The organism is Streptomyces sp. NPDC047014, assembly GCF_040644195.1.
In the GTDB taxonomy this organism is placed as follows: domain Bacteria; phylum Actinomycetota; class Actinomycetes; order Streptomycetales; family Streptomycetaceae; genus Streptomyces.
Genome location: NZ_JBEYVX010000007.1, coordinates 57672 through 115342, shown reverse-complemented (window position 1 = coordinate 115342; position 57671 = coordinate 57672). Strand labels below are relative to the sequence as shown.

Genomic DNA, 57671 nt, shown 5'->3' with positions numbered 1-57671 from the left:
GCCCCGTTATCAAGAACAGGCGGACCACCGAGGAGGGCACGGCCGCCAGCCGCAGCGCCCGCTGCCGTGCGGCCAGCTGATGGAAGAGCCGCAGCAGCGCGCTGATACCGGAGGAATCGCAGAAGGTCAGGCGCGCGCAGTCGACCACCACCGGCCTCGCGCCCGGCCCCCGCATGACTTCCTCGTCGCCCGCCTCGTGCAGCTGCACCATGCTGTCGAAGTCGAGCTCCCCGCGCAGCACGAACACCGCACCCCGCGCTTCCTGCGTGACCTGCACCGAGAACACCCTTGAGCTTCCCCCGTGTGGAGTGTGCACTGCCTTTCTCCCCCATGGTAGGCAGCGGCGCCCGCGGCGTCGGTGTTCGCATGCCAGTGGGCCCCGCCCGGGAAACCCGGGCGGGGCCCACTGTGCCAGCGCTTAGTGGCCGGCCTCGGATACGAGGCGGTCGGCCTCAGGGGTGTTCGCCAGCCAGCAGACACCGAGCGCGGGTTCCCACTTCACGGTCTCAAGGGCTTCGATGACCCTGCGGACCACCGCGTCGTTCTCCTCGGGCCATGCCTCGAATCCGGTCTCGCCCAGTTCACCGACCTGCATCAGGCCACTGTGCAGCAGACGCGACAGAACGCGTGCGGTGATGTCGCGCATGCTCTCGCCGGATTCCTGCGACATTTCGAAGGCGAGGGCGACCAGAAGGTCCACCGGAACCCAGTCATCGAGCCCCTCTTCGAGCAGCTCCTGGCAGATCGAGTCGTCATTCTTCTTCATCGGGCAGGTGCACCTTCCACGGCTTCTTCGGGTTTCCACCCGGCGGAACGATATCGATCGTTTCGCCGCCGGACTTGGAGCTGAGCCGCCACTGCATCACGGATCCGTCGGGCAGCTTGTAGACATCGGGGATCTTCGGGCCTCTCGCCGGAAGCCTCTCGGCCCCTTCCGTCCACCGGTCGAAAGTGGCCCGCAGCTCTTCGACGCTGTCCTGGATCTTGACGCCCTTGTTCTTTCCCTTCGGCAGCTCGTCGAACTCAGAGCGCCACTTCCCGCAGATTCCGCTGGAATTGTGGACGAGAAGGGTGGTTTCGCCCGCGAAGACATAGTACGTGTGCAGGACGTCGACGGTGAGGTTGTACGTCTTCACGTGCTGCGTGTACGCGCGGTTGGCGGTCACCACGGCGGTGCCGCCGGCGTCCGTCCGCAGTGTCATGCCCGGCCGCAGCTTGGACGCGTCCACCCAGTCGTTCTCGGACGGGGACCAGAACGGGTGCTCGTGGGTGGCGGTGAGCTGTTCGACTCCCGAGGCCGCGGCGATCGAGAGTTCGTTGAAGAGCCTGTCGTCCTCCGTCTCGATGAGGCGGGTGACCTTCTGGGGAGCGGTCGCGCCCGTGTCCGGGTCGGTCGCCAGGACGGTGTCGCCGACCTTGATGTCCTCGATGTTCGCCGTGGACCCGTCGCCCATCAGCACCTTCGTACCGGCGAGGAAGCACATGCATGCTTTGGCCGCGTCGGCGATCCTGCTCAGTTGCTTGGGCAGTTTGAGGATGTCGCCGAGCGGCAGGATCCCGACGAAGCCGATCACGACACCGGTCGTGTCGCCCTCCTCCTGTGCCTCCATGATGTCGGCGCGGTCGCAGCCCAGCCCGAGGATGGGAATCCACGAGCAGAGGGCCTTCCCCATCTCCTTGATGACCGCGGGGTTGCCCTGTTCCTTGATGCAGTCGGGGCAGGCGGGGTATCCCCCGTTGTATCCGCCGCCGTTGTAGCCCTTCTGCTGCTCCTTGACCTTGACCGGGGCAGCCGGGCCACTGACCAGCTTGTACTTCGGCTTGCTGGACGAGCACGCGTTCATGCCCATGGCGTAGTGGCAGGTCTGCTTGCCGGGGGTGACCGCGATGTGGGAGCGGCCCGACCTCAGGTCGTTGCGGAGCTTCACCGCCCGCTTGATGACGCCGAAGATGCCGCCGCCACCGCTGAACAGGTAGTCGAGCAGCCAGTCCATGATGGACGCGCCGCTCGGGTCGCTCAGCGTCGCCGGGTTGTTCGCGGCGTACACGTACCCGTTGAGCGTCTGCGGACGGTCCGCCTCCAGGAGCGGGTCCACACTGATGAACCGGCCCGTGGCCGGGTCGTACTCACGGGCCCCAATGTGGGTCAGGCCGGTGGCGTCGATGGTACCGCCGACAAAGCCCTTCGTACCCGCCCACTGCGCGGGCTGTGTGCCGCGGGGCGCGCCGAACGGGGTCATGCGCCGGTGTTCGACCGCGCCGGTCGCCGCGTTCACCGACAGGGTGCCGGTGTTGTGGTGGTCGCTGACCTGGAAGGACAGGTCTCCATTGTCCTCGCGGACGGCGTTGGCGCTGCCCAGCGAGTAGTAGCGGGTGGCTGTCGGCTTGGCCGCGCTCTTGCGGAGCACCAGTTCGGTCGAGCCCAGGTAGAGGGTCGTGCGGGTGGCGTTCGGGTTGGCGTTGTCGGTCTCGTGGGCGATCAGCCGTGTGCCGTCCGGCGCGTAGACGTACTCGGACGTCTTCGTGGACGTGCCGTCCGCCGGGTTGGTGACCGTGTCCTGGAGCTTGCTGAGCTTGCCCTCCGAGTCCCAGGTCAGTGATTGCTCGTTGGTCGCTCCTGGAGCGGGCTTCAGGCTGCGGTTCCTGGTGTTGCCCGAGTCGTCGTAGGCGTAGCTCTGGGTGACCGGGGTGCTGGTGCCCGTCCGGGTGCTCGTGCCGATCAGGGAGTGCGGCCGGGGGGCGCCTTGCGCCGGGTACTGGTAGGAGCGGACCGCGTTCTTGGCGGTGTCGCCGGACAGGTCGTGCCGGGTCTCGGTGTTGCGGGTGCCGTCGGGGTTGTAGGTGTAGCTGTTCCAGTACGGGGCCGGCCCTCCGATGTCGCCAGCCGTGGGCTGGGCGGGGCAGGCGGTGGTCTTGGAGGTGAACTCCTGTGTCACCCGGGCCAGGTAGTCGTGCTGGAAGCACTGGGTCTCGGTGCCGGAGCGGGAGACGTCTGAGATGGACTTGACGTTGCCGAGCTGGTCGTAGCCGTACTTCAGGGCCGAGGCGGCTTGGGCGATGCCGTACTGGTCGGTGCGGCGGGTCGCCAGGCGCTGCGTGCCGTACTCGTAGCCGTCGGTGATCCAGGTGTCCTGGCCGTTGGCCTTGAGTGTGGACTGCAGGGGCTTGCCGGTCAGCGTGTACGTCTGGTGGGCGAGGTAGCTGCCCAGGTTGCTGCTCACGCCGGTGAGCTGCTTGATGCCGTTGTAGGTGAAGGCGAGCGTTTCGGCGGCCAGGTTGCCCGCGGCCGGGAGGCTGATGGTCTTCTGCGTGTCGTCCAGGTTGAACGTTCCGCCTGTGGCGTACGAGCCGGCCAGGGCCTCCTGGCCCGGTACGGAGGGCACGGTGAGCGTGGTCCGGCCGGGGCGCAGCAGCGCGTCGTAGTTCGCGAACGCCGTCTTGTACTCGTAGGTCGTGCCGCCGACGGTGTGGTGGCGGGTGCTGGTCGCCAGCTGGCCCTGGGCGCCGGTGGGGTCCCAGGTCTTCGATGTCAGCAGCGGCCCGGTGGGCGAACTGTCGTGGGTCTCCAGCTCACGGCCCAGGTTGTCGTACACGTACGCGATGGTCTTGAGGCGGCCATCGGTCACGCTGGTCTTCTGGCCGCGGTCGTTGTACTTGGTCTCGGACGTGCCCGAGTCCGGGTCGGCGAGCTTGACCATGCGGCCGAGCTGGTCGTAGCTCCAGGTCCAGACGCTGCCGCCGGCGTCGGTGAGGCGGACGAGGTTGCCCAGCGCGTCGTATGCGCGGGTGGTGGTGTCGTAGGCGCCGGTCGGGGTCGCCGCCTTGTACTCGCGGGTCTCCACGGGCTTGCCGGCCGCGTTGGAGATCGTCGTCGTCGGGGTGCCGCCCAGCGGCGGGGTGACCGTGATGCGGTCGCCGCCGTACTCCGTGGTGGTCACCGACAGGGGCGTGCCTACGCCGTTGCCCTTCAGCAGGGTGGACCTGACCGGCCGGTTGAGCGCGTCGAACTCGGTCGCGGTCTGGGTCTCGACGCCGGTGGCGTCCTCCACCTTGAACAGGGTGGAGGAGGGGGCCTTGGTCGCGTAGTACGGGGCGTACTGCAGCGAGACCTGGCCCATCGCGTCGTAGAAGGAGTCCGTCAGAACCATCCCGCCGTCGGAGCCGGGGGCCTGGGTCTGCCTCGACCGGGCGAAGCCGTCGTACAGGGTGTAGCTGGATTCCTGGGATCCGTCGGCGCGCAGGCCCAGGGTCTCGATCGAGGCGATGGCTCCTTCCGCGACGTGGTACCGGTATTCGAGGTTCGGGGTCTGGCCGCCGGCCCTGGAACGGTTGGGCTGCCAGACCTTCCGGGTGCGGCCGAGGGCGTCGTACTCGATCTCGGTCTTGCGGCCCGTGGTGTCGGCGATGGCGATGGGGTTGGCTCGGACGGTGTCGTACGTGGTCGTGACGGTCTGGGCGCTGGTGGCGACGCCGGTCTTGGCCGGCGGGCTGGTGTCCTTCTTGCTCGTCGGCCGCCCGGTGGCCGGGGTGAACACCGTGGTCGTGGTGTGGGCCATCGGGTGCGCGGTCGTCGTCGGTGCCGCGGATTCGTTGGCCGGGTTGTACGTGCTGGTCGACGCCAGGCCGGTGCCCGTCAGCTCACGGCCGTACATGTCGTAGGTGGTGGTGTTGTCGAGGTACACCGCCTGGGTGGCCGACCGCGTCTTGAGGAAGCTGGTCATGGTCGGCAGGCCCTTGGTGGGGGCCGCCCCGGACGCCTGTCCGTCGTAGCGCGTCCGGATGTCCTCCAGGACGTTGGACGTGCCGTCGGCGCGCGTGGTCCGGTCGACGTTCTTGCCGCAGTCCCCGACCACCTTCTCGGTGCGGACGGCGCCGGTCAGGATCCACGCCGAGGTGTTGTCGGCGTACGTGGTCCGCGTGCAGGTGTCGTCCGCGGGGTCGGCGACGTCCCCGAGGTCCTCCTCCACCGTCGGCCGACCGTAGCCGTCGAACATCTTCGTGCTCTTGCGCAGCTCGCGCCAGGTCTGGCCCGCCCCCTTGTCCAGGGAGACGAACTGCCGCGTCGCGGCGACCCCGGTGATGTCCGCGGTGCTGGTTCCCCAGTCGCGGACCCGCTTCGCGGTCTCCTTCTTCCACGGCGTGCTGGTCTGCTTCTGCAGGACCTTGCCGCCCGGACCGTCGAGTTCCTCCTTGCGGTACTCGAAGCCGCGCCAGGCCTCGTGGTCGGTGATCGTGCCGCCCTCGCCGTCGCCGACCTCGACCGTGCGGGTCTTGGTCTTGTCGGCCGGGTCGCTGCGGTCGCCGTGCATGCCGCGGAGGAAGTAGTGGTCCTCCTGGGCGGTGAACTTCTGCGTGGAGCCGGTCTCGACCCGGGTGTGTGCGTAGCCGCGCCACTGGGACCAGGTCTTGAGCTTCTCCTTGGTCATGCCGTCGTCGTCGTCGAAGTGCCAGGCGGCTCCGCCGAGGTAGGTGTACTTGGTCATGGTGTCCGGTGCGCCGCCGGTGCGGTCCGTGGCAAGGACCGATTCGACGACGTACTTGTTGAACCACTCGTTGGTGACCGGGCCGTCGTCGACCGGCTGGTACTTGACGGGGAAGCACCGGCTGGTGTTGTTCTGCGGCGTCGGCAGCGAGGACCAGGAGCAGGCCGGTGCGGAGTAGTTGGCGTCGATCTGGCCGCCGAACTCGTCGGCGATCGAGCTCAGGCGCTGCTTGACGTACGGCAGACGGCCGTCGTCGTCCTTGTCCAGCCGGTTGGCCAGCGGGGTGTACGCGAAGGTGGTCGCGGGCACGGGCAGTGCCGTGGCGCCGGCCAGGCCGGTGTGCTGTACCGAGGAGAGCAGCAGCTGGTAGTCACTGTCGGCGGTGCCCCAGTGGTGCTTGAGGTCCCATCGGTCGACGTCCTTGTACGTGCCGTCGCCCTGCAGGGTCTGGGCGGTGATGGAGGCGAGCCGGTACCGGGTGAAGAAGGTGGGTGAGAAGCGTCCCTTGTCGCAGTCGGTTCCCGCCTTGCAGTTCATGTCCCACGGCGTGTCGTACCAGTACTGCCGGTTGGTGTCGATCTTCGCCGGGTCGCAGAGGCCGGCGGTGGTCTCCAGGCAGCGCTCGGCGGGGGTGAAGTTCACCCGGGCCATCGGCTTGACGGTGTCGGAGTGGATGTCGGCCTTCTGCTGGCCGTATTCGATGTGGTCCAGCCAGCCGCCGCGCACGTACGGTGTGTCGTCCGCGGCCTTGATGTTGCGGCCGTAGGAGTTGGTCTCCTGCTTGTACCAGTAGGTGATGTCGTTGCCCTGGGGGTCGATCACCAGGTCCAGGTTCCAGCGCCAGCCCTGCTGGCACCAGGAGGCCGCGAAGGTGGAGGCGTGGCAGGGTTCGTTGGCGTCGTCGCCGAAGACGGGCACGGTGAAGACGGACTTGGTCTCCGGCTTGCCCGTGGCCCAGTTGGGGAGGCGGTTGTATCCGAAGAAGTACTGGGTGCCGTCGGCGATGGTGGCTTTGTAGTACTCGCCGTCGTTGTCGCCGTTGCCTCGGGTGGTGTCGCGGACGCGGACGACCTTGGTGTTGTCGTCGCCCTGGACGCGCCACTCGTCCGCGGAGACCGGGATGAGTTCGCCGGAGTGGCCGGCGAAGCTGATGGTGGCGTTGTCGTAGCCCCAGCACAGGTCGCCGGGGGTGTTGATCCCGTCCTTCACGCCGTCGTCCCCGCAGGACTTGTAGGCGCGTTCGACGAATCCGCCGTGGGCGAGGCCGAAGCCGTCACCGGCCCAGGACGCCTGGTTGTTGCTGTTGGCGCTGCGTCCGTCTATGGAGGAGGAGGAGTACGAGAGCCCGAGGTCGGGCTTGTGGTCGCCGGGGACCGGCGGCACCGTGATCGGGTAGCTCCAGTTGAAGGAGCCTCCGTGCAGATCGGCGCTCCAGCGTCCTGAGGCGGCCAGCGGCGTGGCCGTGAAGCTGCCGGAGGGGCCGGCCGCGGCCGGTGCCGCGGCCAGGACCATGGCTCCGGCGCCCGAGAGCAAGGCGGACCGTGCGGCGGGCAGGGCGACGCCTTCGGCCGTGAGCTGCTGCTTCTCCTGGTTGTTGACCGCTTTCAGGGGGGTGGCCTTGCGGCACTCCGGCGCCTTGGGGGTGGTCAGCACGCACGAGGGCAGCTGGACCAGGTTCAGGCGCTGGCCATAGCTGCCTCCTGCGGCGCGCGCGAAGCCGGAGTAGTCGAGACTGAGCCGGACGTTCGCGCCCTGCGGGGTGTCGTCGGCGCGGTCGAGGGTGAGCAGGACACCGTCGATGCCGGCCTTCTGGGCGGCGGCGCGGTCGAGGACGTTGACCTTGACCTGCTGGGGCTCGGCGGCGGGTGTGAGCCAGACGGGTGCCGAGGGCTTGCCCGTCGTGAGGGCGACGGGGAGTTCCGGGGGCCGGCCGGACGCGGTCTTCTTCCCGGCGGGGGTGCCTGCCGGGGGTGTGATCTCGAGGGTGGCGGAGGCGGCCTTCGGCCAGCTGATCTTGGGCTTGGGTACCGGCTGGGGGGTCTTGGTGATGCGCGGCTTGGCCTTGCCCGCGGTTCCCTTGACCGGGCGCTCGTGGGAGGGGGCTGTAGGGGGTTTGGTGTGGGCGAGGGCCGGGGTGCTGGGCACGGCCTGCAGCAGGGTGGCGGCGAGTGCGCCGCTCACCACCGCGGCTATGCGTGCTGTGCCGCGCCTGTGGCGGCGGAAGACGTTCATGTGTGGATACCTCACGAGAGTCCGCCCGGGCCGTGGCCCGGGCGGACTGCTTCTGGGAAAGAGCGGGTCAGATTCCGGTGGCCGTGTCGATTTCGGCGGTCGGGTCGGCCAGCGTGTTGATCTGGGCGGGGCTCAGAACGCCCTGGAAGGCCCAGAGGTCGTCGATTTCGCCGGTGAGGGGCTTGGTCCAGGCGCCGCCCGTGCGGGCGCGGCCGAACTGGAGTCCGCCGCCGGCGGCGAACGGGGTGGTCACGTCGGTGAAGGAGACGTGGGCGACGCAGCCTGTCCCGGCGTCGTCGGTGCAGATCTGGTTCTCCAGGCTGCCGTTCACGTAGAGACTCAGTTGCCTGGCGAACCCGTCGTAGGTGACCGCGATGTGGTTCCAGTCGCCGATCCACAGGCTCTGGTCGAAGGTGTGCGTCACCGTGGTGTGGGTGGCGGTGGCCCCGTCGGTGTCGGTGACCTTCGCCTCCCACCATCCGGTTGCCTGGCCGTCGACCAGTTTGTCGAAGTGCCAGCCGACGGTGATCGCCGACTGGCTGGCGCCTGCTATGGACATGACGGTCATGTCCGAGGTGGGTGAGCCCGCCGATGCCCACCCCGCGAGGGTGAAGCTCTCGTTGGTGCGCGGGGCCGCGGTCGAGGTGGCGTATCCCCCGGGCCCGGTCAGGCCCAGGGTTCCGTTGCCGGTGACCCCGCCGCCGGGGACGATGGCGGCACCGGTCGGGGAGAGCACCGCGTCGGCGGCCCCCGACGGCTCCCCGGGGCTCTTTCCGCTGGTGGCTGTGTTCAGCTTCCAGCGGCCCACGAGCTGCGGACGCTGTCTGATCATCTCGCGCACCTCGGGCTGGGTGACGATCCGGTCGAATACGCGGACGTCGTCGATGTCGCCGCCGAAGTGGCTGTTCATGGTGGCGTCGTCGCGGCCGGCGCCGACGATCAGCGGTCCGGGCGCGGACCACGGTGCGGTCTGCGTGTAGTCGACCTCGGAGACGAGGTGCCCGTCCACGTAGAGGCGGTTCTTGCGGGTCACCGTGTCGGAGACACCGACCAGGTGGGTCCACTGGCCGGCGGTCTCCCCGATGCACGGGACACCGTTGACCTGGGTGCCCGGTGTGCAGTCAGGCTGCATGGCACGGACGATGTCCGGGCTCGCGGCGTCCTGCGGGTGGCGTCCGAAGATCCACTTCTTGTAGTGGCCGGAGTAGTAGAGCGAGAACTCCGAGCGCTGTGTACCGGCCTGGGACACCACTACCTTCGAGGAGCGGTCGGTGCCCGGCACCGCCTGGCGGCGTACCCACGCCGACACGGTGAAACTGCGGGTGCCGTCCACGACGGGCTTCGCGGTCCTGGCGTAGCCCGTCGCGCCGGTGCTGAGCGCTTTGCCCTGCACGCCCGTCGTCGTGGTGGCTGAGCCGGAGAGCGTCAGGTCCGGCACTTCGGGGCGTCCGGCCATGGAGGTTCCGGAGGTCTCGTCGAGCGACCAGACGGCCTTGGCGCCGCGGCCCGGCAGCTGCTTGTCGGCCGCCAGGTCCACGGCCTCGGCCGTGGTCAGGGCGCGGTCGTAGGCGCGGATCTCGTCGAGGGATCCGTACCAGGAGTCGGTGTAGGTGTCGCGCCAGCGCATCTGCCCGAAGTGCATCGGGCCGCGGGCGTTCCACACGGTGGCCGGTACGGAGCCGGCCTGCTGGCCGTTCACGAACAGTTTCAGCTGCTTGGCGGGGGCGTCGTAGACACCGGTGAGGTGGGTCCACTGGCCTGCCACCGGGGGCGTCTCGCTGGAGGCGGTGGCCCATGCGTAGCCGCTGCTCGCGTCGGTGCTGGCGGCTTTGATAGCCCATTTGCCGGCGGTGATGCCGAGCTGGAAGGCGGCCATGTGGGTGCCGGCCTGGCTGACGACCGCCTGTTGCTGCGGAGTCACGGTGGAGGGCTTGACCCATGCGGAGACAGTGAAGCTCTGGTCGGTCTCCAGGATTGCCGTCTGGGTGGCGAGGTACTGCACCGGTGTGGCGTCCGCGGCCCGCCGGCCGTCGAGTTCGACGGCCGTTCCGGTGTGGCCGGGGGCGCCGACCGTGCCGGCTGACAGGGTCGCGGGAAGGTCGGACGGGGTGGGGTTCACCGTCGTGCCGGCGATGTCGTCCATGGTCCAGCCGGCCCGCTGGGGGTGGCCGCCTAGGACGTTGAAGTAGTAGGTGGTCGTCTCGGACACGTTGCCCGCGGCGTCCAGTGCCTTGACGGCGACGAAGTGCGGGCCTTCCTTCTCCATCAGCAGCTTGACGGTTCGCGGGGCGCCTGCGGTGGTGGCGACCTGCCGGGAGGCCGAGGGCTGCTGGTCCAGGCCGTACTGGTATTGCACGGCGTCCGTGGATGTGGTGTCGAAGGTGAAGGAGCCGTACCGGCCGACACCGTCGGTCCAGGCGAGATCGGCCTGGGCGTCCGCAGAACCCGGGAACTCCGGCGATACGGTCACCGGGCCCACCGGGGCGGAGGTGTCGATCCTGAAGTAGCAGGCGGTCGGGGTGCCGTCATAGCTCCACGGCCCCCATTCGGCACCGTCCCACCCGCGGACCGCCCAGTTGATCGTCTTGTCCTTGGGGACGCTGCTGGGAAGGGTCACGGAGAACGGCGACCCGGAGGCCTTGAAGGTGTTGGCGGGAGGAGCCGTGCCCGGGGCACCGGTGGAGTACCACTTGCCGCTCATTCCCGTGCCGTCGCCGTTGTCCCACGACACGGCGAACTGCACACCGATGGCCTCGCCGTCCGGGTCGGACACCTTGGCGGTCACCTGCGGGTACTTGGTGATGACCACGGGCGTGGTCGAGCAGGCCGAGCCGGGAGACATCGACAGATCGCTCATCGGGGCCTGGCGCGGCGGCAGGTTGTAGGTGACCTGGAGGCTGGCATTGCTGTTGAACCGCTTCCAGGCGTAGCCGTCCGACTCGTTCTCGGCCTTGAGCCCGAGGGTCAGGTCCACCCAGTCGCCGTTGGCCGCCTGCTGGACCTTGTCCCGCAGGGCGTTCGAGGTGCTGCCGCCGAACTCGACGTAGCCCGCGGCGCAGCCCGTGTAGCCGCGCGCGGCGCTGACCGTCTGCAGGTGCTGCACCCAGAAGGAGCTGGAGCTGGAGTTCTTCCAGGTGGTACCCGTACCTATCCGGCTCGTCGCGTAGAGCTGGAGGGGCTTCTTGGTGCAGCTGTAGGCATGGGTCTCCCAGACGTTCAGCTTCGCGTTCGTGACGCGCTTGCCCACGAAGCCCCAGCCCTTGATGGGGAACGCGTACAGGACGCGCTTGACGTCGTTGGAGGCGCAGCCGGAGGAGACGCACAGTCCGGTGCCGAAGTCTCCGGTGAACTTCCAGTAGGCGTTGTTCTCCCAGTAGCGGGAGATGCCTGCCCAGCCGTTGGCCCGGGGGGTCTGGAGGTTGGGGTCGATCAGGACCGGGAAGACGGTGCTCGGCGAGTCCAGCAGGGCTTGGTCCGGTGTCAGGACGAGGCTCTTCTGGTCGCCCGGCACGGCGACCTTCACGGCCGCGGCGTGTGCGGCACCTGCCTGGTCCTGGCCGGGGGCCGCCTGGAGGGCGCCCGCACGGGTGCTCTTCGCCGCCGGGCCGGCCTCGGGTATCGCGGAGGGTACGGCCTTGTCGTCGGCGAGGCCCGGCGCGGAGTCAAACATGACCGGCTTGGGCGCCTCGAAGACCGTGCCGCCTGCGGCATCGGTCATTTTCAGGACGCCGCCGGTGCCCTGGCTCGTGGTCAGGCCGGGCGCGGACAGACCGAGCTTGAGCTCGTCGAGCGCCGGGTTCTTCGCTGCGGCGGACGTCTTGACCACGATGAGCTGGGTGAACCCGGTCTCGGTGGCGGTCAGGCGCAGGTCGACGTCCGGCAGGATCGAGCGGTACTCGGCGGTGTCACCGTCGAGTACCGGCGCGGGCAGCGGCTTCGGCCAGGTCAGCCGTACCTCCTTGCCCGCGTGCGCGATCCGGACGAGGGGCTGGCTGCCGCCGCCGGAGAAGGCCAGGTCGGGCAGGGTCGCGCCGGGGGTGACACTCCCGTCGTCCGTCGTACGGAGTGAGGTGTCGATGTCCCGCCACGCGCCGCCCTTGAGGGTGCGGACGGGCTTGGTGTAGACGGTGGCGAGGAGCGAGCCGTCCGGCTTCGCGACCACGTCGCCGGCCTCCTGCCGCATGGCGGCAACGGGTACTTCCTTGCCCGTCTGTTTGGCCTCCGCGAGAGCCAGCGTCTCCGGTGTCTCCTGCTGGGCGGTGGTGCCACCGGCAGAGGCGGCGGGCGAAGCCGTTGCGGTGGCGGGAGCGGCCGCCAGCCATCCGGGGATGGCGATGCCAGCCACCAGACCGAACGCGGTCAGACGGGAGGCGGCGCGTGCGCGCCGCCGTTTTTGAGCAGGCCAAAGGCCCGATGGGTGATCCACCGTGGTTCCCCCCACAGGAAAGGTAAAGGTCAGTAAACGAGCAAATCAAACGGAGGTATAGGCGCGACGGTCAAGGTGAAATGGATCACCGCCGAGCCGCTCGATGCTCCACCTGTGATGATGCGGAGCCCCCACCGCCTGTCGCGACTGATCAACCCGCGAAGCACAACAGCGCTTCGCATGCCGGGGGTTCACCATCGCGACAGCCGGCACGACCGGCCGGGGCCGCGCACGTACCGAATCGGCCAAGGTGGCGAGATACCGGAGATCGTTTACCTTCTCTTTACAAACTGTTGCCGACCGGGACACAGCTCGGCCGGGTACGCGGCCCACTCCGCGTCGTGTCGGCCCGGCAGCGCCGGCGCGTAGCCCTCCTTGGCCAACTGGGTCTGTTCCTCGGCGGCGTGTTCTTGGGCGGCGGCCAGCGCGGGGTCTACCCGCCGACGGCACAGCAGGCAGGTGGCGCCGGGGTGGAGGACGGTGACGCGGCCGATGATGTCTCGGATGTGGCCCTGGGGGGGGTCGCGGTGATCTTGACGCCGCAGTCGATGAGCGGGGTCAAGTAGGCGTGGGAGAAACGGGAAAGCCGTATCCGGCCTGCTTCGTCGTCGGTGCGTCCGAAGACTATGTCCGCGCCGACGACACGCTGGGCGACCTGGCGCCTGCTCACGCTTCCGGCCACCGGTTCGACCGCGACATCGTCGGCGATGCGAGTGAGGAAGGCGGGGAGGTCGTCCGGGCTGCGGCCGGTGACCAGGCCGTTGTCGGTAGCCGTCTCCTCGTCGACGACGGAGGCGCCGGGCGTCGCGCAGGTCGGTGTGGATGGCCAGAAGGCCGGAGCGCGGCCGCGGATCACGTCGGCCTCGATCGAGGCCCAGGGGGCATGGCAGATCGCACCGGCAGGTTGCCGGACGTCACAGACGGAATCCCGCGCCTGCGGCTCCGTTCGGCGTCGGCGTGCCCTTCCGGTGCCGGATCGGATGGGGTACCGGTCCGGGGATGTCTGGGTCCGCGCGGAAACGGGGAGGTGGTGGCCGGTGGCGGGCGCCTAGGATCCGCCGCATGATCTTTCTTCCCGCCTTCGGGCCGACCGCCTACCGCACCCCCGCGCAGCGGGTTCTGCATGGTCGGGGGCTGCGGGAGGCGGTGCGGGGTGGGGGGCCGGAGGTGTGGGCGCGGCTGGATGCGGAGGTGCATCTGAACACCGGTCCGTGGGGGCGGTGTACGCGGCGGGTGGGGTTTCGCTGGGTCGACGAGGCCGAGATCGACGACTGGGGCGCTGTCGCGCGGCGGTACGAGGGGGGCGCCGGGGTGTGTCCGGCGTCGGAGTCCGAGCTGGTTCTTGCGCTGTGTCACCATGACGCCCGCGTGCGGGCGGAGGCGCTGCGGCATGCGGGGGCCGGGGAGGGTGCCGTTCTGCCGCTGGTGTTGTTGCGGTGTGCCGATACCGACGCGGGGGTGCGTGAGCGGGCCCGCGCGCTGCTCGGGGCCGTGCCGGCGGACGGGCTGCGGGGGGTTGTGGCGCTCGCGCTGCTGGTGGGGTTGCGGCGGCACGGCGGCTGGGGTTGGGAGCTGGTGTTCGAGCGGGTGGGTGGCGGGGAGGGGATGGCCGGGGCGGAGGTCGTCCGGCTTGTGGGCAGTGCGGATGCGGGCGTCAGGTATGCGGCGGTCCGGGCCGCGGTCCGCTACGGGCTGCTGTCGCGTGAGCGGGCCCGGGAGCTGGCCGAGCGGGACCCGGAGCCGCGGATCCGGCTGGCCGCTCTCGCGTGCGGGGCTCTCGCCGACCGGGATCTGGACGCGCTCGTCGTGGAGGCCGGTGATCCTCTCGTACGGCGTGCCGCGCTGACCGCGGTGCTGGGGCGGGGCGCCGCTGCCCCGGAGCGGCTCCTGGAGATCGCCGGAGCGGCTGCGGATCCGTGGGTGCGGCGGGCCGCCATCGATGCCGTACGAGGTCAACTCCGACCAGGGGAAGGCGAGTTGACCGTGCCTGAGCGGTTTGGTACGTCCCCGCATGTCGCGCTGCGGCTGTTCGCCGCCGAGGAGGACGCGCGGGCCGGGCGCGCCGAGCGGTCGGCGGGGCGGCTGGCCGATCCGTCCGCGCGCGTACGGGCCGTGGCGCGGCGGGCGCTGGTGGACGCGGGGCTGGACCCGCAGGGCCGTTACCGCGAGCTGTGCGCGGTCGATCCGTGTGCCGGGGCCGTGCTCGGGCTCGCCGAGGAGCGGGATCCCGCGGACACCGCCCTGCTGCGGCGGCTGGCCGGGCATGCCGACGGGCGGGTCCGGGCGGCGGCTCTGGCCGGGCTTCGGATGCGGCGGGCGATCGGGCCGGCCGAGCTGCTGCCGTACCTCGCGGACGGCTCGGGGAAGGTGGTGCGGGCGGTGCGGGGTGCCGTACTCCCCTACGGGGACGCGCTGTCCGAGGCCGAGCTGGCCGGGCTGCTGGACCCCGCGGGTGGGGCGGGCGGTGCGCTGGACACCGTAGGGGCGGCGCTGGTGCTTCTCGGCCGGCGGCCCGTGGTGGTCCGGCGCCGGGTGGCGCGGGGCCTGGCCGGCCATCCGCAGCGGCGGGTACGGGCGTGGGCGCGTGCGCAGTTCGGCCGGCGGCTGTGCTGGGACCTGTGGACGGGCCGGGACGCGGCGCTGGCGCTGCTCGGTGGCGGGCGGGTGGCCGAGGTGCTGGAGGTGGAGGACCCCGCGGCGTGGGCGGCCCTGGACCGGGGGACCCGGTACATCGCGTCCGTCGACCCCGGTGGTCTGCGGGCCTGCCGTGAGACGGCGCTGTGCCACCCGTCCGGCCGGGTCCGCGAGGCGGCCGTCACCGCGGCGGCGGGCGATGCCTCGCTGCTGCCGCTGGTGGTACTGCGCTGCGCCGACCCGGTACGTCCCGTACGCGAGGCCGCTCACGCGGTGCTGGACGCGGCCCTGGTCGCGGACCCGGCGGGGACGCTGCGGGTGGTGGTGGCGCACGTACTGGCGCTGGGCGGGCGGGACCGGGGGCGGTGGGCGGTGGCGCGCGTCGAGGAGGCGCTGCGCGCGCCCGGGGCGGCGGGGCTGCGCCGGGAACTGCTGGAGGGGGTGGGGCGGGAGGGGCTGGAAGGGGTGGCTCTGCCGGGGCGGCGGCTGGCCGCGCGGATCAGCCTGGAGCTGATCGGGGTCGGGGCGAAGCGTCCCGACCAGCTGCCGGCCGTCGATGTGGCGCGGATGCCGGAGAGCGTCGCGGACGGTATGGAGGGGGATGAGGGTGCGGGCGGCCGGGTGCGTCGGCTGCGGCCTGCGCACTGGTGTGCGCGGTGGGCGGCCCGCGAGCCGGATGGGCTGCTGCGGCGCCGGTGGACGGAGGCGGCTCTGGCGCTGATGGCGGCTCAGGAGGCTGAGGAGGGAACGGGCGAGGGGACGGGCGGGGGCGCCGATGAGGGTGCGGTCGCCGCGCTGCTGGGTGCCGGGGACGGCTGGGTGCGGGCGGCGGGGGTCATGGCCCTGGCGCGGGCGGGCCGGGCCGCGGAGGCGGTGGACCACCTGGCCGACCGGTCGGCGCCCGTACGGGCCTGCGCCCGCCATGTGGTGCGGCAGAGCGGCGGTGACCCGCACGCCCTGTACCGGGCCTGGTGCACCTCCGCCTCCGGCAGCCCCTCCCCCTGGGCGGTACGGGGCCTCGGCGAGAGCGGGAGTGTCACCGACGCTCCCCTGCTGACACCGCTGCTGGCGCATGCCGACGGGGCCGTGCGGGCGCAGGCGGTCGCGGCCCTGGTGCGGGTGGGCGCGTCCGACGGTGAGCTGCTGCCCCTGCTGGACGACCCCTCGCCGTCCGTGGTGCGCGAGGCGGAGCACGCCCTGCGCCCGGTGGCCGCGGAACTGCCCACGGCGTGGCTGACGGCGCGGTGCGCGCGGGCGTACGCCCGGCACACCCGCCGCGCGTGCCTGCGGCTGCTCCAGCGGCAGACGTCGTACGCGGGCCTGGAGACGGCCGTGGGGCTGCTGGACGACCGGGATCCGGAGATACGTTCCTGCGCGCGAGCGGTGCTGCTGGTGTGGCCCTGGCTCGCCACCGCCGCCGGCGATCCGGACCGGCAGGGGGAGGTGAGCCGGCTGCTGAGGCGGTTCGAGGGCACGCTCGGGGCGGGTGCGTGGGGGATGTTCCGGGGCCGTATGCGGGAGGGGGCGCGTGTGTGGGGGTCTCGTTCCGGCGGTGTGTAGGGGGGTGCGCGGGCGTGGTCGGCCTGGTGCTTCGTGCTCGGCGGCCGGGGGTCTCGCTGGCGTCGGCCCGGTCGCGGCGCTTCTGCGGTGGTGTGGGGCGCGGTGAGCGACGGGCGTGCTTCGTACGCTGATGGCTTCTCGGGGGCCGGGGCGGGGCGCATCGGGGCAGGTGGCTGACGCCTCTGTGTGTGTGCCAGTTCTCGTGACGGCTGGGTGTGCGTTCCGTAGGACCGGCCTCCGGGCGGGCAGGCGGGGGATGCGGGGGATGCGCGTCCTTCGGGTTCGGTGGTGGCGGGTGGGTGCGGTCTTTACGGGGCGGTGCCGTGGCGGTTACCTGGTGGGGAGGGGTACGAGGTACGGGGGCGGGTATGGCGGGCTGGCACGGGGGTTGGGAGCGGGGGCTGTGGCGGACCGCGGTGGCGGTGGTCGCGCCGCCGTTGGCCGCGGCTGTGGCGTTCGGGGTGGCGTGGGAGTCGGCGTACGGGTCGCTGGGGAGTTGGGGGTTCTTCCTCGGCGGGCTACTGCTTCCGCTGGCGCTGCTGGGCTGGCATGCCGCTCGCGCCTCGCGGCGTGGGGCTTCGCTGATCGCGTTTTCCGCGCTGCCGGCGGCTCTGGGGGCGATTCTCACGCTGGTATCGGTGGGGCACAGCGTGCTGGAGGACCGGGGGGTGGAGATCAGCTGTGTCGTGCTGAAGGTCACCGAGCGGACGGAGACGGAGTCCTCGATGGACGCCCAGGGTCATTGGACGTCGACGACGAGGACCTCGTACGACCATCGGCTGGACTGTCCTGCGGGCGGACCGGAGTCGCTGAACACCGCGTCGCGGCTGGCGAAGGAGGGGGAATCGCTGGCGGTGGTGCGCGACCCGCAGGGCAAGGTCTCGCCGCGGGCCGCCGGGGACGTGCACGGCTGGGGGACGCGCGTCGCGGCCGCGGTGGCGGTGGGGGTGGCGGTGCTGCTGGGGCTGGCGGGCGGGATCCAGGAGGCGTACCGGAAGCGGGGGCAGAGGCCGCGGAGGTGAGGTGGACCCGGGGGGGGCTTGCCCCCGCACCCCCGGGCGGTGCGGGGGGCTGCTCGACGCGGGGCGGACGGGCTCTGGCGCGCGACTGGGCGTAGCGCTGGTCGCGGGTGTGGGGCGGCGGTGCGGTGGGGGCGGGCAGCTGGACCGTGCCGGCCGCGTGGGCGTGGATGCCGCAGGTGGCCGGGGCGGGCGCAGGGGCCGGGGAAGCGCGGATCGGGGCGTGTAGCAGGCCGGCGTCGCCGCCCTGTGGCGCATCCGGGCGCGGGCCCGAGGGGGCGCAGGCCGGTGGCCCGGTGATCGCGTGATCGGGCCGGGTTCGCCGCGACGGCCAAGTGCTCGGGGCGGAGGGCCTCTGAGGTGCGGGGTGTCGACGGCGATGTGGGGCCGCCTCCGCCAGAGGGGCCACGGACGCAGCTGGGCCCCGACCCGGAGGGGGTCGGGGCCCAGCTGGTGCCATGGCTGCCTGGTGTACAGGTCAGTGGCGGAAGGTGTCCTTGATGTCTTCCTTGGCGTGACGGGCGTCGCCCTTGGCCTGCTCGGCGCGGCCCTCGGCGGTCATCCGCTCGTTGCCGACGGCCCGGCCGACGGTCTCCTTGACCTTGCCCTTGGCCTGCTCGGCGTGCGCCTTGCTCTTCTCCGTGCCCGACATCGGGACCTCCTCGTTGCTGTACCGGATTGGTCGTGACCACTCTCGTGCTCCTGATCGGCGGGGCTAAACCCGGCATTCCCAGAATTCCGAAAGAGGCCGGGCCGTCCCGTTCACGGCTGAGCCGGAGCCATAAGAGGCTCGTGAAAATCGTGTGCATGGACGGAGAAGGCAGGGGCACTCGATGCTGCGGAGGTTGATAACTATGGTTCCCCTGCTTCTTGTTCTTCTGCTTGTTCTGATTCTGTTCGGTGCCGGTTTCGCGGTGAAGATTCTCTGGTGGATCGCGCTGGCTGTGCTGGTGCTGTGGCTGATCGGCTTCGTCGCCCGCCCCAAGGGCAGCAGCGGCCGCTGGTACCGCTGGTAGTTCCCCTGCCGGCTGCGCGGCTGTGGCCTGTCATCCCCCGGTGAGTGGAGGGGGGTGACAGGCCACGGCCATTTCTGTCCCGCGGTCGATGGCGCCATTGCTGCGCGAGAAGCCCTCGCACGGGCATGCGGTGAATGACCGTGGTCGATGCCGGTGCGCGCCGGTGACCGGCGGGCGTAGCGTGGTCGGGTATGAGCGAGGGTGTGGAAGCCAGGGGTCCGAAGGTTTCGCCGAGTTTTCCTCCCAAGTCGCCGCCGCCGCAGAAGAAGCCGGTGGAGCCGCCGCGGCCGCAGCCGGCGACGAAGCCGGCATCGCTCACCGGGGTGCCGGCCCGGCTGGTGGTCACCAGCCGTCGGGCGAGGGTGCTCACGTTCCGCGCGGACCAGTGGGCGGCGAGGAAGGCCGCCGGCCGGGCCGCGCTCGCCGTCGCCGCGTGGGGCTACCCGCTGCTGGACGAGCACGACTTCCTCAAAGCCGTCCACGGCCTGGTCCAGGCGGCCGTGGCAGCCGGCGGGAAACGCGTCAGCGTCCACTTCGCGGACCAGCAGGCCAAGATCCTCGTCATGGTCCTCAACCACCGCACCGACGAACAGGAGGAAGTGGGCCATGTCCCGGCGGAGGTCGCGGTGCTGCGGACCGTCGATGCCTGCGGTGCCCACACCGACCTTGACGGCCATGCCTGGTGGGCACTCCTCGACGCCGAACCCCGGCCGGAGAAGCGGCTGCCGTAACACGGGTTGCTGGTAAGAAGGCTGACGTCGGCCCCGAGTAGAGGTGTCTTGCTGGGCACTACGGCCGGGCAAGGTCAGCCGCTGCTCCAGCACCCGTATGGAGAGACGAGGGTGCGCCGTGGATCCGAACACCGGCCCCGCCACGTCCGCTCGGCATGGGCGGGGCCTGTCTGCGCCGCGACGGGGCAGGTGGTGCGGCCATCGCGGAACTCGGTGTCGCCTCGCCCGTCCCGCGCCTGGTGCTGTGCACGCTGGTCACGCCGGAGGCGCGCACCGTCCGTCCGATGAGGGGTGCCAGGTCACGCGAGGTCGGCGAACGCTGCCAGGCGACCGGAAAGATCGTCCCGACTCCCGACTCCCGACTCCCGACTCCCCGACTCCCGACTGGCGCGTGAACCGCGACATATGAGGCTGGGCGCCGGTGGCGCAAACGGTTTCGTACGCGGGCGGGCCGGCGCAAAAACCCTTCCTTGCCTGACAGTGCCGCTCTGTACTGTGAGCGAGCGTTTCTTCGAGATCAACTCGAACGTTCGACAACACCATGGGGGGCCGGTGCGTAGTCGCCGACTTGTTCTTTCCGCTGCCGTGATCGCGGCCGGCGTCGGGCTCGTGCCGGGGGGCGTGGCGCAGGCCGCGGGGCCGGGAGCCGACGCGGCTCAGGGCGCCCACGGCGTCAGCTCGTCCAAGGATCTGCTCAAGACCGCCACGAGCGCCTTCGCGTTCAGCAGCCCCGCCGACCGGTCGGTGAAGACCACACTGCCGGCCGCCGGGAGCAAGGCCGCGGCCGCCACCGACCTCAAGGTCGGTCTCACCGGCAAGGGCACCAGTGCCCGGGGGATCGAGCTCAAGTCCGAGGTCACCAGCGGCACCACCACGCCGCACACCGTCGTGATCGACTGGGGCGACGGCACGACCAGCACCGAGCACACCGACGGCACCGGGGCCCGGACCTCCCGCCACGCGTACGCGGAGGTCGGCAGCTACACGGTCAAGGCCACCGTCACCGACACCGCGAGCGGCACCTCGGCGGCCAACACGATGGCCTTCGTCACCCCGGGCTCCGAGTTCGTCCCGCACCACCCCACCCGTCTGCTCGACAGCCGGGACGGCACGGGCGCGGCGCAGGCCGCCCAGGTACCGGCGTGGGGCGAGGCCCGCGTGAAGGTCGGCGGGAACAGCGGGATCCCGGCGGACGTGGCCGCCGTAGTCCTCAACGTCACGGTCACCAACACCCGGAGCTCCGGTCACATCCGCGCGTACGCCGATGGCACCGAGCGTCCGACCACCTCGAACGTGAACTACGCGGCCGGGGACTCCGTACCCAACCTGGTCATCGTGCCGGTCGGCAAGAACGGCTACGTGAACCTGTACAACCACGGCGATCTCGGCGTGGACCTGATCGCCGACGTCACCGGCTACTTCACCCGCTCCTCGGCCAACGGCTACACGCCGACGGACCCGACGCGCTTCGTCGACAGCCGCGAGGGGCTGGGTACGTCCAGGGGCCAGGTCGCGGGGCGTACGCAGTTCGGCGTCCAGATCGCCGGTACGCGCGGTGTGCCGGCCGGGGCGAAGGCCGTGGCGCTCAACGTGACGGTGACGGACCCGCGGGGGTCCGGCCACCTGACCGTGTTCCCCAGCGGCCAGGCCGCGCCGAACACGTCGAATGTGAACTTCACCGGCGGCCAGACGATCGCCAACTCGGTGATCGTGCCGATCGGGGCTGACGGCAAGATCGTCGTACGGAACGGCGGCTGGGATCCGGCCGATGTGATCGTCGACGTCGTGGGCTACTACAGCCCGGAGAGCGTGAGCGCGTTCGTCCCGATGCGTCCCCTTCGCGAGCTCGACACGCGTGACCCCTCCCTGTGGCCGAACGGCCCGATGAAGCCGAACGGCTTCATCGTCTCGACGTACGTGGAGGAGTACCCGACGGCCAGTGGCATGGTGCTGAACACCACGGTCACCAACACCACCGGCGCCGGGCACCTCATCGTTTTCCCGGACCCCAACACCCTGTGGCAGTACCAGAACGGGACCCAGAACCGGCCGGTCCCGCCGAACTCCTCGAACCTGAACTGGACGGCCGGCAAGACCGTGCCGAACCTGGTGCAGGCGAGCACGGGCGTGAACGGCATCGTCGACTTCTGGAACCGCAGCGGCAGCAAGGTCGACCTCGTCATCGACATCTTCGGCCTGTACGACAGGGGCTGAGCCGCCTCCACCGATGAGCGGCAGTAGGGAGGAAGCCCGGCGCACCGAGAGTGCGCCGGGCTTCGCCGTGCACCAGCAGGCGGACGCCAGTGCGGCGCGCCGCCTGCGGAGGGGGCCCCTCACCGGCGCGTGAGCAGCGCTCCCCATACGGCTCGCGCGCGGTGCAAGCGGTAGGAGATCCTGCCCCAGGGGAGGTACCTCCAGGGGATGGCACCCGTATACCCGTCGACGTGACGGAACTGCTCCAGCGCCGCGCGGTAGCGGTGCTGCCGGACGAGGAAATAGGCGAGCAGGTGCCGCGCCTCCGGCAAGTTCGGGTGTCCCTCAGCCTCAGCCGTGGCTTCAGCCTCAGCCGCGGCCACGTCGTCCAGTGCCGCATCCACGAGTGCGACGACCTCCGGTGTGCCGAACAGTCCCGTGGCCTTGTCCCGCATGTCCACTTCCTCGTACCAGGCCAGCAGAGGCAGCAGCGCCAGCAGGTGACCCCTCGGCGCCGACCGGGAGGCCCGCTCCGCGAACTCCTCGACCTCGGTCCGCGAACCGCACCACTTGGCGCAGAAGTACTGCAACGCGGCCAGATGGGCGTTGAAGTGGTACGGCGACCTCGCCTCGACCTCGGCCCACAGCTCGGCCATCGCTCGGTGGGGGAAGTCGAGCCCTCGCGCGACCGCCACCTTCTCCGCCCATGGCGTCGGATCGTCCGGGCGCAGGCACGCGGCTCGTTCCAGCGCCCCAAGCGCGGCGCGGAGCTCGTGGTGGAAGTCGGCGAACTGCTTGGGGGACGTCGCGCTGGCCGGCTGTGCTCCTCGTAGCAGCCAGGCCCGCTTCACACGCGTGCAGGCAGCGATGAGCACGGCATCGGAGTCGTCCGGCCTGGCTGCCTGCCAGGCGGTCACCCACGCGTCACCCTCGTCGGCGGCCACGTACGACAGATGCTTCGCATAGTGGGCCACACGCTCCAAATCGTTGCCGGCCGCCGCGAGGAGATCGGCCGCAGGCTGCCACGCACCGGAGCGGACAGCCTTGAGCACGAGCCGCAGCCGCGGATCGGAGCCCGCCAGGAGCCCGTCCAATCGCCGCAGGGGTATCAGGGTGGACAGGAGGAAACCCAGGGCCGTAACGCCCACCACTGTGAAGAAGATGGGAACGGACACGGAGGGATCGATCACCGGGGAATGCGTCACTGAACTTCCTACGCCTGTCAGCGCGTGGCCGCGTCGCGCAGGGCGAGGGTGGTCCGGGCTGCGTCGGCGAGGTCGGTCTCGTGGATCAGCCGTACGCCGACGAGGTTGGCGGCGTCGCTCCATGCGCACAGCGCCTGATCGTCGTCAGGGCCGGCCACGAGGCCGCAGCTGAGGCCGCCGCCGTGCTTGCCCGCGTCGAAGGGTGCCACGTCGCGGGCCTTGGCGGCGGTGAAGAAGCCGCGGAGCTCCCGCGCGGTCGACTTGGACGCCTTGTTCTCGGCGACCCTGGGGTCCCAGTCGGCGCTGTTGACCAGGACGAAGAGGTCGGAGGACCCGTCCGCGTCCTGGTCGTAGTAGCCGGTCCGCATGCTGTGCGGGAGTTCGCGGCCCGCCAGCATTTCGGCCTCGGCGCGCTTCACCTCCTCGCCCGTGAGGAGGCGGAAGCGGTCGAAGATCTCCGGGAGGACGATGACGAGGGATTCCTCGGTGCCGTCCGCGGCGCGCGCCTCGATGGCGCGGGGCTCGGGATCGTAGGAGGCGGCGGCCCGCACGCTCGCGGCAGCCGCGATGAACACGGTCACGCCCGCGATGAACCAGGTCCGCCTTCTCTTCTCGCGCAGGGCGTGCGCCGGATCGCTGCCGGGCGGGGTGGACTGCGTACGCCAGGAACGGGTCAGCCACCAAAGCGCTGCGACGGCTGTGGCTGCGGCGGCCATGGTGCCGATGACCTCGCCTACGGCGAAGGGCTGCGAGGTGGGGTCGATGGAGGCGACGATCATGCGGGGAATCGTACGTGTGACCGAAGCTCTGTGGGTCACGTCTTCGCGACGCCCGGGCTCCATCTGACCTGCGTCGGGATGGAGTACGGCCCTACCGTGCGGGATCTCGGTTAACGCGTGCGGGCTGCCCGCTGGTTCGGGATCCGCCGATACGCACGGTGGGGGGAGCAGGCCGGATTCGAACCGGCGTCATCCCCTCCTGACAAGAGGGCGCGTCTACCTCTGCGCTACAGCACCCCCACCGCGGTACCCGCACCCTATGCGGAGCAGTCGGGAAACGCGTAACGGGTTTTCCAGGCTGCCGTTCGCCGCCGCGCAGTGAGCGGCAGGGCCGTATGCAGGACGACCTGACTCAGTCCGCCCCGGCGCTGCGATTCGCGTGGCCGCACGGTGGAACAGCGCCGGCTGCAGCCACCGTTCGCGGCTCGCAGTTCCAGTGCCTCAAACCAGGCCAGGTGCCGGGAGACAGCGGTGCCGGCTGTGCTGTCGGTACGGAGGAGCGCGCGGCCCGCGTGCAGGTGTGCCGCATCGTGTCGGCGCGCCCGGAGCGTCTGGGCTGGGCCGGCAGTACCCGTATGTACTCGTCCCGCGTTCGGACACCGGCGTTGCTCCGGCGGCCTGGCGCTTGCTCGCGGCTCGCGCGGACCAGTCGTCTCAACCGCGGCTCAAGAGAGCCGAGGCCGTAGGCGGCCCAGACCTGAAATCGAAATCCGATAGACGCCGTCGGGATACTGCTGGCATGGCCCTTACACAGCAACTCGCCCGCGTACCTGCGGGTTACCTCGCCGACCGCCGTCAGGCCACCGGCGCGTCACCGGACAGTGATCCCCAGTGGGATCCACCGGCGGACGACGTGCTGGATCTGGACTGGGCACCGGCCCTGCTGAAACGCCTCGGAGAGGTGGCCGGGCTCGACGAGGCTCCTCTCGATGCTCTACGCCAAGCCCTCGACGGCGATACGGCCCTGGACCTCGGCTTCCTCGACACACCTCCGCACGCCATAGCCCCCTTCGGAGGCACCCCCACCGGCCTCGGTGTCCTTGAAGTGGCGTACGTCTCCGCGCTGCTCAACCAGATCGACATATCGACCCTGCTCACCGCCCTGCCGGCCGACGAGCACGAAGCCTGCTCCGTGGTCGGCCAGGTGGGCGCCATCAGCGGCGGCCTGAGGGCGTACCTCCTGGACCACTTCAACGCCTTGCGCGACTTCTACCGCGACGCGGCTGAGCGCCGACTGGTCGTCGTCCTCTGGTGGGACTGAACCACCGATCAGCGCCGGGTGGCGATACGTGTCCGGTGGCTGCGTCATCGGCGTGACCGACTGGCCCGGGCCAAGACCGCGGTACTCGTGTAGGTCTTGGCCCTGGCCCTGGTCCTGGTCCATGCCCGGACCACCGCCGGCCTTGGGGCCGAGCGACAGCAGTGCCACGCACCGGCCACCGCCACCGGCCGGCCGGCCGGACCCATGCCCTCGGCAGCGACCGTTCCCGCTCAGCCCAGCCGCTCGGCCAGGCCGACGATGATGCCCTCCGGGCCGCGGAGGTAGCAGAGCAGGTAACGGTCCTCGAAGCGGGCGATCTCGCCGACGAGCTCCGCGCCGTGCGGGCGCAGGCGGGCGACCGTGTCCTTGATGTCGTCGACCGCGAACATGACGCGGTGCGTGCCCAGGACGTTGTGCGGCCGGTCGCGCGGCCCGGGGCTGGTCGCCGCAGGACTGCGGTACGTCGCCAGCTCGATCCGGCTGTGACCGTCCGGGGTGCGGAGCATCGCGATGTCGCAGTGCACGCCGTCCAGGCCGGTGCACTGGTCGGCGAAGCCGCCCTGCACCTCTCCCCTGCCCTCCAGCTCCATGCCGAGTTCCACGAAGAACTCGATGGCGGCTTGCATGTCCGCGACGACAATGCCGACGTTGTCCATCCGCTGGATCGCCATAACGGTTTCTCCTTCTGCTGGCCTGGCGGCCGGTGGCCGGCCGCTCATGTTCCTGGGACGGAGCCGGTCGCTCGTTCTCGACATGCCGCCGCTGCTGGGTTTCGGCCGCCCGCTGTCCGGGAGCCGGGCAGTCGCGGCCGGCGGCGGGGACAGGGGCTGTGCCCGGGTCCGGGTCCGGGTCCGGGTCCGGGTCCGGGTCCGGGTCCGGGTCCGGGTCCGGGAAGATCATGCCCCATGCGGCCCGCCGAGGACCGGTTGCCGCGGTGGGCACCGGGTGCGCATCCCCTGGGGAGTCCCGCCGCCACGCCCCCGCGCAGCCTCCTCCGCCATGCCCATGACCAGCACCCCCCACACCGCACGGTCAAGCCGTGGCCATGGCTTGTTTAGTATGTCCTCCCCGTTCAGCGCGAACCAAGGGCGGACAGCACATGCGCGTACTCCTGGTCGAGGACGAACCCGACCTCCGCGAGGTCGTGACCGCCGGCCTCAAGGCCGCCGGCTACGCCGTCGACGGCGCCCACGACTGGCCGGAAGCCGACTTCCTGCTGGACCTGAACGCCTACGACTGCGTCGTCCTGGACCGGATGCTGCCCTCCGGGGACACCCTCCCCGCCCTGGAGCACCGGCGCCGCGGCGGCTGGACGACCCCCGTCCTGTTCCTCACCGCGCTGCACACCCTCTCCGACCGGGTCGACGGCTTCCGCTCCGGCGCCGACGACTACCTCCCCAAGCCCTTCGCCATGGAGGAGCTCGTGATGCGGGTCGGCAGCCTGGCCCGGCGTGCCGGGGACCGGCTCCCCGTCCACCTCCGCCACGCCGGCCTGGAGCTGGACGCGGCGCGGCGCGAGGTGCGGCGGGACGGGATCCTGCTCACCCTCACCCACAAGGAGTACGCCGTCCTGCGCCACCTGCTCGTCCACCGCGAGACGGTGGTCACCCGCGCCACGCTGGTCGAGCACTGCTGGGACGAGATGGCCGACCCGGTCTCGAACGTCGTCGACGCCGTCGTGGCCGGCCTGCGGCGCAAGCTCGGCCCGCCGCCGCTGATCCACACCGTCCGCGGCCACGGCTTCCTCCTCGGGGACGGCACCGCCGGAGACCACCCCTCCCCCACCCCCCGGTGACCAGTACCCCGCGGGCGACGCGAGCCGCCCGCCGCCGGTCCCCGGCGCGCCGACGGCTCCGCCGCCTCCAGCTCCGGCTGACCCTCGCCTACACCCTCATCACCCTCGCCGGCGTCAGCGCGCTCTCCTGGATGGTGATCCGTACCGACGAGCGGTCCTGGCGCGCGGCCGCGTACGACGAGATGGACCAGCGCGCCGCCGTCAGCACCTCGCTGATCTACTACACCGACGACGGCCTCCAGCTCGACGGCCTCTACGACGACGAAGCCACCCGCGGGGCCCCGCGCGTACGGGTGCTGCAGGCGGCCCCCGGCGGCACGCTGCGCCAGGTCTTCCTCTCCCCCGGGCCGGCCGAGCCCGCCGTGGCCGAGGAGCGGCTGGCCGGGCTCGCGCGGCGCGCGATGGAGCGCGACGAGCCCGTACGGGCCGAGGAACCCGATGCCCGGGGCGCCACCGCCTATCTGCTGGCCCGCCCCTTCCACCACGACGAGACGCAGGACGTGCGCGGCGCGGTCGTGGTCGTCGGGGACCCGTCCCAGTGGATGGCAGAGCACCGGCGGCTGGCGGCCTCGGTCCTCGTCGGGGCGGGGCTGCTCACCGCGCTGGCCGGCGTGACGGGCCACCTGCTGTCGGGGCGGAGCCTGCGGCCGGCCTGGCAGTCGCTGGAGGCGCAGGAGCGGATGCTGGCCGACGCCGCGCACGAGCTGCGGACGCCGGTCGCGGTCATGCGCAGCTCGGTCGACGTCGCGGGCAGCGACCCGCGCGGGCTCGACCCGCACCTGCCGCGCATCCGGCGGGCCACCGAGCGCCTCACGGACGTCGTCGACAATGTGCTGACGCGCGGGCGCCTCCAGGCTGCCGGATCGGCCGGGCCGGAGCTGCGGGCGGTGCCGCTGCGGCTGGACCAGCTGGTCGAGCTCGCCTGTGAGGAGCTGGCGGGCGGGCCGCACGTGCTGACCACCTCCCTCGACGCGTCGGTGGTCACCGCGGACCCGGCGCTCGTACGGATCGCCGTCCGCAACCTCCTCGACAACGCGCTCCGCCACGGCCGCACCCCGGCCCCCGGGCACGGCGCGGCGCGCGCGGAGGTGCACGTGATGGTGCGCGGCGCGACGGTGGCCGTGGCGGACCGCGGCCCGGGTATCGCGGCGGCGGACCTGCCGGCCCTGACGGAACGTTTCCGCTCGCCGGGCGGCGGCACCGGCATCGGCCTGTCCCTGGTCTCCGAGATCGCCACGGCGCACGGCGGCACCCTCACGGCGGACCTCCGGCCGGGCGGGGGCACCCTGGTCCGGCTGTCGCTGGGGCCGGGCGAGCCGGGGCCCGCGCATGCGGGGGGTGCGGGGCGGGGGTAGGCGGTCGCGTGCGGGTCCCCCCGCGTGGGCTGATAGGCGCGTACGTACGACCCAGCCCCCGGAAGCCGGCCCGCCTGGTGGGACGCGGCGCGGGCGCGTGCATCCAGAGGGCGGGCTGCTCCGAACGGGACGGCCGGGGCCGCGCCTCATCGAATCCTCACGATCCCTCCCGGAGGATGCGAACACCTCATCGCACCTCGCACAGGAGAACGTGTGCCGAAACATTCCACCACCCCCTTCCTGCGCCGCAAGACCACCCTGGCGGCCGGTGTCGCGGGCGTCGTCGTCGCCGCCGGAGCGGGCCTGCTGCTCTCCCCGGCCTCCGCCGGCCAGGCCGCCGCGCCCCGCCTCCCCTCGGCGAACATGACCTTCGACTACCAGATCGGCGCCCCCTACACGCCGCCGAAGGGCGTGAGCGCGGTCTCCCGCGACCGTTCCGCCGCGCCCGCGGCCGGGATGTACAACGTCTGTTACATCAATGCCTTCCAGGCCCAGCCCGACGCCCTGAGCTGGTGGCAGAAGAACCACCCCGACCTCGTCCTGCGCGACTCCGCCAAGCGCCCGGTCGTCGACGAGGACTGGGGCGAGGCCCTGCTCGACACCTCGACGGCCGACAAGCGCACCCGGCTGGCCAAGGTCGTGGGCGACTGGGTCACCGGCTGTGCCCGCAGCGGGTACCAGGCCGTCGAGCCGGACAACCTGGACTCCTTCTCCCGCTCCGGCGGCCGCCTGACGAAGGCGAACAACGCCGCCTTCGCGAAGCTGCTCGCCGACCGCGCCCACGCGGCGGGCCTGGCCATCGGCCAGAAGAACACCGCCGAATTGCTTCCTGAGCGGAAGAAAATCGGCTTCGACTTCGCGGTCGCCGAGGAGTGCGGCCAGTACGACGAGTGCGGCGACTTCGCGAAGGCGTACGAGAACCGCGTGTTCGTCATCGAGTACGAGAACTCCGGTTACAACAAGGCGTGCTCGGCCTGGGGCTCGAAGCTCTCCATCGTCCAGCGCGACCTGGACGTGACGGCTCCCGGCTCCAAGGCATACCGCTTCCGCACCTGCTGACCCCCACCAGAACCGGCCTCTCCCGCCCGCCCGCCCCCCACCGGCGGGAGAGGCCACTGGTCGGCGGTGGCCGCCGTGCCCGCCCGGCCGCCGGCGGCCGACGCTGCTCCAGTCAGCGGGAGCAGGCGCCACCGTACGGCCTGCGGCGTGCTCACCAAGGGCGGCGGGCCAGTTCCGGCAGGTCGGGCTGGGCATCGGGCTCATTCTGGGCCGCTCGTTGCCCCTGTGGACCGATCAGTCAGACACAGCTGCTTGCCAGCTCCATGAGGCGCGGCGGGGGCGGTCGTCCAGCTCGGCGCGGCCGGTGCACCAGAGGAGGACCTGGACCGGGTCCTCGCCGGGCGGGGCGTCGGGAAAGAGACGGCGGAGCACCTTCGCCGACAACGGTGCTGGCGGCAGCCACGGCACGCCCAGCCCCTGGGTGATGTCGTAGGTGTGCAGGAGGATTTCAGCGACACCCATCGCCGCGAATCCGGCCCGATCGCACGGCCCCCAGTGCCAGGCCCGCAGCCCCGGATCGGCCTTGGCCAGAGCACTGCTGAGCAGCCCTGCGCAGGCGGTGACCACCTGAAGCACCTCGCGCGGGGCGGTGCCGGGGCGGACGGCGAGGTCGAAGGGGAGGTAGGCCCCGGTGGGGCGGGCCGCTACCTGCCCGGCGTAGGCCAGCAGGTCGTGCGCGATGTGCGCGGCCGTCGTCCAGCAGCTCCACTCCAGCGAACCCGCCGGAACCGACCAGTCCAGCGCGTCGTACGTGCCGAGCGCCCCCGCCATCTCGGCCACGGCTTCGTCGAGGTCTCGGTTGTCCATGTAGCGCATCCCGCGATGCTAATGCTGCGGCTTGGGAGCTGGAGTTCGCCAGGGTGAACTGCCCCTGGAGCTTCTGCTCCTCCGCGTCGCACCCAGCGACCGGCTGACCGTCGGGCCCGAACCAGCAGTAGGCGGTGTGCGTGGACCACTCCAGGGTGGGGTGGTCCAAGTCGGCGTCGACCTCAATGAGGTAGTCGGCCTCCCGCCGTGTGCCGTCGCCGTCGTCGCCGGTCCACGCAGCCACCCCGAGCAGGCGCCGTAGCCGGCGCAGGTGCCAACCGGCCTCTTCCCCGACTCCCCGGCAAGGGTGTCCAACAGGAACTCACCCGGCTCGACATGGCCGCCGGCCGGAGGCTGCGCCTCTGGGCGAAGGCGTGACCGTCCCGGTGACCGAAAACTCCACGCCACGGTCCACTTCCATAGAGGACTGATCTTCTGCCATGGCCCCGCAGTAGGGCCGCGGCCGATCACAGCAGTACACAGCTGCTACGCATATGATCAACAGCCAATCGGGGGAATCTGGACATGGCATGGCATGGCAGTGGACTTGGACCGCGATGCGGGCTGTAAGGCGACCGGGGATCCGGCCGGCGTTGACCGCCACCGGGACGGGGGTCTGAGGATGGTGCGCCTCTGGGACAAATGGACCGGCACCAGGTACCCCGACAGCAGCGTCGCACCCCTGCCCGCTCTGGAGCTCCGCGCAGCGTTGCTCGAACTCAACGCCCGAGACGTACCGTTCAGCGTGCGCGAAGCCTTCGCCAAGGAGAAGGCCGACCTGGTGGCGGAGTGCAGGATCCCCAGGGCGAGGCTGACGCTCAGGACGCGCATGCGCCTCGTACCGGCGAAGCACGAAGTGCGTGTGCTGGAGGAACGGTGGGAGCCGTCGCACGAGTCCGGCCAGCAGTACGGACGCGGCGGCCACAAGGTGTACCGGGAGTGGGAGTTCCGGCGCGGTGCGGATGGCCGCCGGCACAAGGTGGAGACGCTCCGGTTCGACACGCGGGATGTACGGGATCCCCTGCGCACGGTGGTCCTCAACGCGGGCTGGACCTGGCGCGGAGTACTGCTCCGGTACTGACCGGCCGTCCAGCGGTCCCCGGAGTCGTCGCCCCTCACCACCCCCTCCCCCACGTCAGCTGCACGGCGGACGAGAGCGGGCGGCGGTCGCAAGCGGGGTCATGCCGCGCGTGCTCCAGATGCATGGCCTCGGTGGTGGACCGAGCTGGGCCCGGAGCCGGAGGGTCAGCGGGTCCTGTCGATGGCGTTGCGGGCCGCCGTGCGGAAGTGTTTGACCGCCTCGTAGAGGTGGCGCTCGCGTTCCACGCCGAGCGCGGTGTCCGCGGCCCTGTGGGTGGTGTCCCCCGCGCGGGCGTTCTCCGCCATCCGGCGCATGACCTCGGCGAGGTCTGCCGACGCGTGGGTGACGCGTTCCGCCGCGTCCGCGAGAGGGGCGGGGCCTTCCAGGATGACGACTTCGCAAGCGCGGTGGACCTCGCGGGCCAGGGTGACGAAGCGGCCTATCCGCTCATCGACGTCCGGCAGGTCGGGCTGATCCGTGCGCAGGGCGTCCAGGACGGTATCCATGGCGATGTCGCGTTCGTGGAGGGCGCGGAGGTAGCCGGCGTACGCGTCGCGGCGGTGCTGGCGGCTCCATTGGGCGTGCTGGGAGCGGGCCTGCGTACGGCCGTTGACGAGGGCGGCTCCGAGGGTGGTGGCGGAGCCGACAGCAGCGCCCAGCAGGGCAGCGAGTCCTGAGTCCATGCGACCCAGTCTGCCCTTGCTGTGTTTTTGTGTTCTTGTTTCCTCGGCTCAGCCGGGCAGGAGGGCCAGGATCTCGCGGACGACCACCTCGGGGTCGGTCAGCGGGACGTAATGGCCCGATTTCGCCGCTACGACATGCCGGCCCTTTGCTGCCCGGCCCGCGCGGAGGGCATGAGAGGCGTTCGCCGCGGCGCGCATGGCGCTGTCCATGCCGTCCCCGGGGAGGCCGCCGGAGATCACCGTGACCGGGACGTCACCGGTGCTCGGGGGTGTGTCGCGCCACGTGGCCAGCTCGTCCAGATAGGTGCGGGCCTGGCGTCGCTGGGTGCGCAGCACGCCGGTCGTGAAGCCCTCTCGGGCCATGTCCCGGCGGGCGTCCTCGGGGAGCCGGGCGAGCTGGCCGCGGAACAGCGGCCGCAGCAGCCCGAGGGCGGCGAGGGTGCTGCCGAGGCCCAGGGCCATCCGCTCCAGCCGACGGAACCGGCTGCCGAAGAGTACGTCGGCGGCCTCGTCCGTGGGGTCCACCAGGACCAGGCCGACGATACGTTCGGGCCCGCGTGCGGCGGCGAGCCGGACCAGCGGGCCGCCCGCGCTGTGCCCGACCAGGACGAAGGGCCCGGGGCCGAAGTGGTCGAGCAGCGCGCCCAGGTCGGCGGCCATGCGCGTCAGGGTGCGGTCGGCCGGATCGGGGGCGCTGCGGCCCAGCCCGGAACGGTCGTAGGCGATGGCCCGGGCATGGGGCGCGATGCCCGGCTGCACCAGAGCCCACGAGGAGCGGCCCGCGCCGGCCCCGGCCTCGAACACGACGGTCGGTCCGTCCGGCCGTTCGCCGGGCAGGACCGTCGCGTAGAGGCGTCGGCCGTCCGGCAGAGGCACCCATTCGGGGGTGCCCTGGATGTGTGCGCGGTCGACCGAGGCGGTCATCGGGCGGTCTCCAGAGTGAAGAGGTTCATCCGGTACGTGTTGACGGCCGGCGGGACCAGACGTGCCAGCAGGGGCATGCCGTAGCGATGGCGCCATGGCCAGCTCCGGCCCACCTCCGGCTGCGGGGTCGCGAACGTCCTGCTCTCGCGCAGTCTCAGCCCCCAGCGTTCCAGGGCTTTCGGGTCGTCGCAGGTCCATGTCATACGGGCGTCGACGGCCTTGAACACCGGGTTGCGTTCCTGGTTGCGCATCATGGCGCCGCCGCCGGTGTCGAAGCTCAGTCCGGCTCCGGGGAAGCGGTTCGCCAGAGCCTGGATGACGGAGCGGACCTGGCCCTCGTCGAGGTAGAGGAGGACAGCCTCGCTGACGAAGAAGTACGGTCCGGGGCTCTCCGCCACCCGCTCGAACCAGTCGGTGTCCAGCACGGAGGCCGCGAGGGTCGTGGTCCGGGCGGAGTCGGTCAGGAACCGCCGTCGCAACTCCACCGTGTCCGGCAGGTCGAGGTCGAACCAGTGCGCCCGGCCGTTGTCGAGGCGGCGCGAACGGGTTCCGAGTCCGGCGCCGAGTTCGACCACCGTGCCGTCGGGGTGCTCGGTGAGGAACCGGCGCACCCACCCGTCGAAGATCGCACTGCGCAGCACGGAGCCGCCGAGCGAGGGCCCGCGGAACTTCGCGAAGTCGTAGTCGATGCGCTCGACCATTTTCGGTGCCTCGACGTCTCCGAGGACGGGGCGGCGGGCCTGCGCGTCAAGTGCGCGCCCGTACAGCGGGATCAGCAGCGTCTCCTGCACGGCGCCCAGCCGCACGCTCTCCCTGGCCATCTGCCCCCGCACCCTCGAAGTTAGGCTTACCTAAGTAAGCCTAAGGCGGCGACGACGGAACTTCAATTCCCTTGGCCTCTCGTGGTCGAGCGCCGCAGCGACTGCCCGATCCGCCTACCGCCCCCGCGCTCAGGAGGCGTGGCGGACCGGCTCTGCTCCGGTGTGGATCAGGAAGTCGGTCAGTACGTGGGCGAGTCGTTCGGGCTGGTCCTCGGGAATGAGGGTGGACGAGTCGGCGATCTCGATCAGCCGGCCCTGCGGGTACAGCGCGGCCAGCCGGGGGCCGTGCTCACGCGGCATCAAACGGTCCTCGGTCGCCCAGACGACCAGTACCGGGCGGTCGAACTCACGCAGTCGCTCGCTCCAGGCGAGCAGGGTCTTGCGGTCAGGTGCTCCGGTGGCGAATTTGACGAAGTCCCTGCGGATGGCTCTGCTGCGGGTGGCGGGGGCGAACCAGTCGTCCATGATCTCGTCGGGGATACCCCGCAGGCTCATCCCGCCGTATCCGCCCCGGCTGTGACGGACCAACGGAAGCCGCATGAGTCGTGTCAGGAGCCAGACGGCGCCGGGAATCCTGCACACCTGCGCCATGGCCTTGGCCGGCCCCGGAGGAAAGTTGTCGAAAGCCTCGCACGCCACCAGCACCATGCGCGCGATGTGCTGGTCCTGCCCGTCCAGCACCAGGAACTGGCCGCCGCCCCAGTCATTGAGTACGAGGGTCACCTCGCCCAGACCGAGCCTCTCGATGAACTCTCCCAGGAGCCGGGCGACACCGCGCTGGGACAGGTCGGCGTCCGGGTGCATCGGCTGACGGTGACCGCCCAGGGGCAACGTGGGCAGGACGCAGCGGTATCCGCCGAGCATCGGGACCACCTTGCGCCACTGGGTCTCGTTCATCGGCATACCGTGGCCGAACACCAGCACGGGCCCGTCGCCGCCGGTGTCCTGGTAGTCGATCGGTCCGGACGACAGCTCGATTCTCGGCATTCCGACCTCCCACTTGATAGATCGTTCCCACCATTCTGACCACAATCCTGGGCAGGAAGGGAGTAGAAGGACTGGAAGGAGTGGAAGGACTGGAAGATGGAAGGCTGCTCATTCAGCAGCCTTTGTGGCACCGGTCCCGCGACCGGCCGCTGGAGGGGTGCGCAGCCGCAGGCGTTCTCCCTGGGGCCCGAACATGATCAGATACTCCACCGGTCCGTCCGATCCGGCGTTCGCGACTCCGTGAGGGATGCGGGTGTCGAACTCGATGACGTCCCCGGCGGTCAGCACGAGGTCCTGGCTGCCGAGTGCGAGCCGCAGCCGCCCGTACAGGACGCACAGCCACGCGTAACCCTCGTGGGACACCTGCCGGGACGGCCGCCCGGGCGGCTCCGCGACGGCGGGCAGGACGTGCTTGTGGGCGTGCATGCCTCCGACGTACCGGGTCAGCGGCAGCACCGCCTTGTCGTCACCGAAGCTGTGCGGCGCCGGGCTGCGGGGCGCGTCCGCGGGGACGGGGGCCGGGACGGGTGCGCCGCCGGCCAGCTCGTCCAGGGCGACTCCGTATTCCTTCGCCAGTTGCAGCACCACCTCCAGGGTGGGCTTGCGCCGACCGGTCTCGATCCGCGACAGCGTGCTGGGCGAGATGCCGGTCGCGCGGCTGATATCGACGAGTGTGACGCCACGGCGCTCGCGCACGCCCCGCAGCCGCGGCCCGATCGCTGCCAGGGTCTGGGCCACCTCGTCACCTGCCACCGTCCCCGTCCCGTTCCTTCCCGCCGTGCCTGCTCCACGTCCCTGTCCGTACTGACCTGCAAGCTTGCCAGAATGGCAACGCCGATCGCGCCGAGTGGCCGCCCCACCGCATGATCGACGGGTACACGCCGGCCGCCCGCGAACCGAGGAGAAGTCCCCATGCAATCCGAGCCGACCACCGCCCTCCGCCACCGCACCGTCGAGGCCCCGGCCGGGCGTCTGCACCTGGTCGAGCAGGGCACCGGCCCGCTGGTCCTGCTCGTGCACGGCTTCCCCGAGTCCTGGTACTCCTGGCGCCGCCAGCTCCCGGCCCTCGCCGCGGCCGGGTACCGGGCCGTGGCGATCGACGTACGCGGCTACGGCCGCTCCTCCAAGCCCGCGGCGACCGACGCCTACCGCATGCTGGACCTGGTGGAGGACAACGTCGCCGTCGTGCGCGCCCTCGGCGAGGAGAGCGCGGTGATCGTCGGCCACGACTGGGGGGCCAACATCGCCGCCGCCTCCGCCCTGCTCCACCCCGAAGTCTTCCGCGCGGTCGGCCTGCTGAGCGTCCCGTACGCGCCACCCGGCGGCCCCCGCCCCACCGACATCTTCGGCCGGATCGGCGGCCCCGAGCAGGAGTTCTACGTCTCCTACTTCCAGGAGCCCGGCCGCGCCGAGGCGGAGATCGAGCCCGACGTCCGGGGCTGGCTCGCGGGCTTCTACGCGGCCCTGTCCGCCGACACCATGCCTGCCCAGGGCGAGCCCGACCCGCACTTCGTCACCCCGGGCTGCCGACTGCGCGACCGCTTCCCCGCCGGCCCGCTCCCGGCCTGGTTGAGCGAGGAGGAACTCGACCTCTACGCCGGGGAGTTCGAGCGCACCGGCCTGACCGGCGCCCTCAACCGCTACCGCAACATGGACCGCGACTGGGAAGACCTCGCCCCCTATCGCGGAGCCCCGATCCACCAGCCCGCCCTGTTCGTCGGTGGCGCACTGGACGCCTCCACCACCTGGATGGCCGACGCCATCGACGCGTACCCCACCACCCTCCCCGCCCTGTCCGCCTCCCACCTCCTGGACGGCTGCGGCCACTGGATCCAGCAGGAACGCCCCGACGAGGTCAACAGCCTGCTCACCGAATGGCTCGCCACACTCCAGGGGTGAATCAGGCGGCTCACGAGAGGTGAGGGTGGCCTTCCGGCGCCCGCCCGGGTCAGAAGGAGACGTCGAAGTAGTCGATGTCCGTGAACTCGACCCGGAGCTCGTCCGCGCGGGTGCCGCCGTCCTTGAAGTAGATCTCCTGCAGCCCCTCGGCGACGATCGCGCGCAGGTCCCGGTCGGCGGCGCCCTCGGCGCGGGCGTCGAAGAGGCGCTGGGCGTAGGAGGCCGGGAGGTGGACGGTGAGGCGGCGCACGCGGCCGTCGTCCGTGGTGCCGACGGGGGCCGTGTAGCCGAACCGGGCGCGGGTCTCGACGGTGATCCCCGTACTGGTCGCGGCCTCCTGGCGGCGCCGCCTGCGGACCATCGGCTGCCAGCGGGCCCGTACCGCCTCGTCGATCTTCGCGGCGACCTGCGGGGGCGGGTTCTTGCGTACTCCGCGGCGGTAACGGTTCACGGAGTCCGCGGTGACGCCGACCTCCTGACCGATCTCCTTGGGGCTGAGGTGCTTCAGGAGGAAGTTGATGCGGCCCCTCACCGTCTTGGGCGGCTCCCTGGTGAACGCCTCCTGGTCGGCGCGGACGATCGCGTCCTCGATCTCTCCCACAGCGGTTCAGCTCCTCGGCACGGGGTGGTGGGTCGGGGTCGGCATCCCCGCTACTCGCCCTCGTCGAGAACGGCGTCGCCGCCCTTGATGTGGCGGGCGGGGTTGAGGCCCTTCTCCATCAGGTCGACGGCCCAGGACATCTCCTGTACGCCTTCCAGTTTCGCCAGGCCGGGGTTCGGGCCGAGCCGGAACGCGCCCATCAGGGGCTTGCCGGAGGCGGCGTACGGGAGGAAGTCCAGCGGGGAGGCGCCCGGCGAAGGATAGACCACGCAGTCGGAGAGGACCGCGAGGGGGTACCGGCCGGTCAGTTTCACCATGTTGGTGAGTTTGCGGTGCATGTTGACGCGGGCCTTGGAGATGACGGCGGCGCGGATGTCGGGGCGCCAGGTCGGGCGCATCATGGCGGGCCAGGATTCGCCGTCGCGGTAGGTACGGCCCTGGGGACGCTCGCGGAGTTTGCCGATGCCGCCCTTGACCGTGGCCTTGATCGCGGCGAGCACCGCGGCCATGGCCGGGTCGGTCCGCTTGTGGACCTCCATCGCGGCGAGGAAGTCGGCGTCGGTGAGCTCGGCGGTGACACCGAGGTCGGCGAGGGTGTCCATGTACGCGGTCTTGAGGCGGTCGTGCCACGGGTCGAGGTACGCGCCGGTCTCGCGGCGCAGGTACGCCTCGACGGGGTGGACCTCCTGGCCGAGTTCCTGGGCGTAGGCGAGGGTGTGGGTCTGGTACCAGGCCGGCCCGCCCGGGCGGGTGCCGTCGGGGGTGAAGGGGGACGGCAGGCGGGGGTCGAGGTCGATGTGGGAGAGGTCCGCGAGCCAGGAGCCGGGGATCTTCTTGTTGAACACCGGCCGGTGGAAGTGGTCGGGGGCGGAGAGGCCGACCGTCAGACGGGCGGCGGCCGCGAGGAACGCGGTGTTCAGGTCCAGGCCGACCGCGTACGGGAGCAGGCACTCCTCGTCGGAGAGCAGGGCGGGGTCGCGGACCCACTGGTACGCCTCCTCGTTGAGGAAGCCGCCCGTCCAGCCGGAGTTCACGACCACGGGGTGCTCGGCGATGGCCTCCGGAGGCGCCGGGTCCACCGGCTCCGAGCCGAGGCTGCCGGGGTTGTGGCCCGACACCCAGGCCCCGTCCTCCTGCACGGCGCGGGTGGGCGGGCGCATCGCGGTCATCAGCTCCAGCCCGGACACGGCGGTGGAGCCGCGCGGGGTGATGACCCGCTGGGCGTAGACGCTGAGGACGCGGGCGATGTCGGCGGGGTGCAGGGCGGCGACACCGGGCCAGGAGCGCGTGTCGAGCGCGTCCCAGGACAGGATCGCGAGCTGTACGCACTGCCGCGCGCTCCCCTGGGCCTTGCGGTAGACGCGCGCCCACGGGCCGAAGCCGCGCTGGGTGAGCTGCCAGCGGGCCTTCGCGATCTGCCGTACGACAGGGTGGTCCTCCGCCAGGCGCAGCGAACGCCGCTCCTCACGGCCCTCCAGATGCTCCGGCAGTCCGAGCTTCACGGCGGCGGAGGCGGTGAGGACGACGAGGGGGTCGGAGTCCTTGCCGTTGCGGTGGAGGCGGGGCGCGCCGAGACCGGACTCCTTGAGGGTCCACTCCACCAGCTCGATGACGGTGGTGGCCGGGCAGTCCAGCACGATCCCGTCGGCAGCGTAGGCGGCGCCGTCGCCGTCGAGGACGACGAGGGGGCCGTGCGGGAAGCGGGGGTCGGCGGGGGCGGGAGCAGGGGCGGGGGCCGTCCGCGCGGCGGGACGGCGCGGGGCGGGTGTTGGGCGGGGGGCGGTGTCGGCGGCGTCGGCCGGAGCGGGCGCGGGCGCGGGCGGCGGCGCCGGCGGGGCGGGCTGGGCGGGCTGGGCGGAGGATTCTTCGGGCTCCTCCGGTGCCTCCGGCACCTCGGGCTCCGCCGGTGCGGCGGGGTACTGGGCGGCCCACCCTTCGAGCAGCCGCTGGTACGCCTGCCGGCGCGGCGGCCTCGGCTCGGACCGCCCCGCCTCCCAGTTCTTCACCGACTGCGTCGTCGACTGCAGGACTTGCGCGAGCCGCACCTGAGTAACCCCGGCCGCCTCCCGCAGCCGGGCCCGCTCCGCGGGCGGCGGCATCTCGGGCTCCCCGGTCAACAGGGCATCCACGGCCGCGAACAGCTCATCCTGAGTCGGCATGAGCCGACCGTAGCATGCTTTAGCCCTGGATTCGGTATCGATTACCCCCTGGATTTAACCTTGCTGGGGTGTTGGCCGACGAGCACAGGAGTTGGCTGATCCTGCTTCCGTAACGCTGCGTTGTGGTGAGTCCTTTCCACCTGGAAGCTGGGCTGACTGATGCCTGTACTACGCCCGGCACGAGTACTGCCCGGGAACTGCGGGGCAGGGTTCGCGAGGGGGAGCTCGTCCGGCTGGAGGCGGAGGTGGACCTCGGCCAGCCGCTCCCGGCCGGGAAGACGCGGAAATCGGTCGACGCTTCCACCCGACCTACGCGGTCGGAGGCAGAGTTGGATCGGATCCGGACAATCAGACGGCATTGACTGCAAAAGGCCAGGGTTTTCTGCGATCGTGCGATTTTCGCGGGCTGCTACAGATCTGAGTGCAGAGACGGCATCACGGTTGCCGAGGCTGCCGCCGGTGAGGACTGTGCGATGGGGGAGTCGTGACAGAACCAGGCTTCATACAAGATCAGCCACCATCCGACGGTGTGAACCAGCCACGCGTCCGTCGTCCGAGCCGAAGACTCCTACTGCTCGGCGGCATCGGCTTCTTGGTTCTCGCACTCCTGGTGGGGGTGACTGTCTGGCTGACCGCATCGGACTCTCCCGAGGCAGGCCCAAAAGGCAATCGCGAGCCGTTTGAGCAGGCCATCGACAGCCTGGCAGAGGCTCAGGCCCTGCGGTACAAGGCCACCGAGTGGATCGGCACCACTCAGCGAGACGTCACCGTTACCGCATTCGGCGACCAGTTCGGCAGCCTTGGCTTCGGCGGCAAACTGGAAGATCTGACCAGCGACGTGCTCCGGGTGAACGGCACCACCTACACCAGGTCGCAGAAGGACCCGGTGAACAAGGGCACTGGCAAGTGGACGATCGAGAAGCTCGGGGGTGACGCGGTCGACAACGCGATCCTCGACCGGTACGTGTCCCCAGCTGAACTGGCCTTTCAGCTTCAAGATGCACTGAACGAGGTCAAGCGCTTCCCGGATTCGAAGGATCCGGGCCTGCCCAGCGTCACCGCGGGTGGGGTGCCGGCACTGCGGGTTGACACGTCGGCAGGTCGTCTCGTGGTGTCGAAAGACGCACCGTACCGAGTGCTGCGCCTGGAACTGGTCAGCCCGCACGAGGTGATCGATCAGATCAAGAAGACGAAGTCGCCGCAGGCTGTTCCGCCGGTTGTCACCGCCGGTCCGCTCAAAGGATCAGTCACCGACGGCTCCACCGGGATCGACCTCCTGCCCCTGGCCGATGATCAGGTCAAGCAGACGTACGACACCTTGGAGGGCTACACCAAGCAGCTCGTCGGGGCCGTGGACGGTGGCATCGACTTCCAGCTCGACTCCGCCGGCAATCTCCAATGCGGCAGCGATGGCTGCTCGATCCAGGAGACGTTCAAGGGGACGGTGAGCGCCTCCGCCAAGACACGCCTCACCGGTGGCAAGGTCACAGCCACCATGAGCGCGAGCGTGACCATCGACGGCCAACCCGCCGGCTCGTGCACCAGCCAGCCGGGTACCTTCACGGTCACCGGGAACACGACATCCGGCACCCTCGCCTGTTCCGTTCCGGAAGCCGGTCCGGTCTTCGCCACCGTCGACGCAAAGTACAAAGCCCGAGCTCAAGCCCAGGCGAACAGCACCGGCGGAACGGTCACCGTCCGGTTCTCCTCTCGGGCCAACGCCGTGATCGACGCTCACGCACTCGTAGCGGCCGATGTGGACAAGCTCGTCGCACGAGTCCAGCGCGGCAGGCAGAACAAGGAATGTGCGCCGGCCCATAGCTTCCCACCGGGCACGCCAGTTCTCCTCGGAAACGGAACCCACCGGGCCATCGAGGACATTCACATCGGCGACCAAGTCCTCGCGACCGACCCCGAGACTGGGCTTACCGCTGCGCGACCGGTCGCGGCGACAATTACCACGACCGGAGACAAGAACTTCACCCGCCTGACCCTGGCAGCACCTGGCCCCGCAGTGATCACGGCCACGGACACCCATCCCTTCTGGCTCGCCGACCAGAAACGTTGGGCAAAGGCAGGCGACATACGCTCCGGAAGTAAGCTGCGAACAGCTACGGGTGGGCCGGTCGAAGTCCTCGACGTCAGTCAATACGAACAGATCCAAGCGACGTACGACCTGACCGTCGACGGCATTCACTCGTACTACGTGCTGGCGGGAACCGTACCGGTTCTGGCGCATAACGATGACTACCCCGGTGTCGGCACGATCGTGAATCAGGAAGGGGTTACCATTCAAATCTACTCAAATGATCACGCTCCACCACATGCACATGTAAAAGGACACGGCACTGAGGTTCGAATCGGGCAGAACGGAAAGCCGCTGAAGGACGACCCAGCACTCTCGAAAAACCAACAGAAGGTCGTCGACGACAACATCAAGTCAATTCGGGGTAACATTCGCGCCTCGATGGCAAAATTTAAGGCCAATGGTGGCTGCTGATCGCGAGACCCTGGAGGCTCTGATCAAAGAGCTCGCCGAGGCACTTGGAGATGACCTTCCCTCTTGGCGGGATGGACATGCCAGGTGGGATATCTATCGCCGGATTTCCCTCAAGGCGGGGGCAGTGGATAATCTGCGCCGCGCGGTCGAGATTGAGCCTGACGCCCCCATCGCCTCGGCAATTGTCGTTATGATGCTGGAGCACCTGGACCCCTCGACGCGAGCAGAGTGGGTCGAGATGCTGCACCCGTCAGTTCGTCCGTTCTCCGCGGTTCGGGCGAGAGAACTGGAGACTCTCGAATCCCTCTCAGCCCCTTCCGTACCGCGTGTAGACAAAACGGCACTGGAAGGCTGGTCCGACTGGCTGCAGCTCAGAATCGTGGAATCCGTCACAGATCGCCGCATTCTGTCAACTATGGCTGAGCAGGGAAGAACGAAGAGGATTCGTCGAGTGGCGGCAGAAAGATTGACCGGCGCCACCGATGGATGAGGTTGGATGTCGCTGGGTTCAGATGGGCCTGACGGCCAGGCCAGTCGCGGCGACCCAGCTGTTCATGAGGTCGCTGCCGCATGCCGGTGCCTCACACGGACGCATGCGCTGACGAGATCGCTCGCCTGAACACCGCCGAGGAGCAGGCAGAAGCCGGCCGGCTGGGCCAGGGCCGGCCCGGGAACACCCACGCTCAGGGGCCACCGTCAGGGTCGGCCGCACGCATTCCGGAGGCGCGGGCTATCGCCTCGACTTCCTTGTGGTCGTGGGTCCGTTGCCGCTGTTGTGCGTCGAGGTCGGCGAGGCGGGAGCGTAGTTGGTCGGGGTCCGCGGCGATGTCCGCGGGGACCAGGGTCATGGCGCCCTTGACGTGTTCGCCGTCGCCGAGCGGTACGACGACATGGTCCGCGCGGTCCTCGTGGCCAGGCTGTGTGGCGCCGATCAGGCCCATCAGGGTCAGGAGTTCTTGCCTGACCTCGGCGGTGAAGAGGGCCTTCTCCTCGTCGTCCAGCTGGAGGCTGGCGGTGCCACCGCCGTTCTCCAGCCACAGCCGGAGGATCGTCATGAGGAGTTCGAAGGGGGGCTGGGGCATTCTGGCGCGCAGCGCTTCGACGTAGAGGTGATAGCGCAGGCGGGCCACCTCGCGCGGGTCTTCGCGTTCGTCGTCAGCCATGCCTGTGCTTCTCCCCTGCCAGCCGGGCGCTTGCTCCTCATGGCAGATTCTGCCGTGCGCGGCCGGCGTAGGGGCGCGCGCTCCACGAACTGTTCCCCTCGGGTGCAGCTCCTGCCGACCTCACCCCCGGGGCCGGTACCGGTCCGGGGCGTGAGGTCGGGCTCCCGATGTCAGCCCCTGCGGCGGCGGTTGCGGGCGACGATGGCGCGGGTGACCACCGGCGGGAGCAGGTCCTTGGCCAGTTTGCGCCAGCGGGCGCCAGGTCTGCGGGCGGCGGCCGGCGCGGGGGCCGGCGCCGGTTCCGCCGGGGGTGCAGGATGGAGCGGCTGCGGGGGCGCCGGGGGGACGACGCCCTGGTCGCCGATGCGGACCAGGGGGCGGCCGTCGATGACGTCCACGCCGTGCCAGAGGTCGGCGCGCTGCTCCAGCCAGGTGCGCAGGGCCGCCTGGTGGGGCGCCGGGTCGCCCCAGGTCGCGTAGAGCTTCGAGGCCGAGACGCAGATGGGGCGCAGTTCGCCGGTGACCACGGCGGTCCAGACGGCGGCGGCGACGCCGGGGCAGTGCTCGGAGCGGTAGTCGTCGAAGACCACGACCGCGTCCGGGGTGGCGACCAGACGCGAGGACGCGATGTCCGTGACGACGTGCTCGTAGAGGTGCGAGGCGTCGATGTGCACGAAGCGGCAGCTGCCCGGCTTCACCCGGTCCGCGACGACCGAGGTGGGGGCCTGGATCAGCGTCGGCAGCGTCTCGTGGAAGGCCAGGTAGTTCGTCTCGAAGCCGCGCCGGGTGAGGGTGGGGTATGAGCTGAGGTTCTCCGCGCTGTTGAAGTCGTCCGTCGCGGGCGAGTCGAAGAGGTCGCAGACGGTGAACTCCTCGCCGGGGCGGAGGTACCGCCCGAGGAAGATCGCGCTCTTCCCCATGAACGCGCCGAGCTCCAGCAGATCGCCCGGCCGCCCCTCGTCGCTGTTCTGGCGGGTCAGGAACCAGTCGAAGAGCACCTGGTCGTACGCCGAGAACCAGCCTTTGACCTCGCCGTACGTGGTGGGGACGAGCGGGGCCGGCTCACCGTCGGGGGTCGTGACGGAAGCATGGGGAACGTGCGACACGGAGAGTCATCCTCCAGCGGAGTGGCATCGGATTCGCGCTGATACCCGGCCGGGTACCGGAACCCTAAGGGCTGGGGGGACGTGTGACGAGACGTGAGCGCGATCAACTTGTGCTTCCTGCCCGCCCCATGTGGACCCTTGGAACTCCGTCCCGCGGCGCGGCCGCTCGGTCGAGTCGTTCGGCAGCAGTGTGGGACGACAGAGGCATCTCACTCCGTAGAGCCTGCGACATGAACGCCCGGCGGCAGCGCTTCTGCGAGCTCACTCGGCTCCCCCATACGGACGCGGTCGGTGACCACGCAACGCGGAGTGGGGGTGGCGATGTGTACGCCTCGGTTGATCGGGGCCGCGACCCGGGTGTGAACGTGTACCTGCAAGGGCCTGGGTGAGCTGGCGTCGACCGAAGGCGCTTCGCGGGCGAGATGACGGCGTACGAAGACCTCGGCGCACGGCCCTGGCGCGCACCTCGCCTCACTCCCCCGGGTGGTCCCGGAAGGCGGCGCACGCGTGCCCCGGCTTCTCGGTGGCGCACGCCGCGGCAATGCTGAGAGACCCGGCCGATCGGGTGATCGGCCGGGGGACGACAACCAGGTGGGCGACGGTCTGCTCGGCCGTGTAGCTGAGGTTGGCGACGCCCGGCCGTGTAACTCCGTGGGGGTGCACGATGAGGTGGCTGGCCCCGGTCGGGTTGGTGACGATGACGTTCAGGGCCAACACGATGACGCCCTATACGGGCGCGCCCGCGGCCCCGGCCACCCGGAGGCTGACCTGCCCGCCCGGACCACCGGCGGCCGCGCGGCCGCCGGTGCCGTCACGAGGTGTCGAGGAGCCGTACGGGCCCTGCGGCGAAGGAGACCGAAGCGGTTGTGGACAATGGACCAAGCGCCGACTCCCTCGACATCTCCCGCCGCTGCTCACCGGTCTTGAACCGCCGGATCACCGCCCTCCAGCCGCTGCCGCGGCCCCGCGGGATAGGGGTCGTACCAGCCGATCGGCAGGTACGGCCCGACGGATCACCGACGCGAGGTACAGCGCGCACGGATCGGGCACGAGCGGACGCGCGCTCGTGCCCGGAACCTGCTCAGCTCGGCACGAGCGGCATCAGCGCCAACGCACCGCCGGCCAGGAGGAGCAGCAGTCCAGCTGTGGCGCGGGTGATGACCTTGGTCAGCACGCGGCTCCACACCAGATCCGTGGAGGCCCTTCCGGGTCTCCGCGGGTCGTAGGCGAGCGGGGGCTGCGGGCCGCGGAACCTGCTCCGGTGGCTGTGCTCGACGCCGTCGGCGTCGGTGTACTTGTACCAGGCGGCCCCGCCCTTCGCCCTGAAGTCGAGCCGTGCGACCACGGTGATCCCGCGCTCCCTGAGCGGGAGCTGGAGCCGCACCTCCTCCGCCGCGAAGAGCAGCGTGATCAGGCCGGTGAAGAACGGGATCACACCGGCCATCACGAACTTCACTTCCGACCCGCGCGTGACGCCGGTCCAGATCGCGTACCCGAGATACACCAGAACAAGGGTGCCGAGGATCGTCAGTGACGCGTAGTCCGCCGGCCTCGACCTGTCCCGGCTCTCGGCCTCCGGAGGCTGCTCCACAGAGGTGACCGTCACCCGGGTACTCCCGCCCGGGTCCCGCTGCTCGGGCAGAGCGGCGGTCAGTGCGGTGACGAACGCGGTGGCTGCGGTCGCGTTCCCGCCGTCGACCCGGTACACGACCCCGTCCGTCAGCACGATCTCGACGTCCCGCCCACCCTCGGTCCCGGCCCCCTGAACCACCGCGAACGGGATCTCCGTACGGGAGCCGCGGCCGACCAGCCGAATACCGTCCGCGTGGAGCACCGCCTCGGCGCCGTCGCCGCGAAGTATCTGGGGAGAGACCATCCGTATTCGACCTCCGGGGTGTGACCTGGCGTCATTCCTCGTTTCGATTCTGGGAAAGCTACCGCTAACGGCAGGCTGACACGTCAGCGCCCCCAGGGCAGCCCGTGGTGGCCCGCAGGACCGGCCGCCGCCAAACGGCAACAGATGCGCAAGGACGCTCCCTAGTACGGCATGTAGAAACTGAGCACGTCGGCCGTGAGCGGCGGGAAGAGTGCCTGGAACAGTTCCTCGTCCGCCGCGTAGACGTCGGGGCGGAACCGGCTCAGCCCCTCCATTCCGTGCGGGCCGAACAGCAGGGCGGCCAGGTGGTCGGGGGCGACCCCCGCGCCTCGCGCGGATCCCGGCGACTGCATCGGGCCGCCGGTGACGACCTCGCCGAGCCCGTCGGCGAGAACCGGGATCCGGTGGTGGGCGCCGAAGGTGGAGATGACGATGTCGCGGCCGGTGCGGTCGATCCCGGCGGCGGTGAGGCGCTGCCGGAACAGCGGGCGCAGCCTGTCGAGCAGGACCGCGGCATCCGGGACGCGGAGGTAGTACTGCTCCGCTCCCCCGCGCGGCTCGTGCTCGGTGAACTCCTGCCACGCGTCGCCCGTGACGGTGCCCGCCCGGTGCACGACCTGTATGTCGTCGCCGGGTGACAGGGCGGCGACGTGATGCAGGAGGTCGCGTGCCGCCGCCTCGTCGCGTGCCGCGGCCTCCGCGAGGAGGACCTCGTCGCCGGGCGGAGTGGTGCGCGCGGTGGCGACGACCGTACCGGCACGTTCGAGCACGACGAGGTTGCTCGACTCGTGGTCCAGGAGCCAGCGCCAGCACGCCTCCGAGTGCGGCATGCTCACGTCGAACCCGCTCTGGGCCGAGGCTTGCAGGGCGGCCATGGCGGGGATGTCGGAGGGCCGGGCGGCACGGAGCGTCGCCGCCTCATCGGCGGCGGTGGGCACGGCCTTCACGTTCAGCGTCTGCGGGATGTCGATGGCGTACTCGTAGCCGAACAGCCGGTAGAAGTACGGGATCCCGATCATCGCCTGGACGACGTGCCCGCGGGCGGCGGAACGCTCGTGGGCCCAGTTCATGAGGGCCCTGACGAGCCCGCGTCCTTCGTACTCGCTGTCGGTCGCGACCAGTTCCACCTGGCCGGCGGGCAGGCGGACTCCCCCGATGCGTACCTCCTCGTCGAGGAGCGTCGCGGTGGACACCACCCGGTCGCCGTCGACGACCACGGCGCAGGAGGACAGGCCGGCGTCGGGGTCGCCGACCACCAGGCGGTGGTCGACGGCGTCGTCCGGCTCACCGCGCTCGGAAAGCAGCGCACCGATCTGGTCAAGATCTTCGGGCCGCGCCTGACGCAGGACAAGGCCGTGCGCCAACGGAACGGCCGCGGGGTCGCCTTGGGTCGAGGAGTTGTTTTCGATCATGGTCACAGCCCGACAGTGACACCACCCGCCCCTCCCCGCCAACAAGTTTTTCTCGGAACCGGGCTACGCCCTTGATCGCCGCAACCACCGCCTTCACGGCGGCGGCAGTCGCGGAGGGCACCGACACGGCACGCGCACACTTCGGCCGGAACCCCCACCCCGGCGACATCGACCCGTCCCCGGAATCCGGCGGCGCGGTGTACGCGGAACATCCCTGCGGGGCCGGGTATGCCCAGCACGATCCTCGCGACCCGACAGCGTCCGGCGTGGCTGAGCTGGTCCGAACTGAAACAGAACCTGCGCGACTGGAGTAGCCCAGCCGGAGGCAGCCGCTCCCGCATGCGAGATGGCCGAGGCCGTGGGGACGGTACCGCCCCCACCTAGCCGAGCTCCTGATACTCATCGGCACCGGTCACGCGCTCCCCCTCCCCCACCACCGCCAGGCCCTCGGGAGCGTCGGGCTGCGCGCCCCGTCCCCACAACGACAGGCACGACAGCCATCCCGTCGATGGTCTCGCCGTCATCCGGGGCGGAAGGCGAGCCGCCCCGCGCTTCCTTGCGCGCCCAGCCGGCGGGGAAGCCCATCTCGGTTCTGCCCGACTGAGTAGCGGTCGAGGGCCGACCGGCAACGAGCCGATCCGCGAGCAGGAGGTCCTTCTGCTCCCACTGGCGCGCATAGCCGGACGGACTTGCTCTCGTGGCCCCAGCCTCACAGCGAGACAGCACCAGGGTGCCGATCTATACAGATCAGGGCGAATCACCTGCGTGTGATGCTTGCCGCAAAGCCCGAAGCGAGTAAGGTAACCGCCATGACCGCCCCTTACGACCCCTCCGACAGGGAAAAGGTAGTCGCCAAGCTGCCTTTGGCCCTGCGTCAGGAACTCAAGGTCCGCGCAGCCCAGCTCAGCGTGGACATCCAAGACGCCGTCACCGAAGGCATCCACGCCTGGCGCCAGAGCGCATCGGCCACCCCGGTGGACACCTCCGGCGGCTCCTCCTTCGCGACCTACCTCCCCGCCGGCCTGTACGACGAGTTCAAGAAGGACTGCAAGTCCCGCTCCGTCGCCTACAACCAGGGGCTCGCCCAGTCCATCCGGCTCTGGCTGGACACCCACAGCATGCCGAAGCTCGTCCGGCCCGCCCAGTGCCGCCGCTTCGTCGTGTGCAACCAGAAGGGCGGGGTCGGCAAGAGCGCGGTCAGCGCCGGCCTGGCCGAGTCGCTGGCCGAGGCGGGCGCCCGCGTCTGCGTCATCGACTTCGACCCGCAGGGCCACCTCACCAAGCACCTGGGCCAGGAGCACCTGGGCATCAAGGAGCCCAGCCTCGCGAAGTACATGCTCGGCGAAGCCGACGGCAGCGTCCGCGACCTCCTCATCCCCGTCGACTACGACGCCTTCATGGGCCGGCTCTTCCTCCTCCCCGCGTGCAAGGACGCCTTCCTCCTCGACGCGAAACTCGCCACCACACGCAACGTACGGGTCAAGGAGACCGCCCTCGAAAAGGCGGTCGAGGACCTGGAGAAGGACTTCGACTACATCGTCGTCGACTGCCCTCCCAGCCTCGGGTACACCATGGACACCGCGCTGTACTTCGCGCGGACCCGCGACGGCGAGGACTCCCACGCCTCCGGCCTCGTCGTCGTCGTCCAGGCCGAAGACACCTCCGCCGACGCCTACGACCTGCTCCTTGAGCAGATCGAGGACATGGAGGACGACCTGGACGTCCAGGTGACACAGCTGGGGTTCGTTGTCAACCTGTACGACGCCCGCAAGGGCTTCATCGCCACCTCATCACTCGAATCGTGGCAGGAGTTCGGAGACCCGCCCGTCCTCGCGGTCATCCCCGACGTCAAGGAGCAGCGCGAGGCCGTACGCCTGAAGCGCCCCCTCCTTGAGTACGCACCCGACTCCGAACAGGCCATCGCCATGCGCAATCTGAAGAAGGCACTGACGAAGTGAGCAAGAAAGACCTCCTGGGCAGCAGCGCATCCTTCTCCAGCGCCCGCCGGCCGAGCGAACGCAGCGAGCGGGGACGGGCCAAGGCATTGGCTCAGGGCGACATCCCCGCCTACGAACTCGTCAAGCTCCACCTCGATGAGGTCGCTCCCACCCCCCTCAACCCCCGCCGCAACTTCGGCACCGACGAGGAGCGCACCCGCTTCGGTGAAGAACTGCGGGTCGCACAGGTCACGGCCTGTGTCGCGGTCACACGGAGCGCCTACCTGGCACTCTGGCCCACGCACGAAGAGCACATCGGGGCATCGCACCACGTCCTCGTCAACGGCGAGCGGCGCTACCGCAGCGCCCGTCATGTCGGGCTCGAAAGCCTCGACTTCGTCATTCGCGACGACCTCGCCAAGACCCGCGAGGACTTCGTCCACTACCTCCTCGCCGAGAACCTCGACCGGGAAGACTTCGACGTCATCGAACGGGCCCGCGGCGTGGCGCAGCTGGTGGCCATCTGCGCCGAGGAGAAGGAGTTCGGATCGAAGTCGCGTGCCGCCGAACGACTCGGCAAGTCACCCTCCTGGGTCACGCACCAGCTGGCGCTGCTGGAGCTCCCGGACGCGATCCAGGCCATGCTGAGCTCCGGGGACATGCCCGAACGCGACGGCAGGACTCTGGCCCGCGCGCTCCGGGACCAGCCCACGCTCGGTCCGGCCGGCCTGCTTGCACTTCTCAAGTCCAACAAGGAGCAGGAGAGCCGTACCCGGCAGGAGCAGCAGGCGATTCTACGAGCGGCAGCGCAGCCGGAGGTGGAAACCCTCCCCCGCGCCCAGCCTCCGGTTGTTCTCCCCTCCCCCTCCCCCGGCGCCGATCAGCTGACTCCCACGGCAGCGGAACCTTTGACCGCGGTCAAAACTTCCCCCGCTCCCCCGTCGGCCCCCACGGCCCCCAAAACCCACGAAACACCTACCCCATCGCCGGCCACGGAGCCGCCTGGCCCTCAAGCCGACACCTCTCCCACTCCCCCACAGCCGACGCCATCCGCTCCGGCCATCGAGGAGGAAGCTGCTCCAGAGACCTCGGACGCCAACGACTTCCTCGTGGATCTCCGCAGGATGCCGCGGGTGCCTTGGCACGACGGCAGCGCTGTCGCGGACCTGGTCTTCGAGAAGATGGACGAAAACCAGCGAACCGTACTCCTGGAAAGGCTCCTCGAAGCCCACGCCTAAGGGGCGTTGTCCCTGCGAAGGACAAGCTTGCGGATGATGGCGACGGCCTGGACGGCATGCTGAAGGCCGTCGCCCTCCGAACAGCAGTCACGGAGGTTCCTCATCCAGGCAAAGGCGCCCTCAGAGCGGCCCGGATGCGCTCATATGCTGGCGGCATCGCCCAGACCAAGCTGGGCACCGTCCTGCTGCAGGATGTCTCGTGACTCAGTGACCGCGAGGCTCGACCCCACTCAGCCAGAATCAGAGCTGACAGGCTTCGAGGGCCTCTGGTGGCCGCACTCCAGCCGTGTGCCGTCGGCGTCAGTCACTGCGCACTCCAGGACTACCTTGCTCGGGTCTCCGTCCTCATAGGGCCACACGGTGATGCCTCCCTCCCAGACGAGGGTGGAGAACCAGACATCGATCCCCTCGTCTTCAGGCGCGACTGTGAAGACCTCCCCCGGCCGCAGATGGAAGTCTTCTCCGTACGGCTCAATGAAGAGACAGAGATCGCTGGTGCCCGCATTCGCCACGGGCAGCTTGCTGCGTCCCACGCGTCCCCCAAGACCGGCACTCGGATAAGCCTTTCCCAGCGTGTCCAACCACGCCAACGCCGCCGGGGCAAGCCATCCAGGGAAGCACCTCGAACGCGCCCCTCTTTCGCGGCGGTGTACTGACGATTCAGCACGACCGGTGAGTCGCGCCCGACCCGCCAGTCCCCTCCCCCTTGACCTACGACGCCAGCTCACTTTGGTCATCCGGCCGACGGAGGGCATGAGGTCATGGCGAGTCGGGTTGTGTCGGTGCTGCGTCAAGGTTCCCCCTGATCGCATGACTCCATCGGGGTCGCAATGCTCAGCCGGTAGCTACGCCCCTCCACCACGGGTTCGGGTCGTGGGTCGCCAGAGGAGCGACTTCCTCTCGGACCTTCGGGGAACGTTGGCCAGACGCTGCCGCAAAGGCGTCCACCTAGGACGGTGACAATGCCATCCTGTGATGCTCACGGAGACAGCGATTGTTTGTGTGCCCGCCGAGCCGCCGTTGCCAGCTCGGTCTCGTCCGGGACGACCTTTGACCGCGGTCAAAGGTCGGTAGTGACTGCGCACGACGACCGGCCAGTGAGGCAGCCGGTGGTGCTAGGAACTGTCCGGGCGATCATGTGTGTAGGTGGGTGCAGCCGTGCGTGCTTCGATTTACACAAGCCTGGCGGCTGGACGATGCCCTATCGTCGTCGTGTGACGGGGATAGACGACGCGGTGGTCGATGACGATGATGTCCTGACTCTGCTGGTCGACCGCGTTCCCGAGACCAGGCGTCTGGTCGAGGAGAAGTACGGGCTTCGGCAGGATGAAGCGCCGCCGACGGTCGAAACGGGGCTCGATCTGTACGGGAACCTGCTTGACCTCCTGACGAGGCCGGTTCTCCAGCCGGCTCTGGAACGTGCGGAGTCGGACGACGACCTGCTGCAGCGATGCTTCGGCTTCGTGGAGGACGTCTACGCCGACTCCAGCGAGCATCGGCGAGGCGCCGTCTATTTTCAGGTTCTGGAGTGCCTGCTTGATGCGAAGCCGTAGCTGGAGAACGCCATCCCCTACCTGCGGGGGCCGGTCCGGGAACGGGTGTCACGCATGCTCAAGCACTACGAGGTTGAGGGCTACGAGCATGGCCTGCCCTCGCTTTGAACGAACAACGAGAGAGTGACCGTTCGACCCCGACCCATCATGTGCGGAGCCAGGTGACAAGGGCCGCGACGGTTGCCGTGCCGAGGAAGACGTAGCCGCGTCTGTCGTAGCGAGTGGCGACCGCACGGAACTGCTTCATGCGGTTGATCGCCCGCTCGACGGTGTTGCGCTTCTTGTAGCGGTCCTCGTCAAAGCCGGGCGGCCGTCCACCGTGTGCGCCTTTGCGCAGGCGGGCCGCCTGGCTGTCCGGCTTCCTGCGGGGCCTTCCCAGTCCGACGCGGGGGACGCGGATCTTCTCCAGGACTGCAGTCTGCCCGCTGACCTGGTGTGATGATCAGGGACAGTGGACGGCAGCGGCCGTCCGCGCTCAGGTGGAACTTGCTGGTGAACCCGCCGCGCGAGCGGCCCAGCCCCTCACCTCCCGCACCACCTCCACCAGGCGGGCGGCGAGACTCTGCCACGGCGTCTCGCCCTGGTGTTCCATCCCTGTGGCCCCCTTTGACCCTGGAGCCGGCGGAGGGTCGGTGCGGACGCCGGCCGCATGCTGATGCGCACGGACGACGGTGGAGTCCACCGAGATGTCCCAGTCGATCTCACATGCGGCGTCGGCCGCGGCCTGAACCTGCTGAAGCAGACGTTCCCAGGTCCCGTCGGCCGACCACAGCCGGTGGCGTTCGTAGACGGTCTTCCACGGCCCAAACCGTTCGGGCAGATCCCGCCACTGCACTCCGGTCCGCACCCGGTGCAGAATCCCGTCGATCACCTGCCGATGATCCCGCCACCTGCCACAACGCCCGTTGCTGACAGGCAGGAACGAGCGCAGCCGTTCCCACTCGGTATCCGTCAGATCACCCCGCCCCATGCCCACAGAAACGACTCGGGCACGGAGCAGTCACATGACCGGCCGGACAAGTCCTAGTTGCTGGTGACGAGTTCGGGCATATCTCTGCGAGCGTCGGGTTGAGCGTCGTCCGATCTCCATTGGTCCCAACATTCCCAGTCTTCAGGCCCAGTCCAAGCGGCGGGCGGTAGAGCGGACCTTCTCCTGGCCTACTGCTGATCGGTGTCTCGGCCGGCACGACGAGACGTGACCAGCTCGATCGTGGAAGGGTCCACCTCTTCTCGCTTCCCAGCATCAGGCTGGGGTGAGGAACTTTTGACCGCGGTCAAAAGTCTGCTGCGTAGAGCCTGGTGTCTGCCGCCCCCAAGGCTCCACGGTTCCTGGTCAGGCACCACCCCTGAACGGCCTGGTCCGAGTGCCCTCTTACCAACTCCCCCACCCATACGGTCCTGTCGGCATCGCAGCGGGATGCCGGCCGACAGAGATCAGCCGCGTGTAATCGGGCGAGAGCCGAAGCTTGGGAGGACCACCAGAATCCAGTTCCGACGGGCCCCCCCGCACGTTGTCCGGGGCCAGCGCCCGGGTGGGAGGACCATAGCCACGCCGGGGATGCCTCCCCGATCCTTCGACAGGTACTCGACCTTTCGATCACGTCAGAGTCCCCTCGACCACCCGACGGTCACGGTCCTGGTCGAGCAAAAGAAGGGTGAGCCTCAGGCTGACCCGTCACACTCCCGCGTCTCGGCCTTGCCGTAGTTGGCCGGTGAGGCGCCTTGGTGAAAGCAGGCTCGGGCGGTCTCCGGCTTGATGAAACGGAACTCCTGGACATCCATGGACGGTCGCCCACAGAGGCCGTGCGTCCTCGGGGCCTTCGCCGGACGCATCACCTACCCGTTCGGAACGGGCCCCGCGACCAGACGTCCTGGCATGCCGCTGACTGTGGCGATTAGCTGTGTAGCGACTCCTCAAAGTTGGTCTAGGTAATCGTGGTCGAGGACAAGGCACCCGACTCCAGCAGGGCCAGCCCGGAACAAGCTCGGCGGAGCAGCTGAGCCTGCACGTCCACGTCCGAACGAAGCCAAGACGACACATTGAGCGCCAAGACCAGGCGCCCGCCGTCGAGGCGCGGCAGCATCAGCCCTGCCAGCAGAACGACCGCAGCTGACCGACACCGGTCCTGCCGTGGATACGGCCGCCGTACATCGCTCCGTTCCCACACCAATGCTCGGGGAACATAGACAAGGCCACCGAAACCTAACCCCTACATCGCGGGCTCAGGCCGCGTCCGCAGGTACCGACCTCAGACCTGAGCCTTGCGATAGGGGCCGTCTCCATGGCTGTCGTACTGCGACGCGTCAAAGGTGATCCAGTACAGAAGCTCACCACTGAGCGCCTGAGCGTGCTCGTTGGGAACGGGCGCACCCATGGCATCGATCGTGCCGGAGAACTCAACCTGCCAAGGACCGTCCCATTCCGGGTCATGAACGACCGTGACCCGGGTACCTGGTACCAGTGCGTCTGCCGGCCAGGTCTGATTCAAAGGACGACCGAGGATGTGCTCGCTGGCCTGGCGATCACCTGCATCCGCAGGAACAGAGTCGAAAGGGACTGTCATGCCTCTCACTCTGCCCGCGCCACTTCAGGAGCGCCAGAAAGATAAGGCACGAGCTGAGAGCGTTGAGATCTGGCAGAGGCCGGATCGATCGGTGACTCGTCTGGCGAACCGCGCCCGTCCCCTTCGGGGAGCTTAAGTTGAGCATGACCGTTGGTCAGCTCCGTCGGGCGACAATCCGGCTAGGGATGACCATGCGCATGCCTCGGCGCCAGTCGACCCGAACCGGTTGCTGATCGTGCAGAACACAGGCCCTGCCCATCTGCCGTCCCGGCAGGGGAGACCCTTCAGGGCGCGCCACGCTGACAGAAGACAAACCTCTGCTGGATCGCCTCGGAGTTGGCGGACGTAGCTCTGGTTCTAAAGCGCGAGAGCAAGAAGTTCCTGGCCCGGGAGCCGAACGAGCAGCCTTGGGCCAAGGCACGTCGCAGCGACGCCTGGGGAGCGGCTGAGACACCGATCAGCAGCAGGCCAGGAGAAGGTCAGCTCTGACGCCCGGCGCTTGGAGTGGGCCTGGCGGTCTCGCTGACGAGAATCTGGCTGGCAATCTGCAGACTGAAAGTGCTGGTGATGACGGAGATCGGACGACGCCCAACCCGACGCTCGCAGAGACGTAGCCGGGATCAGCACCAATATCTCGCGCCGCCGATGCAAGTGGGTGGCGCACCGGACGTGAGCCTGACTTTTGACCGCGGTCAAAAGTCAGGCTCACTCCGTCGGGGGCCCAACAGCTGTCGCACTGGCTGGGTCGTCGTGCACAGTCACTGCTGACCTTTGACTGCGGTCAAAGGTTGTCCCGGACGGAGCTCGCACCGGCGGCTCGGAACGGTCACACCGTTTGCCCGTCTCACGACCCACGATTCGAAGCCTTCGCCCCGTGGAGGGGCAAAGCTACAAGCTGAGGCATGCGATCCGGGCAGGCTCGATCGGGGTCGTAAGCAGATCGTTGCCCTGTGCTCACCACGTTGCATTTGACTGGAGGAGCCAGCCATTCTGAGCCCCACAGTAGGTCGGCCCCGGTGCTGCCAGCCGTCGCACCCTTGCCGGCTTTTGACCGCGGTCAAAAGCCGGCTCGCTGAGAAGCACGTCGACTGACGCGCCCGAACGACTGCCGACTTTCGCCCTCTCTGAGCTTTGGCCTCTCGCAAGGCCAACGGCTGCAGCGGTCCGGCTGGGGCATCCGAGCGTACCCAGTCCCGGACCTGGCGAACGGCCGATCTGGGGGAGTCCCTGCGCAAGCTGTCGAGCTCGCTAGGAAGCGAGGCTCACTGCATGGGACGGGAGTCTGGTCGGACCACCAGCGGCTCGTACACAGCGCAATCACACTGCGACGGCACGTCCGGATCATCTCGCTGACCAGAAGGCAGGGCCAGCAAGTGACCTCAGAGCTACTGTGCAGCCCGTCCACCTGCTCGATAGGACGAGAGTCGACAGCACCATTGCGGAGACTTCACCAGGGAGACAGTAAGGCGATTCACCTGTAGATCACTTGCAGAGGAGGTGTCTCACCAGTGGTAGGAACGGGACGTTCATGCAAGGCAAGGGAGTGTTCCAGAGAAACAAAACGTTGGGGAACGCCCTCCACGAGGGGCTGCTCCAGATGAACGCGTCGGGGGAGTACTGAAGTAGCGAGAGGAACCGGATGACACTCAGTTCCGTTGGCTCGGCCAGAGACTTCAAGCCGCTCGGTACCCTGGCGCCACCTACCGCCTAGACGCTCTTCTCACTGCGGATGCGGGCGCCTTCGCATCGTGGGGCGGCCAAGGCACCAGGACGAAGTCCTCATCGTCGCGGGTCAGCAGGCGGAAAAACGCCTCCCGCACACCGAGGGTCCAAGACACGCGAGCCCGATCTCATGAACCAGCTGGGACTGCCCTGGCGCTCGAAACGCTGCGCGCTGAGCTCCCTACTCAGGTAGCCACAGCTCGTCACCGAAGCCCCCATGCCGGGCTACCAGCTTCTCCACTCGCAACGTCGCTGGTCTCAGTCCATACCCGAAGCAATGTGCTGGGACCCCCGGCGGGGGAGCTGAGGCGAAGGCGTGGCGGAAGGTGTGATCGACGAACATGGTAAGCGCTCACTCAACGTCGTGCTGGGGGTACCAGCCCACCACAAGTGCCCCTCACCCGCGCACTACAGAAAACGGGCCAGAACGTTGCTCGGTCAAAAAATGCCGAGGTCGTGACTCCTTGGACCAACCTAAGGCGGGACTGAACACGTCCGTTTTGTCCCGCCGGGAGGCTGGGGCTATCCCTCAGCACAGCCCTCTGCTTGAGCAGGTCAGAGACTCAACACGTTCGTGGCGGTGAAGGGCTGCTACGTGCGGCGGCCCCGACAACGAGCTGCTGGCATGGGCGCAAGGGCCGGCCGCGCCATAGTGAGGTGAGCCGCCATCGACCGATGGTAGGCATGTCGCCAAGCGCTCCACCTCCAACGACAAAACGACAAGCTGGCCAGTGGCCTTGAAACCCAGTCACGGGCCCGGCGGTTCGGCTGCGGACCCGCCTCCTGCAGACAGATGCTCGCGTACCTGCTTTTCGGGACCAGGCCGCCCAGTTCGGAGAAACCGGGCGGAGGGTCTCAGGCTCTCTGAACGATCCTGGGAGCAAGATCCAGTGAGCAGGACCTCTGATGCCTCGCCGACCTGGGACACAGACGTCTACGGCCCGAGGGACAGGAAAAGACCCTCGCCCCTGTCGTAGCCGCTACCACCCAGCGAGCGCACCGGCTGAAGCGACTCAGTGGGGGAGAGGTAGCGACTGAAGGGGGCCCGCCTCCCAACCTTCGTCGGTGTCAGTCGCTGGCCCCGAGGCAGCGACTGAAGCTCAGCGACCGAGTACGGCTTCGGTCGCTGAGCTTCAGTCGCTGATAAAAGTGCAGGTCAGAGGCCATACGGTAGGTCTGGCAGCGACTGAAGCGACTCAACTTCCGGTATATGAGGACATTCATGTGTGCGCGTGTGCGTCATATATAGGAGGCTTCAGTCGCTTCAGTCGCTGTTTGGCTCTCGAAATCTCGCTGACCTGCATGTTTACTGGGAGCGACTGAAGCGACCGAAAGCGTTGGGTCGCTCCGGCCTCTGAGTTCAGTCGCTGGGGGCCCGTCCGGCGGCAGTGCGCGCGACACGCCGACCGGGATCCGTGCGACATGCTGCACCGCCATCCCGACACTTTCGCTAGTCTGTGTTCGTTGTTGAGTCGCTTCAGTCGCTGTAAGGGGAAGTACATGCCCGCTGAGCTGCGGTTTTCTCGCAGCGACTCAGGGCAGCCCACCCCTGAGCGTTCAGTCGCTGGCCTCAGGCTGGCCAGGTGGTGTGCCAGCAATGGCTGGCCCGTCCACCCGCTGGCCCCTGGCCGCAAGACGCCCGTCGCCAACTGCCCCGAGTGCAGCGCGCACGGGCATACCCGCAGCACCTGCCCCTGCGCCGCGGCCGGTCGCTGGTGCCACGGCTTCCACGCGGCCACGCTGGACTACGACCGTATCGACCAGTGGTGGGGGAGTACCCCCTCGCTCGGGGTCGGCGTGGCCTGTGGTCCGGCGGGGCTGGTCGTCGTCGACATCGATGCGCACCAGGACGTTCCTCCGCACCGGGACAAGGCTCTGCCCGGCATTCCC

General features: G+C 69.8%; 41 protein-coding genes, 1 tRNA gene and 2 pseudogenes (2 of these 44 cut by a window edge). 18 read left to right on the top strand and 26 right to left on the bottom strand.

The features are described 5' to 3' along the window. From ABZ873_RS07035 to ABZ873_RS07020, 4 genes are all read right to left on the bottom strand, one after another. A protein-coding gene (locus ABZ873_RS07035) for an STAS domain-containing protein (RefSeq protein WP_360866405.1) crosses the window boundary here: on the bottom strand, positions 1-277 show its 5' portion. It extends 95 nt beyond the left edge of the window; 277 of the gene's 372 nt are visible here — the first part of the coding sequence; its start codon is at positions 275-277; its stop codon lies off the left edge, out of view. A gap of 141 nt (positions 278-418) precedes the next feature. Beyond that, entirely contained in the window at positions 419-766 is a 348-nt protein-coding gene (locus ABZ873_RS07030) for a hypothetical protein (RefSeq protein ID WP_360866402.1), read from the bottom strand. Continuing rightward, on the bottom strand, positions 753-7715 hold the full coding sequence (locus tag ABZ873_RS07025; protein ID WP_360866399.1) for a polymorphic toxin-type HINT domain-containing protein: 6963 nt from the start codon (positions 7713-7715) through the stop codon (positions 753-755). The genes ABZ873_RS07030 and ABZ873_RS07025 overlap by 14 nt, the downstream gene beginning before the upstream one ends. A 67-nt stretch (positions 7716-7782) precedes the next feature. Next, entirely contained in the window at positions 7783-12060 is a 4278-nt protein-coding gene (locus tag ABZ873_RS07020; protein WP_360866396.1) for a LamG-like jellyroll fold domain-containing protein, read from the bottom strand. Between the two features lie 422 nt (positions 12061-12482). On the opposite strand from ABZ873_RS07020, the gene ABZ873_RS07015 reads away from it, so the two are divergent. After that, complete coding sequence (locus ABZ873_RS07015; protein ID WP_360866393.1) at positions 12483-12707, top strand: hypothetical protein; 225 nt, start codon at positions 12483-12485, stop codon at positions 12705-12707. Positions 12708-12856: 149 nt separating this feature from the next. Here the strand turns inward: ABZ873_RS07015 and ABZ873_RS07010 are convergent. Continuing rightward, positions 12857-13123 (bottom strand): annotated as a pseudogene (locus ABZ873_RS07010) (DJ-1/PfpI family protein); the annotation flags it as partial. A gap of 80 nt (positions 13124-13203) precedes the next feature. Between ABZ873_RS07010 and ABZ873_RS07005 the strand changes: the two are divergent. Next, positions 13204-16335, top strand: coding sequence for a hypothetical protein (locus ABZ873_RS07005; RefSeq protein WP_360866390.1), 3132 nt, complete (start codon positions 13204-13206; stop codon positions 16333-16335). A 638-nt stretch (positions 16336-16973) separates the two neighbouring features. Beyond that, entirely contained in the window at positions 16974-17357 is a 384-nt protein-coding gene (locus ABZ873_RS07000) for a hypothetical protein (RefSeq protein ID WP_360866387.1), read from the top strand. A 475-nt stretch (positions 17358-17832) separates the two neighbouring features. On the opposite strand, the gene ABZ873_RS06995 is transcribed toward ABZ873_RS07000, so the two are convergent. Further along, a complete protein-coding gene (locus ABZ873_RS06995) occupies positions 17833-18006 on the bottom strand; it encodes a CsbD family protein (RefSeq protein ID WP_360866384.1) in 174 nt (57 codons plus the stop codon). 181 nt (positions 18007-18187) lie between these two features. On the opposite strand from ABZ873_RS06995, the gene ABZ873_RS06990 reads away from it, so the two are divergent. From ABZ873_RS06990 to ABZ873_RS06980, 3 genes are all read left to right on the top strand, one after another. Further along, complete coding sequence (locus ABZ873_RS06990) at positions 18188-18370, top strand: hydrophobic protein (RefSeq protein ID WP_360866381.1); 183 nt, start codon at positions 18188-18190, stop codon at positions 18368-18370. 272 nt (positions 18371-18642) lie between these two features. Continuing rightward, positions 18643-19101 (top strand): hypothetical protein, encoded by a 459-nt coding sequence (locus tag ABZ873_RS06985; RefSeq protein WP_360866378.1) that lies wholly within the window; start codon positions 18643-18645, stop codon positions 19099-19101. A 585-nt stretch (positions 19102-19686) separates the two neighbouring features. Beyond that, positions 19687-21315 (top strand): hypothetical protein, encoded by a 1629-nt coding sequence (locus ABZ873_RS06980; protein ID WP_360866374.1) that lies wholly within the window; start codon positions 19687-19689, stop codon positions 21313-21315. Between the two features lie 119 nt (positions 21316-21434). On the opposite strand, the gene ABZ873_RS06975 is transcribed toward ABZ873_RS06980, so the two are convergent. The 3 genes from ABZ873_RS06975 to ABZ873_RS06965 all read right to left on the bottom strand — a co-directional run bounded on the left by ABZ873_RS06975 (position 21435) and on the right by ABZ873_RS06965 (position 23516). Next, the gene (locus ABZ873_RS06975; RefSeq protein ID WP_360866371.1) at positions 21435-22499 is read right to left on the bottom strand and encodes a hypothetical protein; all 1065 of its coding nucleotides are present in this window, start codon (positions 22497-22499) and stop codon (positions 21435-21437) included. A gap of 17 nt (positions 22500-22516) precedes the next feature. Beyond that, positions 22517-23278: a hypothetical protein gene (locus tag ABZ873_RS06970; protein ID WP_360866368.1), complete on the bottom strand. Its 762-nt coding sequence runs from the start codon at positions 23276-23278 to the stop codon at positions 22517-22519. Between the two features lie 159 nt (positions 23279-23437). Beyond that, positions 23438-23516 (bottom strand) — tRNA-Asp (locus ABZ873_RS06965). Positions 23517-24017: 501 nt separating this feature from the next. On the opposite strand from ABZ873_RS06965, the gene ABZ873_RS06960 reads away from it, so the two are divergent. After that, positions 24018-24539 carry a DUF1877 domain-containing protein gene (locus ABZ873_RS06960; RefSeq protein ID WP_360866365.1) on the top strand — a complete coding sequence of 174 codons (522 nt, stop codon included), beginning with the start codon at positions 24018-24020 and terminating at the stop codon, positions 24537-24539. Between the two features lie 230 nt (positions 24540-24769). Here ABZ873_RS06960 and ABZ873_RS06955 read toward each other — a convergent pair whose 3' ends face one another. Continuing rightward, the gene (locus ABZ873_RS06955) at positions 24770-25210 is read right to left on the bottom strand and encodes a VOC family protein (RefSeq protein ID WP_360866362.1); all 441 of its coding nucleotides are present in this window, start codon (positions 25208-25210) and stop codon (positions 24770-24772) included. Positions 25211-25638: 428 nt separating this feature from the next. On the opposite strand from ABZ873_RS06955, the gene ABZ873_RS06950 reads away from it, so the two are divergent. The 3 genes from ABZ873_RS06950 to ABZ873_RS06940 all read left to right on the top strand — a co-directional run bounded on the left by ABZ873_RS06950 (position 25639) and on the right by ABZ873_RS06940 (position 28748). After that, entirely contained in the window at positions 25639-26334 is a 696-nt protein-coding gene (locus ABZ873_RS06950) for a response regulator transcription factor (protein WP_360866359.1), read from the top strand. Beyond that, a complete protein-coding gene (locus tag ABZ873_RS06945; RefSeq protein ID WP_360866356.1) occupies positions 26331-27689 on the top strand; it encodes a HAMP domain-containing sensor histidine kinase in 1359 nt (452 codons plus the stop codon). Before ABZ873_RS06950 ends, ABZ873_RS06945 begins: the two co-directional genes overlap by 4 nt. Before the next feature lie 213 nt (positions 27690-27902). Continuing rightward, complete coding sequence (locus ABZ873_RS06940; RefSeq protein ID WP_360866353.1) at positions 27903-28748, top strand: endo alpha-1,4 polygalactosaminidase; 846 nt, start codon at positions 27903-27905, stop codon at positions 28746-28748. Between the two features lie 234 nt (positions 28749-28982). Here ABZ873_RS06940 and ABZ873_RS06935 read toward each other — a convergent pair whose 3' ends face one another. Further along, entirely contained in the window at positions 28983-29564 is a 582-nt protein-coding gene (locus tag ABZ873_RS06935; RefSeq protein ID WP_360866350.1) for a maleylpyruvate isomerase N-terminal domain-containing protein, read from the bottom strand. Positions 29565-30177: 613 nt separating this feature from the next. Between ABZ873_RS06935 and ABZ873_RS06930 the strand changes: the two genes are divergently transcribed. Then, entirely contained in the window at positions 30178-30636 is a 459-nt protein-coding gene (locus ABZ873_RS06930) for a hypothetical protein (RefSeq protein ID WP_360866347.1), read from the top strand. Positions 30637-30800: 164 nt separating this feature from the next. On the opposite strand, the gene ABZ873_RS06925 is transcribed toward ABZ873_RS06930, so the two are convergent. The 5 genes from ABZ873_RS06925 to ABZ873_RS06905 form a co-directional block, all read right to left on the bottom strand. Further along, positions 30801-31319 carry a proline dehydrogenase gene (locus tag ABZ873_RS06925; protein WP_360866344.1) on the bottom strand — a complete coding sequence of 173 codons (519 nt, stop codon included), beginning with the start codon at positions 31317-31319 and terminating at the stop codon, positions 30801-30803. Positions 31320-31367: 48 nt separating this feature from the next. After that, positions 31368-32243, bottom strand: a complete 876-nt coding sequence (locus ABZ873_RS06920; protein WP_360866341.1) for an alpha/beta hydrolase — start codon at positions 32241-32243, stop codon at positions 31368-31370. After that, positions 32240-33064, bottom strand: a complete 825-nt coding sequence (locus ABZ873_RS06915; RefSeq protein WP_360866338.1) for a class I SAM-dependent methyltransferase — start codon at positions 33062-33064, stop codon at positions 32240-32242. Before ABZ873_RS06915 ends, ABZ873_RS06920 begins: the two co-directional genes overlap by 4 nt. Positions 33065-33193: 129 nt before the next feature. Further along, a complete protein-coding gene (locus ABZ873_RS06910; protein ID WP_360866335.1) occupies positions 33194-34051 on the bottom strand; it encodes an alpha/beta hydrolase in 858 nt (285 codons plus the stop codon). A 108-nt stretch (positions 34052-34159) separates the two neighbouring features. Then, positions 34160-34804, bottom strand: coding sequence for a helix-turn-helix transcriptional regulator (locus ABZ873_RS06905; RefSeq protein ID WP_360866332.1), 645 nt, complete (start codon positions 34802-34804; stop codon positions 34160-34162). Positions 34805-34963: 159 nt separating this feature from the next. Between ABZ873_RS06905 and ABZ873_RS06900 the strand changes: the two genes are divergently transcribed. Beyond that, entirely contained in the window at positions 34964-35950 is a 987-nt protein-coding gene (locus ABZ873_RS06900) for an alpha/beta hydrolase (RefSeq protein WP_360866329.1), read from the top strand. Between the two features lie 49 nt (positions 35951-35999). On the opposite strand, the gene ABZ873_RS06895 is transcribed toward ABZ873_RS06900, so the two are convergent. Together ABZ873_RS06895 and ABZ873_RS06890 are read right to left on the bottom strand one after the other, a co-directional pair. Further along, a complete protein-coding gene (locus ABZ873_RS06895; protein WP_360866327.1) occupies positions 36000-36551 on the bottom strand; it encodes an XRE family transcriptional regulator in 552 nt (183 codons plus the stop codon). A 50-nt stretch (positions 36552-36601) separates the two neighbouring features. Beyond that, positions 36602-38710 (bottom strand): transcriptional regulator, encoded by a 2109-nt coding sequence (locus ABZ873_RS06890; protein WP_360866324.1) that lies wholly within the window; start codon positions 38708-38710, stop codon positions 36602-36604. Positions 38711-39239: 529 nt separating this feature from the next. Here ABZ873_RS06890 and ABZ873_RS06885 point away from each other — a divergent pair. Both ABZ873_RS06885 and ABZ873_RS06880 read left to right on the top strand, forming a co-directional pair. Further along, on the top strand, positions 39240-41210 hold the full coding sequence (locus ABZ873_RS06885; RefSeq protein WP_360866321.1) for a polymorphic toxin-type HINT domain-containing protein: 1971 nt from the start codon (positions 39240-39242) through the stop codon (positions 41208-41210). Continuing rightward, a complete protein-coding gene (locus ABZ873_RS06880; RefSeq protein WP_360866318.1) occupies positions 41197-41700 on the top strand; it encodes a hypothetical protein in 504 nt (167 codons plus the stop codon). Before ABZ873_RS06885 ends, ABZ873_RS06880 begins: the two co-directional genes overlap by 14 nt. A 193-nt stretch (positions 41701-41893) precedes the next feature. Here ABZ873_RS06880 and ABZ873_RS06875 read toward each other — a convergent pair whose 3' ends face one another. The 5 genes from ABZ873_RS06875 to ABZ873_RS06855 form a co-directional block, all read right to left on the bottom strand. Further along, the gene (locus ABZ873_RS06875) at positions 41894-42373 is read right to left on the bottom strand and encodes a hypothetical protein (protein ID WP_360866315.1); all 480 of its coding nucleotides are present in this window, start codon (positions 42371-42373) and stop codon (positions 41894-41896) included. A gap of 170 nt (positions 42374-42543) precedes the next feature. Further along, positions 42544-43479, bottom strand: coding sequence for a class I SAM-dependent methyltransferase (locus ABZ873_RS06870; protein ID WP_360866312.1), 936 nt, complete (start codon positions 43477-43479; stop codon positions 42544-42546). A 471-nt stretch (positions 43480-43950) separates the two neighbouring features. After that, entirely contained in the window at positions 43951-44196 is a 246-nt protein-coding gene (locus tag ABZ873_RS06865) for a hypothetical protein (protein WP_360866309.1), read from the bottom strand. Between the two features lie 364 nt (positions 44197-44560). Continuing rightward, entirely contained in the window at positions 44561-45355 is a 795-nt protein-coding gene (locus ABZ873_RS06860) for a hypothetical protein (protein ID WP_360866305.1), read from the bottom strand. A gap of 161 nt (positions 45356-45516) precedes the next feature. After that, positions 45517-46767 (bottom strand): GNAT family N-acetyltransferase, encoded by a 1251-nt coding sequence (locus ABZ873_RS06855; RefSeq protein ID WP_360866669.1) that lies wholly within the window; start codon positions 46765-46767, stop codon positions 45517-45519. 809 nt (positions 46768-47576) lie between these two features. On the opposite strand from ABZ873_RS06855, the gene ABZ873_RS06850 reads away from it, so the two are divergent. Further along, the gene (locus ABZ873_RS06850) at positions 47577-48725 is read left to right on the top strand and encodes a ParA family protein (protein ID WP_360866302.1); all 1149 of its coding nucleotides are present in this window, start codon (positions 47577-47579) and stop codon (positions 48723-48725) included. Next, the gene (locus tag ABZ873_RS06845; RefSeq protein ID WP_360866299.1) at positions 48722-49942 is read left to right on the top strand and encodes a ParB/RepB/Spo0J family partition protein; all 1221 of its coding nucleotides are present in this window, start codon (positions 48722-48724) and stop codon (positions 49940-49942) included. Before ABZ873_RS06850 ends, ABZ873_RS06845 begins: the two co-directional genes overlap by 4 nt. Before the next feature lie 230 nt (positions 49943-50172). On the opposite strand, the gene ABZ873_RS06840 is transcribed toward ABZ873_RS06845, so the two are convergent. Beyond that, positions 50173-50475, bottom strand: coding sequence for a hypothetical protein (locus ABZ873_RS06840; RefSeq protein WP_360866296.1), 303 nt, complete (start codon positions 50473-50475; stop codon positions 50173-50175). A 681-nt stretch (positions 50476-51156) separates the two neighbouring features. On the opposite strand from ABZ873_RS06840, the gene ABZ873_RS06835 reads away from it, so the two are divergent. Then, positions 51157-51495 carry a hypothetical protein gene (locus ABZ873_RS06835; RefSeq protein WP_360866292.1) on the top strand — a complete coding sequence of 113 codons (339 nt, stop codon included), beginning with the start codon at positions 51157-51159 and terminating at the stop codon, positions 51493-51495. A gap of 145 nt (positions 51496-51640) precedes the next feature. Here the strand turns inward: ABZ873_RS06835 and ABZ873_RS06830 are convergent. Beyond that, a pseudogene (locus ABZ873_RS06830) lies at positions 51641-52465 on the bottom strand (IS5 family transposase). Between the two features lie 1279 nt (positions 52466-53744). Further along, on the bottom strand, positions 53745-54059 hold the full coding sequence (locus ABZ873_RS06825) for a ferrous iron transport protein A (protein WP_360866289.1): 315 nt from the start codon (positions 54057-54059) through the stop codon (positions 53745-53747). A 3222-nt stretch (positions 54060-57281) separates the two neighbouring features. Here ABZ873_RS06825 and ABZ873_RS06820 point away from each other — a divergent pair. Further along, on the top strand, positions 57282-57671 hold the 5' end (the start) of the coding sequence (locus tag ABZ873_RS06820) for a bifunctional DNA primase/polymerase (protein ID WP_360866286.1). 714 nt of this gene lie beyond the right edge of the window; 390 of the gene's 1104 nt are visible here — the first part of the coding sequence; its start codon is at positions 57282-57284; its stop codon lies off the right edge, out of view.

Excerpts from the sequence above, each read along its gene's own strand:
- ABZ873_RS06900 (WP_360866329.1), top strand. The coding sequence starts at position 34,964 with ATGCAATCCGAGCCGACCACCGCCCTCCGCCACCGCACCGTCGAGGCC.
- ABZ873_RS06950 (WP_360866359.1), top strand. The coding sequence starts at position 25,639 with ATGCGCGTACTCCTGGTCGAGGACGAACCCGACCTCCGCGAGGTCGTG.
- ABZ873_RS06995 (WP_360866384.1), bottom strand. The coding sequence starts at position 18,006 with ATGTCGGGCACGGAGAAGAGCAAGGCGCACGCCGAGCAGGCCAAGGGC.
- ABZ873_RS06960 (WP_360866365.1), top strand. The coding sequence starts at position 24,018 with ATGGCCCTTACACAGCAACTCGCCCGCGTACCTGCGGGTTACCTCGCC.
- ABZ873_RS06990 (WP_360866381.1), top strand. The coding sequence starts at position 18,188 with ATGCTGCGGAGGTTGATAACTATGGTTCCCCTGCTTCTTGTTCTTCTG.
- ABZ873_RS06855 (WP_360866669.1), bottom strand. The coding sequence starts at position 46,767 with ATGATCGAAAACAACTCCTCGACCCAAGGCGACCCCGCGGCCGTTCCG.
- ABZ873_RS07025 (WP_360866399.1), bottom strand. The coding sequence starts at position 7,715 with ATGAACGTCTTCCGCCGCCACAGGCGCGGCACAGCACGCATAGCCGCG.
- ABZ873_RS06875 (WP_360866315.1), bottom strand. The coding sequence starts at position 42,373 with ATGGCTGACGACGAACGCGAAGACCCGCGCGAGGTGGCCCGCCTGCGC.
- ABZ873_RS06935 (WP_360866350.1), bottom strand. The coding sequence starts at position 29,564 with ATGCGCTACATGGACAACCGAGACCTCGACGAAGCCGTGGCCGAGATG.
- ABZ873_RS06880 (WP_360866318.1), top strand. The coding sequence starts at position 41,197 with ATGGTGGCTGCTGATCGCGAGACCCTGGAGGCTCTGATCAAAGAGCTC.
- ABZ873_RS06910 (WP_360866335.1), bottom strand. The coding sequence starts at position 34,051 with ATGCCGAGAATCGAGCTGTCGTCCGGACCGATCGACTACCAGGACACC.
- ABZ873_RS07030 (WP_360866402.1), bottom strand. The coding sequence starts at position 766 with ATGAAGAAGAATGACGACTCGATCTGCCAGGAGCTGCTCGAAGAGGGG.
- ABZ873_RS07005 (WP_360866390.1), top strand. The coding sequence starts at position 13,204 with ATGATCTTTCTTCCCGCCTTCGGGCCGACCGCCTACCGCACCCCCGCG.
- ABZ873_RS06860 (WP_360866305.1), bottom strand. The coding sequence starts at position 45,355 with ATGGTCTCTCCCCAGATACTTCGCGGCGACGGCGCCGAGGCGGTGCTC.
- ABZ873_RS06825 (WP_360866289.1), bottom strand. The coding sequence starts at position 54,059 with ATGACAGTCCCTTTCGACTCTGTTCCTGCGGATGCAGGTGATCGCCAG.
- ABZ873_RS06915 (WP_360866338.1), bottom strand. The coding sequence starts at position 33,064 with ATGGCCAGGGAGAGCGTGCGGCTGGGCGCCGTGCAGGAGACGCTGCTG.
- ABZ873_RS06930 (WP_360866347.1), top strand. The coding sequence starts at position 30,178 with ATGGTGCGCCTCTGGGACAAATGGACCGGCACCAGGTACCCCGACAGC.
- ABZ873_RS06955 (WP_360866362.1), bottom strand. The coding sequence starts at position 25,210 with ATGGCGATCCAGCGGATGGACAACGTCGGCATTGTCGTCGCGGACATG.
- ABZ873_RS06970 (WP_360866368.1), bottom strand. The coding sequence starts at position 23,278 with ATGATCGTCGCCTCCATCGACCCCACCTCGCAGCCCTTCGCCGTAGGC.
- ABZ873_RS06920 (WP_360866341.1), bottom strand. The coding sequence starts at position 32,243 with ATGACCGCCTCGGTCGACCGCGCACACATCCAGGGCACCCCCGAATGG.
- ABZ873_RS06925 (WP_360866344.1), bottom strand. The coding sequence starts at position 31,319 with ATGGACTCAGGACTCGCTGCCCTGCTGGGCGCTGCTGTCGGCTCCGCC.
- ABZ873_RS06890 (WP_360866324.1), bottom strand. The coding sequence starts at position 38,710 with ATGCCGACTCAGGATGAGCTGTTCGCGGCCGTGGATGCCCTGTTGACC.
- ABZ873_RS06850 (WP_360866302.1), top strand. The coding sequence starts at position 47,577 with ATGACCGCCCCTTACGACCCCTCCGACAGGGAAAAGGTAGTCGCCAAG.